At 61.8% G+C, this 55,977-nt stretch carries 52 protein-coding genes; 23 read left to right on the forward strand and 29 right to left on the reverse strand.

Annotated features, from left to right (window positions below):
• Positions 1–458 (forward strand): hypothetical protein (locus tag RLEG4DRAFT_RS41145; protein WP_210161336.1); only part of this gene is annotated, 458 nt, incomplete at its 5' end.
• A gap of 43 nt (positions 459–501) precedes the next feature.
• Here the strand turns inward: RLEG4DRAFT_RS41145 and RLEG4DRAFT_RS26080 are convergent.
• The 3 genes from RLEG4DRAFT_RS26080 to RLEG4DRAFT_RS26090 all read right to left on the reverse strand — a co-directional run bounded on the left by RLEG4DRAFT_RS26080 (position 502) and on the right by RLEG4DRAFT_RS26090 (position 2,686).
• Positions 502–969: an SRPBCC family protein gene (locus tag RLEG4DRAFT_RS26080; RefSeq protein WP_003581277.1), complete on the reverse strand. Its 468-nt coding sequence runs from the start codon at positions 967–969 to the stop codon at positions 502–504.
• A 92-nt stretch (positions 970–1,061) separates the two neighbouring features.
• Positions 1,062–2,315 carry an RNA polymerase sigma factor gene (locus RLEG4DRAFT_RS26085; protein ID WP_003581278.1) on the reverse strand — a complete coding sequence of 418 codons (1,254 nt, stop codon included), beginning with the start codon at positions 2,313–2,315 and terminating at the stop codon, positions 1,062–1,064.
• Positions 2,312–2,686, reverse strand: a complete 375-nt coding sequence (locus tag RLEG4DRAFT_RS26090) for a YciI family protein (protein WP_003581279.1) — start codon at positions 2,684–2,686, stop codon at positions 2,312–2,314. Before RLEG4DRAFT_RS26090 ends, RLEG4DRAFT_RS26085 begins: the two co-directional genes overlap by 4 nt.
• Positions 2,687–2,899: 213 nt before the next feature.
• On the opposite strand from RLEG4DRAFT_RS26090, the gene RLEG4DRAFT_RS26095 reads away from it, so the two are divergent.
• Both RLEG4DRAFT_RS26095 and RLEG4DRAFT_RS26100 read left to right on the forward strand, forming a co-directional pair.
• A complete protein-coding gene (locus RLEG4DRAFT_RS26095) occupies positions 2,900–3,160 on the forward strand; it encodes a type II toxin-antitoxin system ParD family antitoxin (protein ID WP_003581280.1) in 261 nt (86 codons plus the stop codon).
• Positions 3,153–3,443, forward strand: coding sequence for a type II toxin-antitoxin system RelE/ParE family toxin (locus tag RLEG4DRAFT_RS26100; RefSeq protein ID WP_003581281.1), 291 nt, complete (start codon positions 3,153–3,155; stop codon positions 3,441–3,443). Before RLEG4DRAFT_RS26095 ends, RLEG4DRAFT_RS26100 begins: the two co-directional genes overlap by 8 nt.
• Positions 3,444–3,548: 105 nt before the next feature.
• On the opposite strand, the gene glpK is transcribed toward RLEG4DRAFT_RS26100, so the two are convergent.
• Complete coding sequence (gene glpK / locus RLEG4DRAFT_RS26105; protein ID WP_003581283.1) at positions 3,549–5,042, reverse strand: glycerol kinase GlpK; 1,494 nt, start codon at positions 5,040–5,042, stop codon at positions 3,549–3,551.
• A 158-nt stretch (positions 5,043–5,200) separates the two neighbouring features.
• On the opposite strand from glpK, the gene RLEG4DRAFT_RS26110 reads away from it, so the two are divergent.
• From RLEG4DRAFT_RS26110 to xdhC, 4 genes are all read left to right on the forward strand, one after another.
• On the forward strand, positions 5,201–5,977 hold the full coding sequence (locus RLEG4DRAFT_RS26110) for a 3-hydroxybutyrate dehydrogenase (RefSeq protein ID WP_003581285.1): 777 nt from the start codon (positions 5,201–5,203) through the stop codon (positions 5,975–5,977).
• Between the two features lie 28 nt (positions 5,978–6,005).
• Positions 6,006–7,472: a xanthine dehydrogenase small subunit gene (xdhA, locus tag RLEG4DRAFT_RS26115; protein WP_003581286.1), complete on the forward strand. Its 1,467-nt coding sequence runs from the start codon at positions 6,006–6,008 to the stop codon at positions 7,470–7,472.
• Positions 7,473–7,686: 214 nt separating this feature from the next.
• On the forward strand, positions 7,687–10,026 hold the full coding sequence (gene xdhB, locus RLEG4DRAFT_RS26120) for a xanthine dehydrogenase molybdopterin binding subunit (RefSeq protein WP_003581287.1): 2,340 nt from the start codon (positions 7,687–7,689) through the stop codon (positions 10,024–10,026).
• Positions 10,027–10,290: 264 nt separating this feature from the next.
• Entirely contained in the window at positions 10,291–11,106 is an 816-nt protein-coding gene (gene xdhC / locus RLEG4DRAFT_RS26125; protein WP_003581288.1) for a xanthine dehydrogenase accessory protein XdhC, read from the forward strand.
• On the opposite strand, the gene RLEG4DRAFT_RS26130 is transcribed toward xdhC, so the two are convergent.
• On the reverse strand, positions 11,082–11,285 hold the full coding sequence (locus RLEG4DRAFT_RS26130; protein ID WP_003581289.1) for a hypothetical protein: 204 nt from the start codon (positions 11,283–11,285) through the stop codon (positions 11,082–11,084). The two genes, xdhC and RLEG4DRAFT_RS26130, sit on opposite strands and share 25 nt — an antisense overlap.
• A gap of 101 nt (positions 11,286–11,386) precedes the next feature.
• Here RLEG4DRAFT_RS26130 and RLEG4DRAFT_RS26135 point away from each other — a divergent pair, with 101 nt between their 5' ends.
• Positions 11,387–12,283 carry a LysR substrate-binding domain-containing protein gene (locus RLEG4DRAFT_RS26135; RefSeq protein WP_003581290.1) on the forward strand — a complete coding sequence of 299 codons (897 nt, stop codon included), beginning with the start codon at positions 11,387–11,389 and terminating at the stop codon, positions 12,281–12,283.
• Between the two features lie 24 nt (positions 12,284–12,307).
• Here RLEG4DRAFT_RS26135 and RLEG4DRAFT_RS26140 read toward each other — a convergent pair whose 3' ends face one another.
• Together RLEG4DRAFT_RS26140 and RLEG4DRAFT_RS26145 are read right to left on the reverse strand one after the other, a co-directional pair.
• Positions 12,308–12,640, reverse strand: a complete 333-nt coding sequence (locus RLEG4DRAFT_RS26140; protein ID WP_003565666.1) for a hypothetical protein — start codon at positions 12,638–12,640, stop codon at positions 12,308–12,310.
• 163 nt (positions 12,641–12,803) lie between these two features.
• Complete coding sequence (locus RLEG4DRAFT_RS26145) at positions 12,804–13,490, reverse strand: Type 1 glutamine amidotransferase-like domain-containing protein (RefSeq protein WP_003581291.1); 687 nt, start codon at positions 13,488–13,490, stop codon at positions 12,804–12,806.
• A gap of 117 nt (positions 13,491–13,607) precedes the next feature.
• Between RLEG4DRAFT_RS26145 and RLEG4DRAFT_RS26150 the strand changes: the two genes are divergently transcribed.
• The 3 genes from RLEG4DRAFT_RS26150 to RLEG4DRAFT_RS26160 all read left to right on the forward strand — a co-directional run bounded on the left by RLEG4DRAFT_RS26150 (position 13,608) and on the right by RLEG4DRAFT_RS26160 (position 17,415).
• Positions 13,608–14,846, forward strand: coding sequence for a urate hydroxylase PuuD (locus RLEG4DRAFT_RS26150; protein WP_003581293.1), 1,239 nt, complete (start codon positions 13,608–13,610; stop codon positions 14,844–14,846).
• Complete coding sequence (gene guaD / locus RLEG4DRAFT_RS26155; RefSeq protein WP_003581295.1) at positions 14,843–16,150, forward strand: guanine deaminase; 1,308 nt, start codon at positions 14,843–14,845, stop codon at positions 16,148–16,150. Before RLEG4DRAFT_RS26150 ends, guaD begins: the two co-directional genes overlap by 4 nt.
• A 122-nt stretch (positions 16,151–16,272) precedes the next feature.
• On the forward strand, positions 16,273–17,415 hold the full coding sequence (locus RLEG4DRAFT_RS26160; protein WP_003581296.1) for an alpha-hydroxy acid oxidase: 1,143 nt from the start codon (positions 16,273–16,275) through the stop codon (positions 17,413–17,415).
• 68 nt (positions 17,416–17,483) lie between these two features.
• Here RLEG4DRAFT_RS26160 and RLEG4DRAFT_RS26165 read toward each other — a convergent pair whose 3' ends face one another.
• The 3 genes from RLEG4DRAFT_RS26165 to RLEG4DRAFT_RS26175 are packed head-to-tail and all read right to left on the reverse strand — an operon-like array spanning position 17,484 to position 21,044.
• A complete protein-coding gene (locus tag RLEG4DRAFT_RS26165) occupies positions 17,484–17,924 on the reverse strand; it encodes a hypothetical protein (protein ID WP_003581298.1) in 441 nt (146 codons plus the stop codon).
• A complete protein-coding gene (locus RLEG4DRAFT_RS26170) occupies positions 17,921–19,249 on the reverse strand; it encodes a phosphatase PAP2/dual specificity phosphatase family protein (protein ID WP_003581300.1) in 1,329 nt (442 codons plus the stop codon). The genes RLEG4DRAFT_RS26165 and RLEG4DRAFT_RS26170 overlap by 4 nt, the downstream gene beginning before the upstream one ends.
• A 10-nt stretch (positions 19,250–19,259) precedes the next feature.
• A complete protein-coding gene (locus RLEG4DRAFT_RS26175) occupies positions 19,260–21,044 on the reverse strand; it encodes a bifunctional alpha/beta hydrolase/class I SAM-dependent methyltransferase (protein ID WP_003581301.1) in 1,785 nt (594 codons plus the stop codon).
• A gap of 154 nt (positions 21,045–21,198) precedes the next feature.
• Here RLEG4DRAFT_RS26175 and RLEG4DRAFT_RS26180 point away from each other — a divergent pair, with 154 nt between their 5' ends.
• From RLEG4DRAFT_RS26180 to RLEG4DRAFT_RS26195, 4 genes are all read left to right on the forward strand, one after another.
• Entirely contained in the window at positions 21,199–21,810 is a 612-nt protein-coding gene (locus RLEG4DRAFT_RS26180) for a CDP-alcohol phosphatidyltransferase family protein (RefSeq protein WP_003581304.1), read from the forward strand.
• A 129-nt stretch (positions 21,811–21,939) separates the two neighbouring features.
• Positions 21,940–23,079, forward strand: a complete 1,140-nt coding sequence (locus tag RLEG4DRAFT_RS26185) for a PspA/IM30 family protein (RefSeq protein ID WP_088941461.1) — start codon at positions 21,940–21,942, stop codon at positions 23,077–23,079.
• Between the two features lie 5 nt (positions 23,080–23,084).
• On the forward strand, positions 23,085–23,732 hold the full coding sequence (locus RLEG4DRAFT_RS26190) for an OB-fold-containig protein (protein WP_003581308.1): 648 nt from the start codon (positions 23,085–23,087) through the stop codon (positions 23,730–23,732).
• The gene (locus tag RLEG4DRAFT_RS26195) at positions 23,729–25,486 is read left to right on the forward strand and encodes a flotillin family protein (RefSeq protein ID WP_003581309.1); all 1,758 of its coding nucleotides are present in this window, start codon (positions 23,729–23,731) and stop codon (positions 25,484–25,486) included. The genes RLEG4DRAFT_RS26190 and RLEG4DRAFT_RS26195 overlap by 4 nt, the downstream gene beginning before the upstream one ends.
• Before the next feature lie 22 nt (positions 25,487–25,508).
• Here RLEG4DRAFT_RS26195 and RLEG4DRAFT_RS26200 read toward each other — a convergent pair whose 3' ends face one another.
• The 8 genes from RLEG4DRAFT_RS26200 to RLEG4DRAFT_RS26235 all read right to left on the reverse strand — a co-directional run bounded on the left by RLEG4DRAFT_RS26200 (position 25,509) and on the right by RLEG4DRAFT_RS26235 (position 30,998).
• Positions 25,509–26,249, reverse strand: a complete 741-nt coding sequence (locus RLEG4DRAFT_RS26200) for a metallophosphoesterase family protein (protein WP_003581312.1) — start codon at positions 26,247–26,249, stop codon at positions 25,509–25,511.
• Complete coding sequence (uraH, locus tag RLEG4DRAFT_RS26205; RefSeq protein WP_003581313.1) at positions 26,250–26,606, reverse strand: hydroxyisourate hydrolase; 357 nt, start codon at positions 26,604–26,606, stop codon at positions 26,250–26,252.
• Entirely contained in the window at positions 26,603–27,103 is a 501-nt protein-coding gene (locus RLEG4DRAFT_RS26210) for an ureidoglycolate lyase (protein WP_003581315.1), read from the reverse strand. The genes uraH and RLEG4DRAFT_RS26210 overlap by 4 nt, the downstream gene beginning before the upstream one ends.
• A 4-nt stretch (positions 27,104–27,107) precedes the next feature.
• Complete coding sequence (locus RLEG4DRAFT_RS26215) at positions 27,108–27,470, reverse strand: HepT-like ribonuclease domain-containing protein (RefSeq protein ID WP_003581317.1); 363 nt, start codon at positions 27,468–27,470, stop codon at positions 27,108–27,110.
• Positions 27,467–27,967 carry a 2-oxo-4-hydroxy-4-carboxy-5-ureidoimidazoline decarboxylase gene (uraD, locus tag RLEG4DRAFT_RS26220; protein WP_003581319.1) on the reverse strand — a complete coding sequence of 167 codons (501 nt, stop codon included), beginning with the start codon at positions 27,965–27,967 and terminating at the stop codon, positions 27,467–27,469. The genes RLEG4DRAFT_RS26215 and uraD overlap by 4 nt, the downstream gene beginning before the upstream one ends.
• The gene (gene puuE, locus RLEG4DRAFT_RS26225) at positions 27,967–28,890 is read right to left on the reverse strand and encodes an allantoinase PuuE (protein WP_003581321.1); all 924 of its coding nucleotides are present in this window, start codon (positions 28,888–28,890) and stop codon (positions 27,967–27,969) included. The genes uraD and puuE overlap by 1 nt, the downstream gene beginning before the upstream one ends.
• A gap of 113 nt (positions 28,891–29,003) precedes the next feature.
• Positions 29,004–29,711 (reverse strand): DUF1045 domain-containing protein, encoded by a 708-nt coding sequence (locus tag RLEG4DRAFT_RS26230; protein ID WP_003581322.1) that lies wholly within the window; start codon positions 29,709–29,711, stop codon positions 29,004–29,006.
• A 108-nt stretch (positions 29,712–29,819) separates the two neighbouring features.
• The gene (locus tag RLEG4DRAFT_RS26235; protein ID WP_003581324.1) at positions 29,820–30,998 is read right to left on the reverse strand and encodes an NAD(P)/FAD-dependent oxidoreductase; all 1,179 of its coding nucleotides are present in this window, start codon (positions 30,996–30,998) and stop codon (positions 29,820–29,822) included.
• Here RLEG4DRAFT_RS26235 and mnmD point away from each other — a divergent pair.
• Positions 30,997–31,716 (forward strand): tRNA (5-methylaminomethyl-2-thiouridine)(34)-methyltransferase MnmD, encoded by a 720-nt coding sequence (gene mnmD / locus RLEG4DRAFT_RS26240; RefSeq protein ID WP_003581326.1) that lies wholly within the window; start codon positions 30,997–30,999, stop codon positions 31,714–31,716. The two genes, RLEG4DRAFT_RS26235 and mnmD, sit on opposite strands and share 2 nt — an antisense overlap.
• A gap of 39 nt (positions 31,717–31,755) precedes the next feature.
• Here mnmD and RLEG4DRAFT_RS26245 read toward each other — a convergent pair whose 3' ends face one another.
• On the reverse strand, positions 31,756–35,136 hold the full coding sequence (locus RLEG4DRAFT_RS26245; RefSeq protein WP_003581327.1) for a response regulator: 3,381 nt from the start codon (positions 35,134–35,136) through the stop codon (positions 31,756–31,758).
• 43 nt (positions 35,137–35,179) lie between these two features.
• Complete coding sequence (locus tag RLEG4DRAFT_RS40410) at positions 35,180–35,395, reverse strand: hypothetical protein (RefSeq protein WP_125869659.1); 216 nt, start codon at positions 35,393–35,395, stop codon at positions 35,180–35,182.
• Positions 35,396–35,466: 71 nt separating this feature from the next.
• Between RLEG4DRAFT_RS40410 and RLEG4DRAFT_RS26250 the strand changes: the two genes are divergently transcribed.
• Positions 35,467–35,775, forward strand: a complete 309-nt coding sequence (locus tag RLEG4DRAFT_RS26250) for a hypothetical protein (RefSeq protein ID WP_003581328.1) — start codon at positions 35,467–35,469, stop codon at positions 35,773–35,775.
• A 126-nt stretch (positions 35,776–35,901) separates the two neighbouring features.
• Here the strand turns inward: RLEG4DRAFT_RS26250 and RLEG4DRAFT_RS26255 are convergent, their stop codons facing one another.
• On the reverse strand, positions 35,902–37,287 hold the full coding sequence (locus tag RLEG4DRAFT_RS26255) for an MFS transporter (RefSeq protein WP_003581329.1): 1,386 nt from the start codon (positions 37,285–37,287) through the stop codon (positions 35,902–35,904).
• A 199-nt stretch (positions 37,288–37,486) separates the two neighbouring features.
• Positions 37,487–38,434, reverse strand: coding sequence for a dihydrodipicolinate synthase family protein (locus RLEG4DRAFT_RS26260; protein WP_003581330.1), 948 nt, complete (start codon positions 38,432–38,434; stop codon positions 37,487–37,489).
• Between the two features lie 162 nt (positions 38,435–38,596).
• Here RLEG4DRAFT_RS26260 and RLEG4DRAFT_RS26265 point away from each other — a divergent pair, with 162 nt between their 5' ends.
• The 3 genes from RLEG4DRAFT_RS26265 to RLEG4DRAFT_RS26275 all read left to right on the forward strand — a co-directional run bounded on the left by RLEG4DRAFT_RS26265 (position 38,597) and on the right by RLEG4DRAFT_RS26275 (position 42,696).
• Positions 38,597–39,622 carry a LacI family DNA-binding transcriptional regulator gene (locus RLEG4DRAFT_RS26265; protein ID WP_003581331.1) on the forward strand — a complete coding sequence of 342 codons (1,026 nt, stop codon included), beginning with the start codon at positions 38,597–38,599 and terminating at the stop codon, positions 39,620–39,622.
• A gap of 20 nt (positions 39,623–39,642) precedes the next feature.
• Positions 39,643–40,758, forward strand: coding sequence for a DNA alkylation repair protein (locus RLEG4DRAFT_RS26270; RefSeq protein ID WP_003581332.1), 1,116 nt, complete (start codon positions 39,643–39,645; stop codon positions 40,756–40,758).
• Positions 40,759–41,004: 246 nt separating this feature from the next.
• Positions 41,005–42,696: a DEAD/DEAH box helicase gene (locus tag RLEG4DRAFT_RS26275; RefSeq protein WP_037094179.1), complete on the forward strand. Its 1,692-nt coding sequence runs from the start codon at positions 41,005–41,007 to the stop codon at positions 42,694–42,696.
• A 53-nt stretch (positions 42,697–42,749) separates the two neighbouring features.
• Here the strand turns inward: RLEG4DRAFT_RS26275 and RLEG4DRAFT_RS26280 are convergent, their stop codons facing one another.
• Complete coding sequence (locus RLEG4DRAFT_RS26280; RefSeq protein WP_003581334.1) at positions 42,750–43,649, reverse strand: DMT family transporter; 900 nt, start codon at positions 43,647–43,649, stop codon at positions 42,750–42,752.
• 581 nt (positions 43,650–44,230) lie between these two features.
• Here RLEG4DRAFT_RS26280 and RLEG4DRAFT_RS26285 point away from each other — a divergent pair.
• Genes RLEG4DRAFT_RS26285 through RLEG4DRAFT_RS26295 form a run of 3 tightly spaced genes read left to right on the forward strand, consistent with a single transcriptional unit; the run spans position 44,231 to position 47,418 of the window.
• The gene (locus RLEG4DRAFT_RS26285) at positions 44,231–45,640 is read left to right on the forward strand and encodes a circularly permuted type 2 ATP-grasp protein (RefSeq protein WP_003581335.1); all 1,410 of its coding nucleotides are present in this window, start codon (positions 44,231–44,233) and stop codon (positions 45,638–45,640) included.
• Positions 45,640–46,581: an alpha-E domain-containing protein gene (locus RLEG4DRAFT_RS26290; protein ID WP_003581336.1), complete on the forward strand. Its 942-nt coding sequence runs from the start codon at positions 45,640–45,642 to the stop codon at positions 46,579–46,581. Before RLEG4DRAFT_RS26285 ends, RLEG4DRAFT_RS26290 begins: the two co-directional genes overlap by 1 nt.
• 12 nt (positions 46,582–46,593) lie before the next feature.
• The gene (locus RLEG4DRAFT_RS26295) at positions 46,594–47,418 is read left to right on the forward strand and encodes a transglutaminase family protein (protein ID WP_003581337.1); all 825 of its coding nucleotides are present in this window, start codon (positions 46,594–46,596) and stop codon (positions 47,416–47,418) included.
• Between the two features lie 157 nt (positions 47,419–47,575).
• Here RLEG4DRAFT_RS26295 and araD read toward each other — a convergent pair whose 3' ends face one another.
• From araD to chvE, 6 genes are all read right to left on the reverse strand, one after another.
• On the reverse strand, positions 47,576–49,315 hold the full coding sequence (gene araD, locus RLEG4DRAFT_RS26300; RefSeq protein ID WP_003581338.1) for an L-arabinonate dehydratase: 1,740 nt from the start codon (positions 49,313–49,315) through the stop codon (positions 47,576–47,578).
• Positions 49,316–49,377: 62 nt separating this feature from the next.
• The gene (locus tag RLEG4DRAFT_RS26305; RefSeq protein ID WP_003581339.1) at positions 49,378–50,811 is read right to left on the reverse strand and encodes an aldehyde dehydrogenase family protein; all 1,434 of its coding nucleotides are present in this window, start codon (positions 50,809–50,811) and stop codon (positions 49,378–49,380) included.
• 66 nt (positions 50,812–50,877) lie between these two features.
• Entirely contained in the window at positions 50,878–51,873 is a 996-nt protein-coding gene (gene araD1 / locus RLEG4DRAFT_RS26310; RefSeq protein ID WP_003581340.1) for an AraD1 family protein, read from the reverse strand.
• A gap of 115 nt (positions 51,874–51,988) precedes the next feature.
• Positions 51,989–53,200, reverse strand: a complete 1,212-nt coding sequence (mmsB, locus tag RLEG4DRAFT_RS26315) for a multiple monosaccharide ABC transporter permease (protein WP_003581341.1) — start codon at positions 53,198–53,200, stop codon at positions 51,989–51,991.
• Positions 53,197–54,735 carry a multiple monosaccharide ABC transporter ATP-binding protein gene (gene mmsA, locus RLEG4DRAFT_RS26320; protein WP_003581342.1) on the reverse strand — a complete coding sequence of 513 codons (1,539 nt, stop codon included), beginning with the start codon at positions 54,733–54,735 and terminating at the stop codon, positions 53,197–53,199. The genes mmsB and mmsA overlap by 4 nt, the downstream gene beginning before the upstream one ends.
• Before the next feature lie 99 nt (positions 54,736–54,834).
• Positions 54,835–55,899 carry a multiple monosaccharide ABC transporter substrate-binding protein gene (gene chvE, locus RLEG4DRAFT_RS26325; protein WP_003581343.1) on the reverse strand — a complete coding sequence of 355 codons (1,065 nt, stop codon included), beginning with the start codon at positions 55,897–55,899 and terminating at the stop codon, positions 54,835–54,837.
• Between the last annotated feature and the right edge of the window lie 78 nt (positions 55,900–55,977).

Genomic DNA, 55,977 nt, shown 5'->3' on the forward strand with positions numbered 1-55,977 from the left:
CACATTTTGCCGGTATCGATACCGGCGGCTTTCGTGATAATCTCAGCCATCCTTGTCGTCCCTGCCTTGCATACGAACCAGGTTGTTCCAGCAACCATTCGGGCCACGATGAGGAGCCGATCGCGATCCTGCTTCTCCCCAACCCAAAAGGTTCTGGTGGCTGCGATCCGACAATCGGCGCCTTTGGCCGGGCGGCCGCCCGGCCAAAGGCATCCCGCTTATACAACATCTCTTATGCAAGGTGGCCCGAAGGGTCGGATGAGGGGGCCGCACGGCATGCCCTATATGTTGCCCTTCGCTTGCGCTCAGCGCATTCGCAGCTTTGCCGCTCACCCCATCATCTGCCCTCGCCGGGCGATCCTAGCGCCGAACCGACCAGAACCACCAATTCGATTCCGAATCAACGACTTCGAAGCGCTGGCGGAATCATCTTCCAAGCCGCCTCACACTACACTTGAAGCCAGGGACGCCGCGCGGCCCTCGCCACGCCGCCCCCGCCGCTTACATCGTCGCCAGCAACTCCGCCAACTGATCGGCCGCCTTGCCCCAACCTTCGTGGAAGCCCATCTTCTCATGCGCTTCCTTATCCTCGGCGCGCCAGTGCAGCGCCTTGGCCGTATATTTCGTGCGACCATTGCCGAGGTCTTCGAGCAGGATCACGCCGGTGAAGAAAGGTTTTTCTGACGGCACCCAGGCGCTGGTATAGGCATCGGTGAAGACGATCTTCTCGTTCTCGATAATCTCAAGATAGACCCCTTGATTTGGGTACTGGTTGCCCTCGGGATCTTGCATGACGACGACGCTGGAGCCGCCAGGACGGACGTCGAGTTTGGCTTCGCTGACACCCCAGGGACGCGGCACGAACCACTGCTTCAGCAGATCAGGATCGGTCCATGCCTTGTAGATCTTCTCGCGCGGCGCATCGAATTCGCGAACGAGGACGAGTTCATGTTGCGTGCTGGCGGTCATTTCAACATCTCTCCATTTGGTGAAACCTGTTTTCGTGTCAGGTTGTTGCAAGGACGTGTCGAAGCTCGCCGTTCCGACAGCGCATCGATTTTTTATTTGGCGATCGCCGTCTCTTCCTGCAGCTTGTCGATCTGCCGGCGGATATGGGCTGCCTCAGCCGCCGAATGGGCGAGCGCGATGGCGCGGTCGAAGGCTTCACGCGCCTGGCGGGTCAAGCCGAGTTGCTTCAGCAGCCCGCCCCGCAGGCCATGATAGTAGAAATAGCCGCCGAGCTTTTCGCCGAGCGGGTCGATCAGATCGAGCGCGTCCTGGGGGCCGTGCAGCTTGGAAACCACGACGGCCCGATTAAGCGTTATCACTGGCGACGGCTGGAGGCGCTCCAGGGCGCGATAGAGCAGATCGATCTCGACCCAGTCGGTGTCTTCGGCGCGTTTTGCCCGAGAATGGATGGCGGCAATCGCCGCCTGAAGCTGATAGGGGCCGGGCCGGCGGTGTCGCAGCGCCTTGTCGAGCAGCGCCAAGGCCTCGTTGATAAAGGGCTGGTTCCATAGCGAGCGATCCTGATCTTCGAGCAGCACGATCTCGTCTTCGGCGCTGAAGCGCGCCGGCCGGCGCGAGATCTGCAAAAGCATCAGCGCAAGCAGCCCCATCAACTCCGGTTCCGACGGAAAGAGATGCAGCATCAGCCGCGCCAGCCGGATCGCCTCGTCGCTGAAGGCGGCCGCCTCATGCCTGGGATCGGCCTGGCTGTAGCCCTCGTTGAAGATCAGATAGATCATCGTGCTGACGATCGACAGACGTTCGGCCCGTTCCTCAGGGCTCGGCGTTTCGAAAGGCACGCCTGCCTTGGCAACGCGCGCCTTGGCCCGGGTGATACGCTGTTCCATGGCGCTTTCGGAGACCAGGAAGGCGCGGGCGATCTGCTGCACCGAAAGGCCTGAAACGATGCGCAGGGCCAGCGCAATCTGCTGGGTTGCCGGCAAATCCGGATGGCAGCAGATGAAGAGAAGCCGCAGGATATCGTCGCGATAGTGGGAATCGTCCAGCCGCTCGGCGATATCGCTTTCGGCATCCTCGGTATCGGAGATCGTATCCTCGTCCGGCAAGGCCTGGAGCTTTGCCCGCTTGCGCACCGCGTCGATGCCGCTGTTTCGTCCGACGAAAATGAGCCAGGCGGTGGGATCGCGCGGCGGCCCCTTCTCCGGCCATGTGCGGATCGCCCTTAGGCATGCCTCCTGAAACGCCTCTTCCGCGGTATCGAGATTGCGGAAATAGCGCAGCAGCGCACCAAGCGCCTTCGGGCGGGCCGAGGCCAGTGCAAGGTCGATCCAGGCAATGTCTGTCATGATGAAGCATCTCCCGGCCTGAAGACGTAGAACGGCCGAATTTCGTAAGAGGTGGAACCCGGATTGACGGATGAAAGCTGTTTCGAGAAGGCGACTGCCTCGTCGAGCGTTTCGAAGTCGACCACGTAGAAGCCGAGAAGCGCCTCTTTGGTTTCCGCAAAAGGCCCATCGATGACCAAAGGCTCGTCCTTGCCCTTGCGCACTGTGGTCGCAGCCGTCGTCGGCATTAGCCGGCCGACGGGGCCGAGTTTGCCGGATGCGGCAAGCGGCTCCTGCACGGCGTAGAGCTTCTCCATGACCGCAGCCTCCTCCTCCTTGCTCCAGGCGAAGACGGTTTCCTCATGGGCGTAACAAAGGATTGCATAAAGCATCGGGTCACTCCTCTTTCCGAATGACGAAGAAGTAACCGCTTAGCCGACAGGCCGCATCAAAAAATTATTGAAGGCAGGCGCCCTCACGCCCGAAGCAGAGTCGGATCGCGGGACACTATCTTTCCAATCTTCGCAGGTCGGGCAGGACCCATGGACGCACGCCCGAACTAAGAGAAATTGTTATTTCTTGTTAGCTGCGCTACAATTCAGGCCATGAGAACCCTGACCATATCGCTTTCCCCTCAACAGATCGCGCGTCTGCACGATGCGGTTGAGTCGGGGGCCTATGCCTCCAACAGTGAAGTCATTCGCGATGCGTTGCGCCTGTGGGAGCAGCGGGAGGAAGTCCGGCTGATAGAAATGGGCCGCCTCAAGAAGGCTTATGACGAGGGCATGGCGAGCGGCAAAGGCCGCGAGATCGACGCGGCAACGCTTTTGGCGGAGTTGAAGGCGGAAGCTCGTACGCGTGGCTAATCATATTCTTAGCCCCCGCGCCGAGGAAGATTTGCGCGATATCTGGCGCTCCATCGCGCCGGACAATGAGCAGGCCGCCGACGCCCTTCTCGTCCGGATTCTGGAAAAGGTGGAGCTTGCCGCCGAGCATCCTCACATCGGCTCTCCTCGCCCGGAACTCAGCCCGACGGCGCGGATTTTAATTGAAGGGCGCTATATCGCCATCTATGAACCTATGCCTTACGGCATCTTCGTCGTCGCCGTTATATACGGTGCCCGCGATGTTGAGAACTGGTTGAGCTGACCAGGGAAGCCCTGCCCCTTCGTGATCTTCCGGAGCTCGCCCACGCTCTGGCTGAAGAAATAGCCGAACACGACGCGGAAACGAGCAGGGGCCATATCGCGCTCCTCACCCCTCGCTCAGCGTCCGCCTGACCGCGTTCTTCCAGCCCTTGAGCTTTGCCGCCCGCAGCTTCTCCGCCATGTCGGGCTCGAACCGCCGATCCCGCTTCCAGGTTGCTGAAAAACCGTCCCGGTCCGGCCACACCCCTGCCCGGCTGCCGGCGAGCCAGGCAGCACCCAGCGCCGTTGTCTCCAGGATCACTGGACGGTCGACGGGGGCATCGAGCAGGTCGGCGAGGCGCTGCATCGTCCAGTCGGAGGCGACCATGCCGCCGTCGACGCGCAGCACCGTGTCCTCAGCGCCGTTCTTCCAGTCCTTCTGCATGGCGTCGAGCAGGTCGCGGGTCTGGTAGCAGACGGCTTCGAGTGCGGCGCGGGAGAATTCCGCCGGACCGCTGTTGCGCGTCAGCCCGAAGATCGCGCCGCGCGCCTTGGCATCCCAGTGCGGTGCACCGAGGCCGGTGAAGGCGGGCACGAGATAGATCTCCTGCGTCGGATCGGCCTTTTCGGCAAGTGCGTTGGTCTCGGCGGCGCTGCCGATAATACCGAGCCCGTCCCGCAGCCATTGTACCGCCGCGCCGGCGATGAAGATCGACCCCTCCAGTGCATAGGTCGTCTCGCCGTTCAGGCGATAGGCGATGGTGGTCAGCAGCCGGTTTTTGGAACGCACCATATCTGCGCCGGTGTTGAGCAGCGCGAAACAGCCGGTGCCGTAGGTCGATTTCAGCATGCCCGGTGCAAAACAGGCCTGGCCGATGGTCGCCGCCTGCTGATCGCCGGCAACGCCGAGGATCGGGATCGCAGCACCGAAAATCTCAGGATCGACGGTGCCGAAGTCGGCGGCGCAATCCTTGACCACCGGCAGCATGGCGGCGGGCACTCTGAGAATATCGAGCAGATCCTCGTCCCAGGCATTATAGGCGATATTGTACATCAGCGTGCGCGAGGCATTGGTTGCGTCGGTGACGAAGCTCTTGCCGCCTGTCAGCCGCCAGATCAGGAAAGTGTCAATCGTGCCGAAGCAGAGATCACCCCTGGCGGCGCGTGCCTTGGCACCCTTTACGTTGGCGAGCATCCAGGAAAGCTTCGTGCCGGAAAAATAGGGATCGAGGAGCAGGCCGGTCTTCTTGGTGAAAACCCGTTCGAGATCCTGCCGTTTCAGATTATCGCAATAACTTGCGGTGCGCCGGTCCTGCCAGACGATGGCATTCTGGATCGGCCGGCCGGTCTCCCGCTCCCAGACGACGACCGTCTCACGCTGGTTGGTGATGCCGAGCGCCGAAATATCCTTGGCCGTAACGCCAGCATCGCGCAGCGCCATCTGGACAGTAGAGACGACCGAATCCCAGATTTCCTCGGGATCGTGCTCGACCCAGCCGGAGCGCGGATAGATCTGGGTGAATTCCTTCTGGCCCTTACCGACGACATGCATATCGCCATCGAAGACGATCGCCCGTGTCGACGTCGTCCCCTGATCGATGGCCAGAACATATCCGCTCATGAAATCTCTCTCCCAAGCACGTTGATTATTGTGACAAATCAATAGGACACGGATGCGGGCGAGAAAAGCGAATAAAGCGGAATTGCCAGCCTGGCGGCTTTGGGCATAACCTCGCCACAACGTTGCAACGCAGCATCGCAATGTCAGGAGAAAACAGCATGAGCAGAACAGTCGTCGTTACCGGTTCCACCAGCGGCATCGGCCTTGCGATCGCCACGGCCTTTGCCGAAACCGGCGACAACGTCGTCATCAACGGCTTCGGAAATGCCGATGAAATCAAGGCGATCGTCGCGCACCTTGAATCAGTGTCGAAAGGCCGGGCGATCTATCATCCGGCCGACATGACGAAACCCGCCGAGATCGCCGACCTGATCGAGACAGCAGCAAAGACCTTCGGCACCGTCGATGTCCTGGTCAATAATGCCGGCATCCAGCATGTCGAAAAGATCGAGGATTTCCCGGTCGAGAAATGGGACCAGATCATCGCGATCAATCTGTCCAGTTCCTTTCACACCATGCGCGCTACAATCCCGCTGATGAAGGCGAGGAACCACGGCCGCATCATCAACATCGCCTCGGCCCACGGCCTCGTCGCCTCCCCGTTCAAATCCGCCTATGTCGCGGCAAAACATGGTATATTAGGCCTGACGAAGACGGCAGCGCTGGAGCTTGCCGAATTCGGTGTGACGGTGAACGCCATCTGCCCCGGCTATGTGCTGACGCCGCTCGTCGAGAAGCAGATACCGGACACGGCCAAGGCGCGCGGCATGACCGAGGAGCAGGTGAAGAGCGAGGTCATCCTCAAGGCGCAGCCGACTCGTGAATTTGTCAAGGCCGAGGAGATCGGCGCATTGTCGCTCTACCTCGCCAGCGACGCGGCCCGCCAGGTGACCGGAACGCACATCTCGATTGACGGTGGCTGGACGGCGGCTTAACCATTTGGAAAAAACAACCGGGAATATCATGAACGACAGCATCCGCTTCATCCTGAATGGCGAAGACATCACACTGACCGATGTCGGACCGACCGAGACGCTTCTCGATTTTCTGCGGTTGAATCGACGGCTGACGGGCACCAAGGAAGGATGCGCGGAAGGCGATTGCGGCGCCTGTACCGTGCTCGTCGGCCGGTTGGTGGACGGCAAGCTCGCTTATGAATCCGTCAATGCCTGCATTCGTTTCATCGGCTCGCTGCACGCCACCCATGTGGTGACGGTCGAGCATCTGGCCGGCCGCGACGGCGCGCTGCATACGGTACAGCAGGCGCTGGTCGATTGCCACGGCTCGCAATGCGGCTTCTGCACCCCAGGCTTCGTCATGTCGCTCTATGGCCTGTGGCTCACGAAAGAAAAGCCCGGCCGCCGCGAAATCGAAAAGGCGCTACAAGGCAATCTCTGTCGCTGCACCGGCTACGAGCCGATCGTCAAGGCCGCCGAGCAGGTGAGCTTGATGCGGCCAAGCGCGCTGTTCGACCCGCTGGAGCGGACGCGTTCGGAAATCGTCGCCCGACTCTGGGCAATGCAGGCAAGCGGCACTATCAGAATTGCCAATGGCGAGGACCGGCTGATCGTGCCGGCTTCGGTCCACGCGCTGGCAGAGGTCCTGTCGCAGGAGCCCGAGGCGATCGTCGTCGCCGGCGCGACGGATGTCGGCCTCTGGGTGACGAAACAGATGCGCCGGCTGAGCCCGGTGGTCTTCATCAATCATTTGAGCGAATTGCAGTCGATTGGGGAAAACGAGGACGGCATCACCATCGGCGCCGGCGTCAGCTACACCAGAGCCTTCGCAGCCATCGCCAGGAAAATCCCGGCGCTCGGACGGCTGATCGACCGCATCGGCGGCGAGCAGGTGCGCAACATGGGCACGATCGGCGGCAACATCGCCAACGGCTCGCCGATCGGCGACAGCCCGCCGCCGCTGATCGCCCTCGGCGCGACGCTGACGCTGCGCTCCCTGTCAGGCCAGCGCCGAATGCCGCTCGAGGATTTCTTCGTCGCCTACGGCAAACAGGATCGCCTGCCCGGCGAATTCGTCGAAAGCGTCTTCGTGCCTTATCCCAAGGAAACCAGCCGCTTTGCCGCCTACAAGATCACCAAGCGCCGCGACGAGGACATCACCGCCGTGCTCGGCGCCTTCCTGCTGACGCTCGACGAGGCCGAGATGATCAGCGACATCCGCATCGCTTTCGGCGGCATGGCGGCGACCCCGAAACGCGCCCGCGCGGTCGAGGCCGAACTGATCGGCAAACCATGGACGGAAGCGACGATCGAGGCCGCCCGTCCGGCCTTCGACACCGATTTTCAACCGCTCACCGATTGGCGCGCCACAGCCGAATACCGCCAGCTGACGGCAAAGAACCTGTTGACGCGATTCTATCTGGAAACGGTGGGTGCCCCGGCGGAACTGAAGCGGTTCGAGGAGGTGGCGTGATGGGGAAATCAGCCGTTGGAGCTAGCCGCCCCCCTCATCCGGCTGCCGCCACCTTCTCCCCGCTGGGGAGAAGAGACAAGGTGCAGCGTCTCGACTCCCTCTTCTCCCCAGCGGGGAGAAGGTGCCCGATAGGGCGGATGAGGGGGGCGAGCGGCACTGAGCCGCGAGCGCCCGGAGCGTCTGCGACGGGCAATCTTCCGGCAGGGAGACACTAATGGACAAGTCCACCTTCGAAGACCGCAAGGTCGTCATCTCAGGCCCGATACACGGCTCGCTGCGTCATGACTCAGCGCATAAACACGTCACCGGAAGTGCCGATTATATCGACGATATTCCAGAACCCGCCGGCCTGCTGCACGGCGCGCTCGGCCTCTCCGATCGGGCGCATGCCGAAATCACCGGCATCGATCTCTCCGCGGTCGCCGCCTATCCCGGCGTTGTCTGGGTTTTCACCGGCAAGGACGTGCCCGGCGTCAACGACACCAGTTCCAACGGCAGCCATGATGAGCCGCTGCTTGCCGAAACTTTAGTGCAGTTTCACGGCCAGCCGATCTTTGCCGTCATCGCCGAAACGCGCGATGCCGCCCGCCGCGCAGCCCGGCTGGCGAAGATCGATTATCGCGATCTGCCACATTGGAGCGATATCAACGGCGCGCTCGCCAACGGCAGCCCGCTAGTCATCACCCCGATGACGCTCCAGCGCGGCGAGCCGGAAGCGGAAATGCCGAATTCGGCCATGCGTCTGAAGGGGCAGATGCGCATCGGCGGACAAGAGCATTTCTACCTAGAAGGCCATATCGCCGTGGCCATCCCCGGCGAAGACGACGAGGTCACCGTCTGGTCCTCGACGCAGCATCCGAGCGAGATCCAGCACATCGTCGGCCATGTGCTCGATATCCCTTCGAACGCGGTCACCGTCAATGTACGCCGTATGGGCGGCGGCTTCGGCGGCAAGGAGACGCAGGGCAACCAGTTCGCAGCGCTGGCGGCGATCGCCGCCAAGAAGCTCGGCCGCGCCATCAAATTCCGTCCCGACCGCGACGAGGATATGAGCGCCACCGGCAAGCGCCACGATTTTCTCGTCGATTACGAGGTCGGTTTCGATGCCGAAGGCCGCATCCATGCGGTCGACGCAACTTACGCGGCGCGCTGCGGCTTCTCCTCGGACCTCTCGGGACCGGTGACCGACCGCGCCCTCTTCCATGCCGATTCCAGCTATTTCTACCCGCATGTGCATCTGCAGTCGAAACCGCTGAAGACGCACACCGTATCCAATACCGCCTTCCGCGGCTTCGGCGGGCCGCAGGGCATGCTCGGCGCCGAGCGCGTGATCGAGGAGATCGCCTATGCCCTTGGCAAGGATCCGCTCGATATCCGCAAGCTGAATTTCTACGGCCAGCCGGGCTCCGGGCGCACGCTCACGCCCTATCACCAGGAGGTCGAGGACAATATCATTGCCCGCGTGGTCGAGGAGCTCGAAGAAACGGCCGAATACCGGGCGCGGCGCAATGCCATCATCGCCTTTAACCGCGACAGCCGCTATATCAGAAAGGGCATTGCGCTGACGCCGGTCAAATTCGGCATCTCCTTCACCATGACCGCCTTCAACCAGGCCGGCGCCCTCGTCCATATCTACCAGGACGGTTCGATCCACCTGAATCATGGCGGCACCGAAATGGGCCAGGGCCTCTATACCAAGGTGGCGCAGGTGCTGGCCGACAGCTTCCAGGTCGATATCGACAGGGTGAAGATCACCGCAACGACGACGGCCAAAGTGCCGAACACCTCGGCCACCGCCGCATCCTCCGGCTCCGACCTCAACGGCATGGCCGCCTACGACGCCGCCCGGCAAATCAAGGAACGGCTCACGGCCTTTGCCGCCGAGAAATGGGAGGTTGCTCCGTCCGACGTCGTCTTTCTGCCGAACCGCGTGCGCGTCGGCGAGATCGAGATCCCCTTCGCCGATTTCATCAAGCAGGCCTATTTCGCCCGCGTCCAGCTATCCGCCGCCGGCTTCTACAAGACGCCGAAGATCCACTGGGACCGCAAGGCCGGCCGCGGCACGCCCTTCTATTATTTCGCCTATGGCGCCGCCTGCACCGAGGTCTCGATCGATACGCTGACCGGCGAATATCTGATCGACCGCACCGACATCCTCCACGATGTCGGCCGCTCGCTGAACCCGGCCATCGACCTCGGCCAGGTCGAGGGCGCCTTCGTCCAAGGCATGGGCTGGCTGACGACCGAAGAACTCTGGTGGGACGACAAAGGCCGGCTGCGCACCCACGCGCCGTCGACCTACAAGATCCCGCTCGCTTCCGACCGCCCGAAGATCTTCAACGTGCGCCTCGCCGAATGGTCGGAAAACACGGAGGCCACCATCGGCCGCTCGAAGGCCGTCGGCGAACCCCCCTTCATGCTGGCGATCTCGGTGCTCGAAGCCCTCTCGATGGCGGTGGCAAGCGTCGCCGACTACAAGGTCTGCCCAAGGCTCGACGCCCCGGCGACGCCGGAGCGGGTGCTGATGGCGGTGGAGCGGATGAAGCGGGTGTAGGATGAGAGGGCGTCCGGCGGGTTTGTTGCTTGAGCGGGACCGGCAGAGTGGACAGCACCCCCCTCTGTCCTGCCGGACATCTCCCCCGCAAGGGGGGAGATCCGATGGAATTGACGGCTTCCCCAAACAACGCAGGCGCTGCTCCTCCAACAGGGCGGAGAGGAAGCTCTGGTCCAACCTCTTGTCGATCTCCCCCCTTGTGGGGGAGATGTCCGGCAGGACAGAGGGGGGTGCCACAACCGCCTACCCATCGGTCGATCTGTAATGACCAACCTCCCCACATTCCTCGCCGCCCACCCCGATAGCATCCTCGTCGACATCACCGGCACCCACGGCTCCACCCCGCGCGAGGCCGGCGCCTTCATGCTCGTCTCCCCGACCGCGCTGTGGGGCACGATCGGCGGCGGGCAGTTCGAATTCATGGCCATCCACAATGCCCGGGAGATGCTTGGAGGCGCCGGCGGCGCGACCACCATGGATATCCCGCTCGGCCCCGAGATCGGCCAATGCTGCGGCGGGCGCACGCAATTGCGGTTTCGCCAACTGACGCAGGCATTGAAAGACGAGCTCGAGGCAAAGCTTGCCGGCGAGATCGAGCATCTGCCCGAAGTGCTACTCTTCGGCGCCGGCCATGTCGGCCGAGCGCTGGCGACGGCCCTTGCGCCGCTGCCGCTGTCTGTGACGGTCGTCGAAACCCGGCAGGAGGAACTCGCCAATCTTCCGGCGCAAACGAAGACCCGGCTTGTGCCGATGCCGGAAGCCCTGGTCAAGGATATTCCGGCCGGCGGCGCCGTCGTCATCCTCACCCATGACCATGCGCTGGATTTCCTCATCGCCCGCGAGGCGCTTCAGAGAACCGATCTCGCCTACACCGGCATGATCGGCTCGGCGACCAAGCGTGCCACACTGGCAAGCTGGCTTTCGCGCGAAGGCGGCGGCGAGCGCAGTTGGATGGAACGACTGACGCTGCCGATCGGCGGCTCGGCGGTCAGGGACAAGCGCCCTGAGGTGATCGCCGCCATGACCGCCGCCGAGATCCTGACGGCGCTTGGCGCCTACCGCATGCGGTCGTCCTCATAATACGGATCGCGCCCGTCGAGGAAACCGAGATCGCGCTTGATGCGATCGGGTGCTGCGTCGAGATCGAGCCGGGGCAGACGGCAGAAACGATCAAAGCGGCCGACCAGCCAGCCGGCAGCCCGACGGAAAATCCCGATATTCGACTGCGAACGGCGCTCTTCGATAGCATAGCAATCCATGACATCACCTCGATAGATTGATGGTATGAGTTGCAGTGTGCCGTCAAAAATGCTGCAATTCCAATCGAACGACCGTCTGCCTGCATCAAGAGAACTTATCCATGAAACTCTCGAAACAGTTTCCACTGAATGCGTTGCGCGTCTTCGAGGCGGCCGCCCGGCTCGGCAGTTTCACCAAGGCGGGCGACGAACTCGGCATGACGCAGACCGCCGTCAGCTACCAGATCAAGCTGCTGGAGGAGAATGTCGGCGAGCCGCTCTTCCTGCGTCGGCCCCGCCAGATCGCACTGACCGACACCGGCGAGCGGCTGGCGCCGAAGGTGACCGAGGCCTTCGCCATGCTGCATGACGCGATGGCGACGGCGCGCGACAGCGTCGAAGGCACGCTCGCCATCAGCTCGACCCATACCTTTGCCTCGAAGTGGCTGGCGCCGCGCCTCGGCTCCTTCCATTTGAAGCATCCGGCGATCGCAGTGCGCTTTCAGGCGACCTCCGACATCATCGACTTCTCCCGCGAGCAGATCGATGTCGGCATCCGCTGGGGTGACGGCAACTGGCCGGGGCTGACGCTGCACCGGCTGATGGGGCTGGAGTTCACCCCGATGTTGAGCCCGAAACTGGCGGAATCGGCCGGCGGCATCAAGGAGCCGCGCGACCTCTTGAAGTTCGACCTCTTCGACGCCGGCGACATCTGGTGGAAACAATGGTTCGAGGCAGCCGGCGTCACCGAGACGGATCTCGATCGCCGCCCGCGCAACCAGCTCGGCTCGCAGGCGGTGGAAGCCGATGCGGCGATGTCAGGACATGGCGTCGCCATCCTCAACCCGGCCTTCTATGCAGCCGAGATCGCGCTCGGCCGGCTCTACCAGCCCTTCGAGCTGACCCGCAGCGACGGCAAGGCCTACTGGCTTGCCTATCCCGAAAATCGCCGCAACGTGCCCAAGATCAAGGCCTTCCGCAACTGGATCCTCGAAGAGATGAAGGCGGCCGAAAACTGAAGCACCTGATGCATGTGCATGGCCTCAATACCCCATCTCCGGTGCATAGAAACAGCGCGGCGTATCCTCGTTCGGGAACAGGCAGAGATGATAGTCATTGTCGCCGGATTGCATCGCCTTCGTCATCGGCAGCAGGAAGACATGAGCATGCGTGACCAGCCGGTGATCGCCCGGCAGCAGGGTTACGCGATATCCACCCGGCGTCACCGCCACGCTTTTCGAAGGGATCATCTGGCAGTCGCCGTTATGACTGTCGCCGTTGCAACAATAGGGGTCATAACTCCATCCCGAGGGTGCGTCGTGGGCCGTCGCCAGCGACGCATACGCAATCATCACACACGTCAGAATGCTGCGCATGGGCATCTTCTCCGTCGATGAATGCGCCGCCGATGATCTAACGGTTCTTATTTATTCCGGCGGCCTTAAACATAACTGTAATCGAGTCATCATCGTTTCAAGATCCGCTACATTAGCAGATCAAGTACAAGAGAGGGATAATGCACAGCCTTCTCGGCAGCTTTTAGGCACGGGACAGTAGATCGGCAATCCGGACGCGATCGGCAGCTTCGGCAAAACCGGCGGAAATCATCAGCGGAGTGCCGAAGATTTCGACGAGCCCGTTGCCGAGGATGAGACCCTCGCCGTCCCGGCAGGCGAGAATGGGAATTACCGTCGTCTCGCTGTAGCGCAACAGCGCCGGGAGATAGCCCGGATCGTCGTTCAGATGCGGAAAGAACTCGAAGGGCACCAGATCAAGCGCCGCGCCATCCATCATCGCATCGGGCGAACTGCCGCAAAACAGAGCATCGACCGCGATCGTCGGCGTCATCAAAATCGCCCCGGCGCTAGTTCCGACGAGAATGCCGTCATCCAATGCCCATGCGCGCAATTTGTCCAGCATGCCGCTTTGGCGCAGCCGCCGCAGAAAATCGGCGGTGTGGCCGCCGGTCAGATGAATGGCACTGAAGGAAAACAGCCGGCTGATCTCCTCGTCGCCGCAAAGCGCGTCGAGATCGACGAAGAGATCAAGGGAAAGCCCGTATCGGGCGTAATACTGCTGTTTCTCGTTGAAAAACTCCCGCTGCGGCTCCGGGCCGGAGGCGATGTAGCCGATGCGGCTGCCGCGCGCGAGGATGAGTGCCGCAAGCCGCCGGTCCATCGGCGCATTTTCGGCGATTAGCTGATCGCTGTAGAGCGCGGTGATCATTCCATTGCTCCTTTGATCGCACTAAACGTCGCCCTGTGGGCGCAGTCCTCAATCTCCTCTTCCCTCCCCGCCAAAATTTTCGCAATGTCACGAGTCGGAGGAAGATAGGGGAACTCGATGTATGAATATGCCATAGCATGGGAATGGCTCGCCTTCGCGGCGCGCTGGTTCCATGTCGTCACCGCGATCGCCTGGATCGGATCGTCCTTCTATTTCATCGCGCTCGATCTCGGCCTGGTGAAACGCCCGCATCTCCCGCCCGGCGCCTATGGCGAGGAATGGCAGGTCCATGGCGGCGGTTTCTATCATATCCAGAAATACCTGGTGGCGCCCGCACAGATGCCGGAGCACCTGACCTGGTTCAAATATGAGAGCTATTTCACCTGGATATCAGGCTTCCTGATGCTCTGCATCGTCTATTACGGCGGCGCCGACCTCTTCCTTATCGACCGGCACGTGCTCGATATCAGCCCGCCGGTGGCGATCCTGATCTCACTGACCTCACTTGTCTTCGGCTGGATCGTCTACGACCTGCTCTGCAAATCGCCGCTCGGCAAGAACACCTGGGGCCTGATGGCGGTGCTCTATGTTGTGCTCGTCGTCATGGCCTGGGGTTATACGCAGCTTTTTACCGGCCGCGCCGCCTTCCTGCATCTCGGCGCCTTCACCGCAACGATCATGTCGGCCAACGTCTACATGATCATCATACCCAACCAGAAGATCGTCGTCGCCGATCTCATCGCCGGCCGCACGCCTGATCCGAAATACGGACAGGTCGCCAAGCAGCGTTCGCTGCACAACAACTACCTGACGCTGCCCGTCATCTTCTTCATGCTGTCGAACCACTATCCGCTGGCATTCGGAACGGCGTTCAACTGGGTGATCGCGGCCCTGGTCTTCCTGATGGGCGTGACCATCCGCCACTGGTTCAACACCACCCATGCCAGGAAAGGCCGGCCGACCTGGACCTGGATCGTCACCATCATCCTCTTCATCCTGATCATGTGGCTTTCGACCGTGCCGAAGCTGCTGACCGGCGATAAGGACACGGCGGCAGTGGCCCCCGCCTTCCAGCAATTTGCCGGCGATCCGCATTTCCCTGCCGTCAAACAGCTGGTCTCGACACGTTGCACCATGTGCCACGCGGCCGAGCCCGCCTATGAAGGCATCGTGCGGCCGCCCAAAGGCGTGATACTCGAAAACGACGCGGAAATTGCCGCCCATGCCCGGGAAATCTATATACAGGCGGGCCGAAGCCATGCCATGCCGCCCGGCAACGTGACCGATATAACGCCGGACGAGCGCAAGCTGCTCGTCGCCTGGTTCGAAAGTGCAGTCGAAGGTAGGAAACAATGACGACGACACTCCTGCGCGGCCGCCTGCTGTCTTTTCATCGCGCGCCGCTAAGCCTCGCCGATAGCCAAAGCTATCTCTATGAGGAAGATGGCGGCCTGCTGATCGAAGATGGGCTGATCGCGGCGGCCGGCGCCTATGCCGACGTGAAGGCAAAGGCAGCCGCTGATGTAGCCGAGATCGACCATCGCCCGCATCTGATCATGCCCGGCTTCATTGACATGCATCTGCATTTTCCCCAGATGCAGGTGATCGCCTCCTATGCCGCCAATCTGCTCGAATGGCTGAACACCTACACCTTTCCCGAGGAATGCCGTTTCGTGGAAAGCGCGCATGCGCAAAGGATCGCCACGCATTTCTACGACGAGCTGATCCGCCACGGCACGACGACGGCAGTCGCCTATTGTTCCGTGCACAAGACCTCGGCCGACGCCTTCTTCGCCGAGGCGATGAAGCGCAACATGCGCATGGTCGGCGGCAAGGTGATGATGGACCGCAATGCCCCGCAGGGCCTGCTCGACACGCCGGAGATGGGCTATGACGAGACCCGCCAGGTAATAGCGGACTGGCACGGCAAGGGCCGCAACCATGTCGCCATCACCCCGCGCTTCGCCATCACATCGACGCCGGCGCAGATGGAGGCGACGGCGGCGCTCGCCCGCGAATTTCCCGACCTGCACATCCAGACGCATCTTTCGGAAAACCACGACGAGATCAAATTCACCTGCGAACTCTATCCCGACGCGATCGACTATACCGACATCTACGCCCGCTACGGCCTGCTCCGACCGAAAAGCCTGTTCGGCCATGCCATCCACCTCTCCGAGCGCGAAGCCGATGCCATGAGCGAGACCGGCGCCGTCGCCGTCCATTGCCCGACCTCGAACCTCTTCCTCGGCTCCGGCCTGTTTCCGTTGAAAGCGCTGGCGCGGCGCGAAAAGCCGGTCCGCATCGGCGTCGCCACGGATATCGGCGGCGGTTCCAGCTATTCGATGCTCAGGACGATGGACGAGGCCTACAAGATCCAGCAGCTGCTCGGCGAGCGGCTGAACCCGCTGGAAAGCTATTATCTGATGACCCGCGGCAATGCCGAAGCCCTGTCGCTGGTCGACCGCATCGGCACATTGGAACCCGGTACCGAGGCCGATCTCGTCGTCCTCGATGCTGCGGCCACCCCGGCCATGGCGCTGAAGATGGAAGTGGTGAAGACACTGCCGGAGGAACTCTTCCTGCTGCAGACGATGGGCGACGACCGGGCGATCGCCGAGACCTATGTGGCCGGTATTGCTTTGAAAGCAACGCTTTGACGATCTCGGCCGCCGTCAGACCGGGAACGTGAAAGCCGTCCGAGGCGGCTAGTTTCCCATAACGCTCCTTTTGCAATTCATGTTATGGCCGGTAGCCGCATTCAGATGTGAAGGTTCGATTCATGGCCGCTCCACTCACCATCGCCGATCTGAAGAAGCTCGCGCAGCGCCGTGTGCCGAGGATGTTTTTCGACTATGCGGATTCGGGCGCCTGGACGGAATCCACATATCAGGCGAATGAGAGCGATTTCAGTCGGCTCAAGCTGCGCCAGCGGGTGTTGGTCGACATGACCGAGCGCACGCTGGAAACGACGATGATCGGCCAGAAGGTGTCGATGCCGGTGGCCTTGGCGCCGACCGGCCTCACCGGCATGCAGCATGCCGATGGCGAGATGCTGGCGGCGCGCGCGGCGGAGGAATTCGGCGTTCCCTTCACGCTTTCGACGATGAGCATCTGCTCGATCGAGGATGTCGCTTCGGTGACGACGCGCCCCTTCTGGTTCCAGCTCTACGTGATGCGGGACAAGGATTTTGTCCTCGGGCTGATCAACCGCGCCAAGGCCGCCAAATGCTCGGCGCTGGTGCTGACGGCCGATCTGCAGATTCTCGGCCAGCGCCACAAGGACCTGCGCAACGGGCTTTCGGCGCCGCCGAGATTCACCCCGAAGCACATCTGGCAGATAGCGACCCGGCCCTTCTGGTGCCTGGACATGCTACAGACGAAGCGACGCACCTTCGGAAATATCATCGGCCACGCCAAAAATGTCTCCAACATCACCTCGCTCGCCGCATGGACGCACGAGCAGTTCGATCCGCGGCTCTCCTGGGCCGATGTCGCCTGGATCAAGGAACAATGGGGCGGACCGCTGATCATCAAGGGCATCCTCGACCCGGAAGACGCCCGGGCCGCCGCCGACACCGGCGCCGATGCGATCGTCGTCTCCAATCATGGTGGCCGCCAGCTTGACGGCGCCCCCTCCTCTATCAGCATGCTCCCTGCGATCGTCGACGCCGTCGGCGACCGCATCGAAGTCCATCTCGACGGCGGCATCCGTTCCGGCCAGGACGTCCTGAAAGCCGTGGCACTCGGCGCCAAGGGCACCTATATCGGCCGCCCCTTCCTCTACGGGCTCGGTGCCATGGGCAAGGAAGGCGTCACGCTGGCGCTCAGCATCATCCGCAAGGAGATGGACATCACCATGGCGCTGTGCGGTAAGCGCGACATCAACGACGTGAACTCGTCGATCATATCAGGGCAAGGCTGAGAGAAATCGGCACCGGCTGCCCGCTATGGGCCGGGCAGGAACCGCGATATACGCAACGGGCACGCAATTCAGCAAAGCGGCTGGCCGTCGCTCGCAGTGAACAGAAGGATCGCGAAAATTCCGAGATAGATGGCGAGCGCAAAACGCTGCCGCCAGACGATGCGGCGCGATGCGGCAATCCGCCTCTCGAGGTCAGCCGGCGTCCCGTCCGGTTTGCGAAGCTGCATGCGGGACAGCAGGTCGTCGACGGCGGCAAGACCGTCGGCCTCTGTCTCGTGGCTCGACGCAAGGCGAAACAACAGCGCGTCGAAGAGAAGATGGATCGCCAGCCCAAGAACGATCCCACAGAATACCAGCATCAAGAGCCAGCCGAGAGACGGAGCGAAGCTTCGATATCCCGCGAGGATCGGGCCGACAATCAGTGGCAACAGCGCTGTCAGCCCGCAGAAGATGGAATTGCGGCCGAGATTTCGCGCGGCCGCCGAGGCCATGGCATTCCACTGCGTCATTGAAGGCCCTCCGCCACCGCATGGATAGTTTCAGCGGGCAGATGAACACGCCGTCCCGCGCGTTCGATCAGCCGCAGTGCTTCGGCTGGATCTTCGCAGCGTTGGCTGATCAGCAGCCAACGCACGATGACGCAGGCGCTCCGCTGGAAACCGAGCGCACAGCAGACGAGGACCGGCCCCTCCCGGCGCGCAGCCTCGATGAGGTTCGCCGCCGCTCCCGTCTGGATCTTGTCGAGGCCTGTAAGATCAAGGGTGGGAAAGCTGCACCAGCCCGTTGATATCCCGCTCGGGCGCTGAAGTTCACCGGTGATGTCGATCACCGTCGCAAAACGGTTGGCCTCATGGCGACGCGGAAAGCGACCGAGATGGACGCCGTCGGCGATCACCACGGATGCCGGCATTCTGCGGGTCCAGAGCCAGATGTTGATTTGAGCGCCGAGCCGGTAGGGCGCCAGTAGCCAGCGGCTGGTAAACGCGGCCCGGCCATCGGCGCGTTTCAGGAATATCTGCGGGCCAGCCCCGAAATATCCGACCGCGACAATCGCCAGCGCAATCGCCGGCCAGAGCAACAGAAGTGCTGCGGCCGATAGTGGAGTGCAGAGCGCTGCAAGGCCGAGAAATGCGACGGCACCGCACAGATAATAGATGCCGAGACGGCGCGACTTCGGATCGCCGCTCACCGCAAAATTCGCAAGCGGCGAACCGGCATCGCGGGGGAAAAGCCAGGCGGCAAACAGACCGAGCAATATGCCGGTTGGTATGTCCATGAGATGATGCTGCCAGGTCGTCAGCACCGAGGCACCGATCACAAAGCACCAGAAGTGCCAGACAAGCCTGGCCCGCAGCGGCAGCCGGCCGCGCAGATGGTCCCAGATCACGACGAGAAGTGCGATATGCAGCGACGGTGCCTGGTTGAACGGCTTATCGAAGCCGCCGAGGACGGCGAACATGAAGCCGGGCAGGCCGCTTGTTTCCGGCCGCACGAAGATCGCTTCGAGCGGAAACGCGATAAAGCAGGCGACGGCGACCAGCTGGATCGTCAGATAACGCCTCGCCAGCATATCGACATCGCGCGGCGTGGTGTTGATGAACAGGCAGAGCGCATAAAACAGATTGATCGACCAGTACGGAATGATCGTCCATCCGAGGAACGGAATGGCGCTTTCCCATGCGAAGGCAATGTTCGGCACATGAGCGCGTTGCGATGCCAGCCAATTGGCGCCGCCATAGGTCAGGTAGAAGAACGGCGCCAGGAAGGCGAGCCAAAGCGCCGCCCGCTTCAGGACCGGCGCTGCCTCTGAAAAAGTAGAACGTGCCTGGCCCAAAGCTTTGCCCTCAGACCCTTTCCGCCAACGAGACGGTGAAAATGCCCCACTGGTCGATGCGCTGTTCGATCTTGCGGAAACCGGCTGCGGCGACCAGCTGGTCCATTTCTTCTTGCGTTCGCCGCCGCATCACCCACGCCTCGCCGCCGCGATGGGAGGTCAGGGCGCGGGCAATCATCTCCAGTTGCGGATGCCATGGCTGGTTGGTGTAGACCAGCAGACCACCGGGCTGCATCGCGCGGGCAATCCCGTTGAGCGACGCGGCGATCATCGCATTGTCGGAAAACAGCTCGTAAAGGCCGGAGACGATCGCCAGGTCCGGAGCCGGCGTGATTGCCGCTAGCCCCTCGCCGTCAAAGGCATCCTGCTGGCGGAAGCTGACGAAATCGCCCAGTCCACGCGCGGCAATGCTGTTGCGGCCGGCGTCGACGTTGATCGGGGAATAATCCTGCAGCCGCACACTATCGGGACGCACGGCGGCCGTTTCGATCGCATCAAGGACATAACGGCCGTGCCCGGCCGCTATGTCGAGCATGTGGGTACTGCGGCCGTCTGCTTTCAGGCGCTGCAGCGCCCGGTCGATCAGCTCCTGCAAGTGCAGCTTGCGCTGCCTGATGCCGCGCCAGCCGATCGCCTCGAGGAATACCCTGTCGATCAACCGCCCGCCGGGACCGAGCCCGCGCGGCCTGTTCTCGTAGACGTAATCGAGCGTCGAGCCGGAATCGAAACCGGTCCTGACCCCGGTCCTTATGCCTTCGGAGACCAGGGCGCCGAGCCTGATATTCAGACGGCTGAGCGCCCAGTAGATGCCGCGTGGGGATGTGGCCTCAAGCGGGCTCGCCAGCCGGTCGGCCTCGTCCTTGGTATAACCCTGGATATGGGCGGTGCGAAGATCGGCAGGCGCACGGGGCTCGGCGAAACGCGCATCGATAAAACGGCGGATCTCGGCCAGCGCAATGGCGCGGTCCTTTTCGCCAAGCGTGTCATGGTAGAAGCCGGCAAACACATGACGCTCCTTGATGCGGCTGCCGAGGTTTTCGAAAAACCGGTGCTGCGGCGCGTGTCGCGCCACCCAATCGCTGCCGGAGATCAGCAGCTGGGTCGGAACGGTGATGGCGCGGGCGTCGCCAACGACGCGGGCGGCGGCCTCATAGAGCTGCACGAGAATGTTGGAGGCAATCGGCCGGGTGATCAATGGGTCGGATTCGTACGAGGCGATGCGCTCGGGATCATGTGTCAGGAACTTGGCCTTGACATAGGAATTGACGAAGAATGTCCCCTTGAGCTTTTCCCAGAGCGCTATGCCTTCCCTCGCAAAAGGCACGTAGAGCTTGACGCTGAAGGCCGGTGAGGCCAATACGAGCGCACGGATCGGCGGCGCATAGTCGTGCACCCAGGTGGTGGCCAGGACCGCGCCGACGCTCTGCGCAATGACGGCGATATTTTCGACTGATGTACCGCTTGTCTCGCTGACATGACGGACGAAGCAATCGAGATCACGCGCCGAGGCAGCAAAGGATGGCGAATAACCGCGCTCTCCCGGTGAACGGCCGTGGCCGCGTGCGTCCCAAGCGTAGAAGGCAAAATCATCGAGGCCGAGCTCGGTGGCGAGATGGGCGACGCGGCCGCCATGTTCGTGCCCGCGATGGAGCAGAATGATTGCGCCCTTCGATGCGGCGCCCGTCGCAGGCCACATCCGATAAAACAGCCGAGTGCCGTCAAACGACGCGAATTCGGATTCACCCATGGGTCTGGCCGTCGAGGACGGTTGCGCATTGTCGGCGGTTTGCAGCACGGTCTTCTCCGATTCAGATTGGTGGATGGGTTGCAACCATTGGCGGCAACAATGATTTGCCTTCATTGCAAAAGTCCAGTCGCAAATGTAAGTCCCTTGCGTGAACCGATATGAAGTGCGGTCTTTCGATGCCGCGAAACTCCACCGAGGTAGCATGTCTGTTTATCAATTGAAGTCGCGATTTCAGAATATTCTTCGCCCTCTGGTCCGCTCTCTTGCGGCACGAGGCGTCACCGCCAATCAGGTGACATCAGTTGCTGCCGCCGTCTCGGTTGCACTGGGCCTTTTTCTGAGCGTCGCCCCGCTTCCGCATTGGTTCCTGCTGGTGCCTATCTGGTTTCTCCTGCGTATGGCACTCAATGCCATCGACGGCATGCTCGCCCGCGAACATGGGCAGAAGAGCGTTCTAGGCGCGTATCTGAACGAGATCGGTGATGTCGTGTCGGATGTCGCCCTGTATTTGCCATTTGCGTTCATCGATCCCAACGGCCTGATGCCGGCGATATCAGTCATATTCCTGTCGGCGCTGACGGAATTTGCCGGCGTTTTGGGTCAAACGGTCGGCGCAAGCCGGCGTTATGACGGCCCGCTCGGCAAGAGCGACCGTGCGGTTCTTTTCGGCGCGCTCGGCGTCTTTGTCGCGGCTGGTGGTCAGTTCGCAGCATGGACGTCGTGGCTTTGGGCGGTAGTGGCTCTGCTTCTCGTATGGACCATCATCAACCGTATCACCGCCGGCATTCGCGAGGCGCACGCTGCCGCCCGATAGCGAGTCGAGCCGACCGCCGCCGGTGCCATCGCTAAACTTGCGTTCTCCTTTTAACTGCATGTTAAACCTAGGTTGTATTTTTAGCGCGGCATCTTGAAAGCACTAAAGCGGTGCTTTATGTTTTATCGTATGGCGAACACAGGCAAAACACCACATCCATCGCTGCTACGCTACACGCTGGCGCCTGATGAGCATGCCCGGCAGGCGCTGGACGATACTGTCGCCGCCTATCGCAGTATGATCGATATCCTGACTGAACTGATCGACGACAAGGCCGGCGCCAATCTGGTTGTGCTGCATGATATTGCCTATGAAACCGTCCGCGAGCAGACGAGCCTGCCGGCACGGCTGGTAACACTCGGCCTTCGCGATTTCGCCGCCAATCGCGGCGCCACCGCCGATCCGCCGCTTCTGCCGCTCGACGACAAGCTGTTTGCCATCAAGGGGCCTTCGGACCTGACGATCGCCACGGTGCATGGACGCGTTGCCGTACCCTTCGATGTCGCGGGTTATAGCAAGGGGTGGGAGAGTATTTTTCCCGCCTACCTTGTGGCCGGCCAGGATCATTACGAGATTCACATCGGCGTCACGCCGAATTCCGCTCGGATGGAGGAAAACATGACGAATGAAGGCATTCTTTCCCGCATGGGCCGTCTGATTGCAGGCATCGCCAATGCGGCAATCGACAAGGCGGAAGGCGTCAACAAGATCGCCGTCATCGAACAGGCGATCCGCGAGATCGATGCAGCAGCCGACGAAGCCCGCACCGATCTCGGCAAGGCACGCGCCGAGGAATACCGCATCCAGAGCCGCAAGGACGAAATCGTCGAGGACATGAACGCGCTCGACGCCAAGATCCGCCTCGCGGTCTCCTCTGAGCGCGATGATTTGGCAAAGGCCGGTGTCGCTCGCCAGATCGATCTCGAATCCCAGATCGCAGCACTCGACAAGGCGCTCGCCGATGCCAGGCAACAGGTGGACGAAGGCCAGAAAGCCCTGCAGGCCGTGCTCGCCACGCGCCGCGAGGCGGATGCCCGCCTTGCCGATTTCAAGCGCAGCATTGCCCTGCATCCCGAACCTGCTGCAACCGGTCATAGCCAGCCCACGCCGGGCGCAGGTGCGGCCCGTGCCGCCGCGGCGGTGTCGCGGCTGACCGGCGTCCCCTCAGCCGAGCATATCAACAGTTCCGAGTTGGACGAACTCGACCGGTTGCACCGCGAACAGGCGATCGAGGCACGCCTCGCGCGCTTCAAGACGGATAACCGGTAACGCCGATGGCACTTTTCTTCGCACCTGAATGCGCTCCCTTTGCCATCGCAGCCGCGGTGCTCGCAGGGCTGACCGCGATCGAGATGCTCGCGACCGTCATGGGTTTTTCGATCACGGAACTTCTCGGGAAACCGGATTTTCATGGCCATGACGGCATTGCGGGCTACCTGTCCTGGCTCAATCTCGGCGGCGTTCCCCTGCTCATTCTCATGATGCTGGCGCTCGGCTTCTTCGCTATTGCCGGCTTTGCCATCCAGGCCATCGCCAACGCCTTCTGGGCGCCGCTGCCGGCCATGATCGCCGTCATACCCGCCCTCTTGATCACCTTCCCCATGGTCAGGGCATCGAGCAGGACCGTGGCGCGGATCGTGCCGCATGACGAAACCTATGCCGTCGATCTCGACACGCTCATCGGCAGAACCGCCGAAGTGTCGCTCGGCCCGCTGGACCAGGGATTGCCGGGACGCGTCCGCGTCAAGGACCAGCATGGCAACTGGCATGTGCTGAGAGCCCGGGCCGCGAAAGATCAGGAGCCTCTGAAAATCGGCACGCAGGTCCTCCTCGTCGACCGCAAGGCAGATGTATTTATCGCCATTCCCGCACTGGTCGACCCGGCCGCGGCGGACAATCAATCTTTCAGGGAGCAGCCATGATGTATGACATTATTCTACCGGCCGGCATTGCCGTCGTTTTGATCTTCGGCATCGGCTTCGTCCTTGCCTCTCTCTACACACGTTCCAGCCGCGACGAGGCCTATGTGCGCACCGGCCTCGGCGGCCAGAAAGTCGTGCTCGACGGCGGCTCGGTCGTCCTGCCGATCTTCCACTCGACCGCGAGGGTGAACCTGAAGACGCTGCGGCTCGAGGTTCGCCGCGGCGAAGGCGATGCGCTGATCACCAAGGACCGCATGCGCGTCGATATCGGCGCCGAATTCTATGTGCGCGTCAAACCCGATGCCTCCTCGATTGCCCTTGCCGCCCAGACGCTCGGCAACCGCACCAACGACGCCGAGGCGCTGCGTATCCTGATCGAGGCAAAATTCGTCGACGGCCTTCGCTCGGTGGCCGCGACCATGAACCTCGACGCTCTGCAGGAACAACGCATGGACTTCGTCAAGGCCGTGCAGGAAGCGGTCGGTGCTGATCTCCAGTCGAACGGCCTCGAGCTCGAATCCGTATCCCTGACGCGGCTCGACCAGACCGACATCAAGCATTTCAACGCCAACAACTTCTTCGATGCGCAAGGCCTCGCGGCACTGACGCGCATTACCGAGGGGCGCAAGAAGGAGCGCAACGAGATCGTTCGCGATACCGAAGTCGCCATCGCCCAGAAGGATCTGGAGGCTCGTCAACAATCGCTGACCATCGAGCGGACCAAACGGGAAGCCGAACTCAGCCAGGAACGCGACATCGCCAACAAATCCGCGGCGACACGCGCCGAAACCGCTCAGCAGGAGCAGGCGGCAAAACGCGCCGAGGAAGAAGCCCGCATTGCCTCCGAACAGGCGATCGCTGAACGCGAGGCATCTGCCAAGCAGGCCCGCGAAAGCGCCAACATCGACGCGGCCCGCGCCGTCCAGCAACGCGAAACCGAAGCTAAGCGCGATCTTCAGATTGTCGCGCAGGAAAGCGCGATTGCCGTTGCCAATAAAAGCCGCGAGGAATCCGAGGCGAAAGCCACCGCCGAAACCGCCCGCGCGCTAGCGATCGCGGCAGAGGAAAAGGTCGGCACGGCCAAGGCGATCGAGATTGCCGAGCGCGAAAAACAGATTGCCGTGATCGACGCGCGCAAGAAGGCCGAAACCGAAGCGACCGCCGTGACCGTCGGCGCCGAGGCCGAGAAACAGGCGGCCACCGACCAGGCTGAAGCGATCAAGACCTTGGCGAACGCCGAAGCGGATGCGGCGATCATCAAGGCCAAGGGCATTCTCGAAACTGGCCGGGCTCAGGCTGAAAGCGAGGCTTTGCTCAACGAGGCCCGCAACAAGCTGAGCCAGACCATCATCGAGTTCGAGATCACCCGCGAGCGTATCCGCATCATCCCCGAGGCGCTTGCCGAGGCGGTCAAGCCGATTGAGAAGATCTCCGATATCAGAATTTTCGATACCGGCGGCATGCTCGGCCGCGGAAACGGTGCGAACGGCGACAGCGGCATCGGTCTCGGCGAAGGCTTGGCCGGCCAGCTCCTCTCCTATCAGGCAAACAAGCCGATCCTCGACAAATTGCTGAAGGAGGCCGGCTTCGAAGGCGACAACGCCATCTCATCCCTCCTTGGAAATCTCGATGGCGCAAAACCGGCAAAGCCGGTTGCGGCTCCGGTAAAGCCGGCAATACACACCGCGCCTCCGGTAACGCCGGCCGCAGCCCCTGCAAAAACCATCGCCCCTTCGGCGCCCGAGAAGGATTGATCGCAGCGCAGGCGGGTCTGGGCTATCTCACCCAACCCGCCGCCAGCGCACTCGCCCAGTCGGCACGGCCCCTTTCGGCGGCCAGTGCCGACATCGCCATATGATCGTAGGCGACGGTTCGGAACTGCCATATCCATCCGGCCGCCGTCTTTTCCAGAATAGCATAGCTCGCCAGCGGGTGGCCTGCTTCGACCTTGTGGTAATAAGGCAGATCGTCGTCATAGGCTGGGCAGCCGACACTGCCGGGATTGACGATCAGCCGGCCGTCGGAGAGGCGGACGGCGCGCGGGAGATGGCTGTGACCGCAAAGGATCAGCGGCAGGTCGATGCCTTCAGCCAGCGCCTCGATCGCTTCGATCGGCTTTAGGAAAACAAGACCCTCCGGCGAGACCGATTCCAGCCAGTAGAGATTGTCGTCCTTCGGCGTCGCGTGGCAGAGATAGGCTTCCCCACGATAGACGACATCGAATGGCAGACTGCGCAGCCAGTCGAGGTGGGATCCCGTCAGTTGCCGATAGGCCGCAGCATCCGAGGCATGCATGGCGGCCGGATCCTGCTCGATCAGATAGCGGTCGTGATTGCCGAGAACAGAGATGAGGCCAAGCGGCATCAGCAGGTCTGCGGTCCGGCCGGCCTCCAGCGGCCCGCTGAAGAAATCGCCGAGATTGACGATCTCCTCGATGCCTTCAGCGCGAATAGCCGAAAGCACCGCTTCGAGCGCCAGATGGTTGCCGTGAATGTCGGCGATCGCTGCAAACCTCATTTAGCTGCCTCGATAAGTGGAATAACCGTAGGGCGAAATCAGCAGCGGCACGTGATAATGCGCCGTGACATCGGCGATGCCGAAGCGGATCGGCACGAGATCGAGGAAGGCCGGATGCGGCAGCGGCGTGCCGTTGCGGCGCAGATAATCGCCGGCGTGGAAGACGAGTTCGTAGGTTCCGACGTGGAAATTTTCACCGACGAGAATAGGGCCGCCGTCGACCCGGCCGTCGGCATTGGTCTCGACCGTCTTCAGATGTCTGCGGATCTCGCCGTCGAGCTGAAAAAGATCGATCCTGAGCCGCTCGGCCGGCTTGCCAAGGGCGGTATCGAGAACATGCGTGGTCAGTCCGGTCATGGGGCTGGCTCTTTGATGAGGTAAGGGGTTTCGAAGAAGAATTCCTCTAGATTGTTGCCCGGCCCGTCGCGGTCGACGACCAGGAAATCCGAGACCTGACCAAGCGCCATCAGCGGATGATGCCAGACGTTGCGGCGGTAGTTCACGCCCTGGTCCCCGCGCGCCAGAAACACCTGCGGCCTGCCCGGGCGTCCGTTCTCGTCGTCGGAGACGACGACGAGAAAAGGACGGCCGGAAACCGGCGAGAAACTCTGGCTGCCGAAAGGATGGCGCTCCATCATATCGATATCATAGGGGAAACTGCGCGGCTGGCCGCGAAAGAGATTGATGATGACGCGGGCGCCCTCCCCCGCCGCCTCCGCTGCGGCCAGCGCGTGAAACCGTTCGGTGGTGCCGCCATTGATGAGCCGCATCGAGGCCGGATCGGCTTCGATTACCTCGCCGAAGGGAGCGAAGGCGGAACTGGTGAGCCGGCGAATGTCGAGAAATTCGGGCATCGCCTCACTCACCTTGGGCATGCCAGTTACGGACGGCATCGATCTCGCGAAGAAGCTCCGGCAGCGTCCGATAGGTCGCCTCCCAGATGTCCGAGGGATCGAGATCGAAGACATCGTCGAGGATGCGATTGCCTGTACCGCAGATCTTCGTCCACGGCAGGCCGGGATGCTCGGTGGCAAATTCCGGATGCGTCACCAGCAGACGGGATGCAGCAGCACCGATGGTGAAGTGGCAGAAGGCAACGGCCTTGAAAGTGAGCTGGTCCTCGGCGAAAGCCGCCTCATCCAATCCGCCGATGAAGGACAGCGCTTCGGATGCCGCCTTTTGCATGTCATTGAGATAGTCGATGGCACGCCTCTCCTTCATTCCGCCTCCGGCAGCATCGCGGTCAGACGCAGCAGCGCGATCTTTTCGACCTGCGCAGTCGCGGTAGAAAATTCTTGGTCCCGGCCGTTGCCGATCCGTGTTTCGAAAGCTTCCAGAATATCCTCCTTGCCGAGTCCTTTGACGGCGATGATGAAGGGAAAGCCATATTTTTCGACATAGGCCGAATTGAGTTCGGTGAAGCGGGCGTGCTCGGCAGGGCTCAAGCGGTCGAGACCGGCGCCGGACTGCTCCCGGCGGCTGTCCTCGGTAAGTTCGCCGGATATGGCAAGACGCCCGGCAAGGTCGGGGTGGGCTCGGAGCACGCCGAGACGTTCCTCCCGGCTTGCCGCGCGGAAGACCTCCGCAAGCGCCGCATGCACGCCTGATGCCGTCAGCGGCTCGCTCACGCTGCCGATGTCATAGGCACGCTCTGCGATGAAAGGCGAATGTTCGAAGACGCCGCCGAAGCGGGAAACGAAATCCTCGCGCGATAGCATCAGATCGCGTCCGGCTGATGGTGCTTGTGCCAATGCTCGGCAATCTCGATGCGGCGCGGAATCCAGACCTGGTCGTGCTTCAGCACATATTCGATGAAGCGTTTCAGCGCCGCTGCACGGCCGGGACGCCCAACGAGACGGCAATGCAGGCCGACCGACATCATCTTCGGGCTGCCCGCCTTGCCTTCTTCATAGAGCGTATCGAAGGCATCCTTGAGATAGGTGAAGAACTGATCGCCGGTGTTGAAACCCTGCGGCGTTGCAAAACGCATGTCGTTGGTTTCCAGCGTATAGGGAATGATCAGGAAGGGTTTCCCATCGACGCCCTTGACCCAGAAAGGCAGGTCGTCGGCGTAGGAATCGGAGGAGTAGAGAAAGCCGCCCTCCTCCTGCACAAGCCGTAGCGTATTGTCGGAAGGCTTGCCCTGATACATGCCGTAGGGGCGCTCGCCGGTGAGTTCGGTGTGCAGGCGCACAGCTTCGAGAATATGCTTGCGCTCCAGATCTTCCTGAAAATCCTTGTATTCCAGCCAGCGGTAACCATGGCTGGCGATCTCCCAGCCGGCTTCCTTCATCGCCGCGACGGCTTCCGGATTGCGGGCCATCGCCAACGTCACACCGTAGACGGTGGCCTGCACCTTGAGATCGGTGAACATCCGCCAGAGCCGCCAGAAACCGGCGCGCGAACCATATTCATAGATCGATTCCATGTTGAGATTGCGCTGTCCCGGCCAGGCGGCCGCGCCGACGATCTCCGACAGCAGATTTTCGGACGCCGGGTCGCCGTCGAGGATCGAGCTTTCGCCGCCCTCCTCGTAATTGATGACGAACTGCACGGCGACGCGTGCCTCTTCAGGCCATTTCGGATCGGGCGTCTGGCGCCCATAGCCGACGAGATTACGCGGATAAGTCTCGGATACCATCAAATCACCTTCTGAAAAGACGGAGAACGGTAGCATCCGCAGCCGGAATGTCGAGACGGAAACTGCGCAGCGGAATTTTATCCTTGCTGCGCAATACGTTAGCTTATCTCATGTCAGGCGATCTTGCGAGCGCTGACCTTGCCCATCGGATGCAGCGAATGAACCCGGAAAGGTCCGCCGGTGCCTTCCTCGATCATCAGCGCCACATTCGAAACGATGACCGGTTCCATGAGCACGGGCTCGAAAATCGTTCGCAGCGCCGGCTCGATGCGCGGCATGTCGATCGCGTTGACCGGGCCCGTCACCGGCATATGGAAGCGGAACTCTTCCATCACGTAAGGATTGCCCCAGCGATGCAGGTTTGAGAACTGCGCCGCCGACAGACCGTCCGGATCGCTGCGTTCGATGTCGGCCTCGCTCAGCGGCGCGCGGAAACGGTCGAATTCCTGCACGATCACTGAGGCAAGATATTGGATCTGCTCGCAGGGAACGTTCGGCAGCAGGCTGTAAAAATTCCCGAGCCGGGCGACTTCGAGACGCGGAATCTGAAAGGGAAGGACAGTCCCGGAAAAACGCATGAGATCGCGCAAGAGTTGCGATTCGGACAGATCGGACGAAAGATGGAACGGCGCCTTCAAAACGCCGTGAAAACCATAGCGCCGCGGCACGGCCGTATGGAAGGCGATCTCATGAATGCCCAGACCACGAACTGCCGGAGGCTCCAGCATATCGCCTGAAAACACGTTTCGGCCAAGCCAATGGGCGGCCATGAGCGATAGCGGGTCGCTCGCCGGAGGCGTGAAGCAAATGGCATAGCGCATGCGATTTCCTCCATCAGGAAAAGGAGCGCCGGTGGGCGCTGTCGATGCGCAAGCAAATAGGTGATTTGCATGACAGAATAACGAAACGCAGCTGCAGCTAATTCACGTTTAACGAGAAGCCGCTGCGATGTGGCTTGAAATCGCGAAGCTCTCCGGCAGCAAAAATCCGCAGTCTTTATCGCCTGCAATACAGATCACCGCCTCCGCCAGCCGGTGGGCCAGGCCGAAGCTGACCTTGAAGCCGCCGGTCAGCGCAATCAGGCGCGGGTGATCGGGATGGCGGCCGATCATCGGATCGCGGTCGACGGCCTTCGGGCGAAGTCCCGCCCAGCGCTCGACAACAGGCGCGTCGCGAAGGATTGGCACGATGCCGCGCGCCATCTCGATCAGCGCCTCGAGCTGGACATCGGTCGAAGTGGGATCCTCGAAGCGGTTCTCGCTGGTGCTGCCGATCGCCGCATGCCCGCCCTCATGCGCGATGACATAAAGCCCGTCGAGAAAGATCGTCGGCAGCGCCGGGTCGAGATCGGCCTTTAACAGCGCCGCCTGTCCCTTGACCGGCTGGCCGAGCGGCTGTTTCAGCCCCGGCGTCAGGCCCTGCAGCAACGGAAAGGACTGATGGCCGGCCGCCAGGATACAGTGATTGAAAGCGACCGTCTCGCCGCCCACCTCGGCCGTGCCGCGATCGGGATCGAGACCGGCAACCGCTGCATGCTCCAGGATGCGCACATGTTTTGCCCTCCGGAGAAAGGCGACGAGCGCCGCAATCAACGAGCGGGGCGCAACGCGGGCGGCGAGCGTGTCGTGCACGTAACCGCTCTCGCCGGCAGATGCTTCTATCCAGCCCTCCACCGGCGGCCTGCCGACCACATGCCAGTGGAAGCGGCGCTCGCCGGCCCGCCAATGGCGTTCGGCGTCCTCGGAATGGCCGCGTGCGATTTTGTTGAGATGCGGCTTCGGCAGCGGAATCAGCCGCCCGGACCGGCGATAACCGGCGGAAAGTCCACTCGCCGCTTCGAGCATGGCGATCTCGGCTTCGAGCGAAACCAGCGCATCGAACTGGAACTGCTTCTTAGCAGACCACCGGTCCGGCATATGCGGCATCAGCGCGCCGAGCAGGCCGCCGCTCGCGCCACCGCCCAATCTGCCGGTATCGGCGATCAGCGTAGCAATGCCGCGGCGCTCGGCATGGACGGCCGCCCAGAGCCCCATGATGCCGCCGCCGACGATCAGCAGTTCTGAGGATGATTGACCTGAGACCGGCCGAGGATTATCGGCTTTTTCCATGACAGACGTGAACCCCGATCAGATTGGCGCAGGCGCGCCGCAGCCGCTCGAATGGCGCGAGGGCGATATGCCCTATTCCCCAGCCTTTGGCGATCATTTTTATTGCCAGACCGATGGGCGGCTGGAATGCGGCCACGTTTTTCTGGCCGGCAACGGCTTACCGGAACGATGGAACGCGTGCCAGGCATTCGTGATCGGCGAACTCGGCTTCGGCACCGGCCTGAACTTCGCCGAGACCTGGCGGCAATGGAAACTGCACCGCGCGGCCGGCCAGCATCTGCATTTCATCTCCTTCGAACTCCACCCGATGCGCGGCGAGGAGATCGGCCGAGCCCTATCCCACTGGCCGGAGATCGACGCCGAAAGCGAGGCGCTGACGGCAGCCTGGCCGCAAACGCCTGCTGATACCGTCTCGCTCGACCTCGATGCCCAGACCAGGCTCAGCGTCGTCTGCGGCCGAGCGCTCGATGGCGTTGCAGCCGCAAAGCCCGGCTTCGACGCCTGGTATCTGGACGGCTTCGCGCCGTCGCGTAACGGCGACATGTGGTCGGAGGAACTGATGCGGCGCGTACACGAAAAAACGACGGCCGCTGGCACCTTCGCCACCTATGCGGCGGCAGGCTTCGTGCGCCGCAATCTCATCGCCGCAGGTTTTGCCGTCGAACGTCGCCAGGGCTTCGCCGGCAAGCGCGAAATGCTGTGCGGCATAAAGCACTGACGCTCGACACCACCATCGCTGCCGATGAATTATCCTGAATCAGTAGCTGGTTCGTCCCGGCTGCTGTTCGTCCTTGCCGAGCCATTGCCGGATCTTCTCTTCCAGCAATTCCGGGCTGATCGGCTTCGACATGTAGTCGTCCATGCCGGCGTCGAGGCAGAGTTCGCGGTCGCTTTCGAGGGCATGGGCGGTGACGCCGATGATCGGCACCCGGTGGCCCTGCCCCTTTTCCCGTTCGCGGATCGTCTGGGTCGCCTGATGGCCGTTCATAACAGGCATCGACACGTCCATCATGATGATGCGCGGCGTATGCCGTTCCCAGGCGGCGACCGCCTCCTCGCCATTGTTGACGACGAGGAAGGAAAGGCCCGTTCCCTGCAGGATCTGCGTGAAGACGATCTGGTTGACCTCGTTGTCCTCGGCGACGAGCACATCGACGAATTCGGCCGCCCGCGGCTGCGGCACCGGTGCAGGCGGCGGCACAGGCACCGCCGCTTCCGCCTGCAGCCGGGCAATCTCGGCTTCCGAAGCCTGCTTGACGCGGCTGGCGCGCACGACTTCGACGACGGTATTTCTAAGCACGTTGGCGCGCGCCGGCTTCATCAGATGCGCCTGGCCGTTCAGCGCCGCGAATTCCTTTTCCGTGCCCGAAATATCCATCGATGTGAGGAAAATGATCGGCAGCTCGACGAAACGACGATCGGCGCGCAGCCGGCGCGCGACATCAGCGCCGTTCATATCGGGCATATGATAGTCGAGCACCACGGCATCGACGGTGACGCCGAGATCGGCTGCCGCCTCCAGGATAGCAAGACCGGTACCGCCGCCCTCGGCGGCCACGCCGTCGAAGCCCCAGAGCGACAGCTGCTCGGTAAGGATACGCCGGTTCACTTCATTGTCGTCGACGACGAGGATGCGCGCGCCTTGCACGTTGATCGGCAGCGGTTTCGGCTCGAGCCGGGCTGCCGCCACCGCAAACGGCAGCGTGACGGTGAAGACCGAGCCCTTACCCCATTCGCTCTCGACGTTGAGATAGCCGCCGAAAAGGTCGACGAGCCCGGCAGTGATCGCCAGCCCGAGGCCTGTTCCCTCATGCCGCCGGGTCGAGGAGGCATCGACCTGCGAGAACTTGTCGAAGACCGTTTCGAGCTTCTCCGTCGGGATGCCGATACCGGTATCCTCGATGCGGATGCTCGCCATGATCTCGCCGCCGGCGGCAGGCTCGAAGCCGACATCGACGAAGACATGGCCGCGCTCGGTGAATTTGACGGCATTGCCGACGAGATTGGTGACGATCTGGCGGAAACGCCCGGCATCGCCGATCACGGCAGCGGGCAGATCCGGTGCTGCCCGCACCAAGAGTTCGATGTTTTTCTCGGCGGCGTGCGAGGATAGAAGTGTAGCCACGTCCTCCACCGCTTCGGTGATATCGAAGGCGGCTTTGCGCAGTTTCATCTGCCCGGCATCGATCTTCGAAAAGTCGAGGATGTCGTTGATGATCGTCAGCAGCGCATTGCCCGATTTGACGATGATGTCGACGAAGGTCTTCTGCCGCGTATCGAGATTGGTCTTGGCAAGCAGCTCCGCCATCCCGAGCACGCCGTTCATCGGCGTGCGGATCTCGTGGCTCATATTGGCGAGGAATTCGGATTTGGCGCGGTCGGCGGCTTCGGCACGCGACAAGAGATGGCGCAACTCCTCCTCGCGGCTCTTGAGTTCGGTGACGTCGGTGAAGAGCGCCACCCAATGCTGTCCCGCGCTGATCGTCGCATCCATGTTCACCCAGCGCTCGCCGCCGACATGGAAGACGGTGGAAATCGGCAGCCTGGCGGCGATATTGTCGCGCCAGCCCTGCAGGATCTCGGCTGCGGCATCATGGAAATCGCCGCGCGCCGCGCAATATTCGAACATGCCGAGCCAACCCTGCCCGGCTTCGATATAGGCGGGCGGAATCTGCAGGATATCGGCCATCGCCGCATTGGACATCTTGATGATGCCATCCTGGACGATGGCAAGACCCTGCGACATCGCATGCGTCGCATCGCGCATCATCTCGCCGACCCGCTCGAGTGCTGCGCGGGTCTCGTGAATTTCCTTTTCCCGCTCGCGCACTGCCGAAATGTCGGCATAGGTGAGCAGGATGCGGTCGTTGGAGATGCGGCGGCTGTCGAAGATGACGGATTTGCCGCCCGCCCAGCCGAGCTCGATCGGCTCGGGAACCTCGGCCTCGAACAGATGCTTGCGGAAGGCGTAGATCTCCTCCGGCGTCTGCCTGCCGTCATAGCGTCCAAGCTCTAAATTGCGGCGGATGACGTCGATAAAGGGGCGGCCGTCGAAGGGATCGTCGAGTGGCAGCTCCCAGATGCTGTAGAACTCGTCGTTGACGTACAGAATACGGTGGTCGTTATCGAGGATCAGCACGCCGATCGGCAGTGAGCGCAGGATGCTCTCGATATCCCGATGCAGAACCTCTTCCTGCTTCTTCGCCTCGATTAGCGCCGTCTCCCGCTCCTTGAGCGGCGCGATATCGGAAAAAGAGCCGACGACATAGGTGCGCCCATCCGCCGTCACGACGCGGTTGACCCGCGAGATGAGCGGATGAACGCGGCCATCCTTGCCCGGCATCTGGCTTTCGATCTCCTTCGACAGGCCATCTTCCAGCGCCAGGCGGTTTTCCTGGTAGATCGCCTCTCCGTCCTCCGGCCCGAACATTTCGTGCTCGGTCATCCCCAGCACCTCAGAGCGTTCATAGCCGCTGAAGCTCTCGTAATACTGATTGGCATAGACGAGGCGGTGTTTGTCGTCGCGTACGAAAACCGCGACCGGCAGGTCCTCCATGATGGTGCGCAACAGATCGCGTTCGTTGACGCTCTCGTGCCAGCCCGTATCGTTGGGAGCAGCCGGCTTTGCGCCGTTGCGATAGGCGGCGTTGACGACCAGCGGGCGGCCATCTGCGGCAAAGATGCCGATCGGATGGTCGAGCTTCTCAAGCGCCTCGCGCACCTCAGCAAAATCGGCCGCAGTCTCGGGGCTGCCGGCAATCCCGCTGCCGCCGATGGCGCGGCGCCGTTCGCGCACTTCGAAAATGCCGAGCACATAGGCCCGATCCGGCGACGGCGAGAAGCTTTCGATCTGGATGCGCTCGTGGCCGAGGCCCGCGGCGTCGAAACAGATGGCGTTTTCCTCGGTGCCGAACACCAGCGCGCGGCGTTCTCTATCCTCGCGCTCCTCTTCCTCGGGACGGTCGAAGAGCTCGCGGCTGCGTCTGCCGATGAAATCGGAAATCTCACGGCCCAGGAAGTCGGCATAGGCCTCGTTGACGGCGACATAGCGCAGTTCGCTGTTCTTGACATAGGCCGGGGTGTCCAGATCGGCGATCCGGCGGCAAGCCAATTCCAGTATGTCCCCGGCTGATTTCAAGAAATTGTCGCTCCCGCAATGAATGAAATATCAACTACAAAGACTATAACGCCAAGGCTTTTAACAAGGTTTTAACCATAATTTTCAGCGGGGAAATTTCACGAGCCGGCTCATCGAACAAAAGATACGCCACATTGGAAGCCGGGCTTGCGCGAGACTGAAAGAACGCCGCCATCGGCGGCAATCCCACAAGCTTGATACACCGGCATCCGTTGAAATCATGACGAAAATTTAATGCGGCAGGCGCTTGCATGGCCATCGCGCCGCCGCGATCCGGGCGGAACCTGGACACGGCTTTATGAAAGCCAGTCTAGATAAGGAAATAGCAATATGTCCGTTCTTCATAAGACCATGGCGACGGGCCTGATCGCGCTGACCCTTGCCGGCGCCTCGCTCGCCACCGCCACCACCGCCGATGCCCGTCCACGCGATGCCTTCTGGGGCGGCCTTGCCGCCGGCGTCGTCGGCGGCGCCCTGATATCCGAGGCAGCCCGCCCCGCCTACCCTGTCTATCCCGCCTACCCTGCACATCGCCCGTACCCGGTCTACCGGACCTATTACCGGCCAGCCTATTGCCATATCGAATGGCGACGCGATCGTTGGGGCGAGCCCTATCGCGTCCAGGTCTGCCCGGAATAGAAAAACCGCATCCGGCGCCGCTTGACCTCCCCGGCGGCGCCGGTCCAATCGCCATCAACGACGATCAAATGAAACTGGCGGATTTTCATCCGCCAGGTCAAAGCCGATCAACCGGATTTCCATCCCCTACGGAGAAAGCTCCTCGAGCACGCGCCCCTTTGTTTCCACGGCAAACAGCATGGTGACAATCGCGCCGACCATCAGAATGACTGCGAAGCTCGCGAAGACATACTGAATGCCCATGGAAGACATCAGCGTACCGACGATGATCGGGCCGGTCGACGATCCCAGGCGAAGCCAAGCGCTGCCGGTTCCCGTTCCCAGCGCCCTGAGGCGCGTCGGATAGATTTCCGCCGAGTAAAGGTAAAGGGAGAAGGTAACAGTCTGGACGATTGCATAAGCGAGACCGCCAAGAACCAAAACCTGCATGGCCGAGGTCGCCCCTAGCCAGGCGAGAGCCAGAAGCGGCAGGGGAGCGAGAAGCAGCGCACCCGTATACCAACGCTTTCGCCCCACCTTGTCGATGAGCAGCGCGCAGATGACGGCGGCGATCACGCCTCCGACCGACGTCAGGAAACCATAGAAGATGCTGGTTTGAAGCGGCAGGTTGAAGACTTGCCGATAGAGTGTCGGCAGCCAGGTGATCGTACCGTTGGCCACCGTATAAGCAGTGAACCACATGGCCCAGATGGAGAGCGTTCGCTTCAGGTAAATCCCCTGGAATAGCTCGCGCCAATCGGAGGTGCGACGAACCGGCGCTTGGACGAGCTTCGGTTCGGGCAGTTCCCTGCCGTCAGCACGAGCACTTTCTTCCATCCGGCTAACGATGGCGTTTGCTTCCTCATAGCGGCCGTTGGCAACGAGCCAGCGCGGCGATTCCTTCAGGAACCAGCGCAAGGGGATCATGAGAATTGCCGGTTCGAGGCCGACGACGAACATCGCCTTCCAGCCATAGATCGGCACCATGAAGTAGCCGATCAGCCCGGCGCCGACCAAACCGAGCAGGAACATGACCTCATAGAGGAGGAAGAACTTGCCGCGCCCCCTCGACCCGATCAACTCGTTGATATAGGCGCTGGCGACCGGCACTTCGCCGCCCGTGCCGATCCCCTGGGCGAAACGGAAAGCCATCATCGTGCCGGCACCGGCGGCAAACAGGCAAGCGACATCCATGCTGACGAAGAGCAGGATCGTGAACAGAAGAACTTTCAGCCGGCCGACCTTTTCGGCGAGCCAGCCGAACAGGATGGCGCCGATCAACTGTCCGAGATAACCCATCGACAGGATCATGCCGGTTTGTGCGGGGTTCAGGCCCCACTCACGCACGAGGACAGGCATGGCATAGGCGATGGCGATGACCGTGTAGCCGTCGAAGAACGTCGCGGCGCCGACGATATTGCGCGCCCAGAATACCTCACGGGTGATGGGAAGACGCTCCAGACGAGCGCTGATTTCGGCCTGAGGATCGACGATATTCGCCGTCTCAGCCGGGATAGGCTGCATGACATTCATTGGTTCCTCCTTCTCGCCCTCTGGCTTTCCACTCTCCCGGCCAGGGGCGCTGCTGCTTGATGGTTGCTGCTGCGTATCAAGTCGTCCTGTCGGTGCATTGGGCTTCAAAAAGGCGGACTTGCCTTCACGACCTCGCCATTTCCAGAGATGCGATGAGAGGTTCGACGCCGCTGCGACATGCACAGGGGCGTCGAATGGGTCACTCGGCAGCCAGGAGCTGGTCGACCCGGCCGATACCGGCCGCGTCGAAGGCAGCGAAGATATCCGCTTCGGCCTTTTCGCCAAGGTTCTTCAGCGGCTCACGGATCGTTGCATGGTCAAGGATACCGCGATGCACGAGGCCGAGTTTGAGGGCCACCGTGCCTTCCATGTGCGACCCGCGGTGATAAACAGCACGCGTCACCGGAAGAAGGCGTTCGAAAATCTCACGGGCTGCCGGGTAGTTCTGCGCCTTGCCGGCCTTGATCAGGTCGATCAGCAGTTCCGGCGCGATATTGCCGTAACCGACAAGCAGACCGTCGACGTCGAACATGGTCGGCAGCAGCCACTCATCGTGGCAGCTCAGAACCTGCAGATCAGAATTGGCCCTCTTCAGTTCCGGAATTTCGACATACCAGCGCTTCATATTGCGCACGCCATTCTTGGTGGCGACGACGCCTTCCTGGGTGGCGATGGCCAGTTGTGTGTCGAGATCGTAAGATGCCTTAGTGGCATCTGGATACTGGAACAGGATGCACTGCAGGCCCGATTCTTGCCAGATCGCCTTGTAGCGATCCTGGGGCGCCCCCTTCTGAAAACCGAAGCGCAGCCAGCCGTGGTTCGGATAGACGAGCGCGCCGGTGGCACCCGCCGCCTTGCACTTCCTGGCTTCCTCCGCGGCGACCTTCGTGCCTTCACCGGTAATCCCGGCGATGATCGGCACGGCGCCGTCGACTGCTTCAACATAGGTGCGGATGAGAGCGAGCCGCTCCTCTTCTGTGAGGAAGGTGCCCTCGCCAGCATGGCCGAGGATGACGAGGCTTTTGACGCCCTCCATCGACACCAGCCATTTTGCGATTTTGGCATTGGCTTTGTGATCAACTTCGCCATCGCGGGTGAAAGCGGTAACGGGGGCCGGGCTCAGCCCGCGCATATCCATCGGTTGCATCTAGGTCTCCTCCTTAGGCAATCGCCGTTCACTTGCGACCAGCGATGGGATCGTTAATGGGAACGTTCCCAATATCGTTCTCGAATTCCCTGGAGTCAACATCTTTTTTGGTGCATGGTTGAAATGGCAGTCCCGCTGGCCGACTCGAATGGAAAAGGCTCAATGAATTCAAAGACGGACGAATTTCCTGGTCAGTCCCGCATCACTATTCACAGCGTTGCTGCCGTAGCCGGCGTCTCCAAGTCCACCGTGTCCCGCATTCTGGACGAGAGGCTTCCACGCTCCGAAAGCGAGACCGCACGGCGCGTGCGCAAGGTGGCTGAAGAACTTGGATATGTCAGGGACGTTTCTGCCGCGAGCCTCAGGCGCGGCAACACGATGACGGTCGGGGTGATCGTGCCCAGATTGACGGATACGGTTATGGCCATGCTTTACGAAACACTCGCCAAGGCCTGCAGCCGCAGTGGCCGCTTCGCGATTGTCGCCACCACCGACGACAAACCGAAGGCGGACCGGCTGGCGGCTGAATCTCTGCTAAAGCGCGGCGTCGACGGACTGATTCTTTCAACTGCGCGGGATGACGATGACTTTCCGGACGAGCTGGCAAAGCGCGGCGTCCCGTATGTCCTCGCTCTTCGGACAGATGGCCACAGCCTGTCGTCGGTCGGCGACGACAGGCTCGGTGGTTACTTGGCGGCCCGCCATCTTCTCGATCTCGGCCATCGCAGAATTGGCGTCATCGCCGGACCATCCTACGCCTCCAGCTCGCGGGGGCGTGTCGAGGGGTTCAAGCAGGCCCTGGAAGAAGCGGGATTGAATGCAGATCCCTCCTACATCATTCCCTCGACATTCGGCATCGAATCCGGCGCAGTCGCCATCGAGACACTGATGCGTCTCAGTTCGCGCCCAACCGCTGTTTTCGCCGTCAACGACAACACGGCCATCGGCGCATTGTCGGCACTGACGAAACTCGGCCTTTCCGTGCCGCAGGACATCTCGATCATCGGTTATAACGACATTCCGATCGTCAGCCACCTCCCCACGCCACTCACAACGTTGCGGGTACCGTTCGAACAAATTGCATCGAACGCCCTTGATCTTCTTGCAGGTGACAGCTCTGTCGACGACCGTATCCGGATCTCGGCTCCGACACTCATTCCCAGGAAATCGACGGCGCCGATACGTTGAAAGCTTGAGAAAGGACCAGCATGCCGGAACCGCTCAAGAACCTGCTGCACGAGACGCTGGTCGGCGACATGGCGGATCGCATCGCCGCCAATGCCCCTTCCTTCGACCGAGACCGGTTCGTCACGCTGGCGACCGATGGTCTTGGCTCGCTGGAACTGATGAAGCGCTCGGCGCTGATCCGCGATGCGCTGTTTGCCACGCTTCCCGATAATTTTACGAAGGCCGCCGCCATCCTGAAGGCAAGTTTGCCAACCGCGGGCAGGCCCGGCCTGTCCGGCTGGATGCTGTTGCCGGTCAACCAGTTCATCGCCGCACGCGGTCCCGATCACTTCGATCTCGGCCTCGATCTGCTGAAGGCATTGACGCCGCATTTCACCGCCGAATTCGGCATCCGCTCCTTCATCCACCGCGATCAGGAACGTGCTCTCGCCATCATTTCCGGCTGGACCGGCGATCCCGATCAGCATGTACGCCGGCTGGCGAGTGAGGGATCGCGGCCGCGCTTGCCCTGGGCGATGCGCCTGCCGCAACTCGTCAAGGACCCGGCGCCCATCCTGCCGATCCTGACCGCCCTGATCGATGATCCGGAAGATTATGTGCGCCGCTCCGTCGCCAACAGCCTGAACGATATCGCCAAGGATCACCCGGATCTGGTCGCCGCCTTCATCGCCGACCATATCGAAGACGCCTCCGCCGAGCGCCGCCGGCTGCTGAAACATGCCTCGCGCACGCTTCTGAAAAACGGCCACGCTCGGGCGCTCGCCAATTTCGGCTTCGGGGCAGCGGCTTCCCTCGAATGCGAACTGCGGCTGCAGAATGCGGAAGTGGTGTTCGGCGAAGGGCTGGATTTCGAAATCCGGGTGAGGAATGCCGGCGAGGCCCCGCAATCGCTGATGATCGACTACGCCATCCATCACGTGAAGGGCGACGGTTCGCTTTCGCCCAAGGTCTTCAAGTGCAAGACGATCATGCTCGCCCCCGGCCAAAGTCACGCGATCGAGCGCCGCCACGCCATACGGCCGATCACCACGCGACGCTATTATCCCGGCCAACACCGCATCGCCATCCTCGTCAACGGCGCGGAAAGCGCCTCGGAAAGCTTTATACTGAGAATGCCGTCGCCCGATCCACGCTGAGGCTTTCTTGTGCACCGCACTTGACTTTATCGGCGAACTAGCCCAAATGCGGGTCAGCTTTCACCCTTCCGGCCGCCGCGTGAGCGTGCCCCTGCTAGAAAATACAAACGCAGGAAGAAGGGACAAAAGCGCATTTCGATAGAGCGCCGCACTCCCATGAGCGGCCAGAAGCGCTGGAAAGCATTTTCCAACTCACAAGTTCCCACTTCACGCGGGGTTCTTGACGCCAGAATGAAACCGGATCGCATGGTGCGTTCCGGCGCTAGTCGTTTTGGCGCCCCGAAAGGTTATGCCTTGACTAATTTTGAATCGCTTGGTGTCTCCAAGCCGATCGTCGCCACCTTGTTCCAGCTCGGCATCGAAACGCCGACGCCGATCCAGGAACAGGCCATCCCTCTCCTCCTCGAAGGCCGCGACCTGATCGGCCTTGCTCAGACCGGCACCGGCAAGACTGCCGCCTTCGGCCTGCCGCTGATCGAAAAGCTGCTTGCCGACGAGCGCCGTCCCGACAACCGTACGACGCGGACGCTGATCCTGGCGCCGACCCGCGAACTGGTGAACCAGATCGCCGACAACCTGAAGAAGTTCATCCGCAAATCGCATCTGCGCGTCAACGTCGTCGTCGGCGGCGTCTCGATCAACAAGCAGCAGCTGCAGCTCGAAAAGGGCACCGATGTCCTGGTCGCGACCCCCGGCCGCCTGCTCGACCTCGTCAACCGTCGCGCCATCACGCTGACCACAGTGCGCTATCTCGTGCTCGACGAAGCCGACCAGATGCTCGACCTTGGCTTCGTCCACGATCTGCGCAAGATCGCCAAGCTGGTGCCGAAGAAGCGCCAGACCATGCTGTTTTCGGCCACCATGCCGAAGTCGATCGCCGATCTCGCCGGCGAATATCTGGTCGATCCGGTCACGGTCGAAGTCACGCCGCCCGGCAAGGCTGCCGACAAGGTCGAGCAGTATGTGCATTTCGTCGGCGGCAAGAACGACAAGACGGAACTGCTCCGCAAGTCGCTGACCGAAAACCCGGATGGCCGCGCCATCGTCTTCCTGCGCACCAAGCATGGTGCGGAGAAGCTGATGAAGCATCTCGAAAACATCGGGTATTCCGTCGCCTCGATCCACGGCAACAAGAGCCAGGGCCAGCGCGAGCGGGCGTTGAAGGCTTTCCGCGACGGCAGCATCAAGACGCTGATCGCCACCGACGTTGCCGCCCGCGGCATCGACATCCCGGCCGTCAGCCACGTCTACAACTACGACCTGCCCGAAGTGCCGGACGCCTATGTTCATCGCATCGGCCGCACGGCGCGCGCCGGCCGCGACGGCATCGCGATTGCCTTCTGCGCGCCCGACGAAGCCAGACTGCTGCGTGATATCGAGCGCCTGATGGGCATCGACATCACGGTTGCCAGCGGCGAAGCGCCGGCAAACATGAACAGCGCCGGCCCGCGCCGCGCCAACGGCAATGGCAACAACCGCAATCGCGGCAACGGCCAGGGTCGTGGTGGTGAGGGTCGTGGTGGCGAGGGTCGTGGCGGCGAAGGTCGCTCCGAGCATCGCGGCAACCGCCAGGAGCGCCGGCCGCGTCCCGAACGCACGGCTCGCAACGAGGATTTCCGCGGCCAGCGCCGCGGCGAGGCCACGCCAAATCTCGGCCCCGACAACGATCTGGTCTCGACCTCCGACTTCCGCCCCTCGGCAAAGCCGCAGCGTCCTGCCCATAACGGCCCCAATGGCGCCCATGCCAATGGTGAGCCGAGCGGCCATCACCGCGGCAACGGCCGCCATGCCCACGGCCGCCCGGCCCGCAAGCACGGCGAAGATCGCGGCCCGCAACAGGCCCAGGGCAGCGAACCGCGCCGCGACGGCAACGGCGGCAATCGCCGCGGTGGCTCCGGCTCCCGCAACGGCGGTGGCCAGCGTCGCGAACGCGCTTGAGTCTCAGTTGACTGAAAATCGGAAAGGCCGGGCATGTCCCGGCCTTTTTTTATCTACGCCTCGGCAGGCCTAGGCTCGACTGTCCTGCGGTTCGTCAGATAGACACCCGTCACCACCACCACCGTACCCAGGATCAAAGGCAGGGTCAGCGGTTCCCCGAAAGCGACGAAAGCCTCGAGCGCGACGGCCGGCGGCATCAGGTAGATGAGCGACGCGGCGCGGGACACCTGCCCCCGGCGGATCAGATAAAGCAGCAGCCCGACACCCCCCATCGACAGGCCGAAGACCGACCAGACAAGCGCCGCATAGGCCCGCGCCGTACCGTCGAAATGCTGGTGTTCGAAGATCAACGACAGCGGCAGAGTGAGGATCAGCGCGCCGATATATTGCAGCGTCGCGATAGTCCTGAGGTCGCCGGATTGCAGGTGTTTCTTCTGATAGAGCGTGCCGTAGGTGACGGATCCCATGGCAATCAGGTTGATCGCCAGCGGCAGGGCGGCATGGGTGAGATCGGCGGTCGCCGGATCGAACAGCTTCGGCGAAATGGCGATGGCAATGCCGACGAAGCCGAGAGCGAGGCCGAATTTCTGTGCCTGCTGCAATCGCTCGCCGACGAGAAAGGGAGCCGCCATCGCCGTCATCAACGGCTGCAGCGCCGCGATGATGCCCGATATGCCGGCCGGCACACCATTGGCGATCGCCCACCAGAGGCCGGCGAGATAGAAACCATGCAGGAAGAAACCGGAATAGACGGCACGCAGCCACGTCGCCCGGCTCTTCGGCCATTGCGCCCGCGCCACCAGGCAAAGCGCCAGGAAGGCGAGCGCCGAGAGGCCATAGCGTATCGACAGAAAGGTGAAGGGCTCGGAATGCAGCGCCGCATATTTCGCCACCACCCAGCCCGTGGACCAGAGCAGGACGAAGAGAGCGGGGGCAAGGCGATCGAGGGACATGAGACTGCTCGGGAAGAGGAGGTTTCATCGTGCTGATAGCGGGAAGCGGCAGTCGCAGTCAAAGGCGAAGCGTTGATGCTTATTTGAAATTTGCCTGATGGTGGGGATAGGGATGACCCGCGCGGTTCCTATGACGAGTGCAGAACGGGCATGCCGTGTGGCACCCCCCTCTGCCCTGCCGGGCATCTCCCCCACAAGGAAGGAGATCGGCTGGGCGCGATGGCTTCCCCAAACAACGACCGCGCAGTTATTTCGATACAGCAGAGAGGGAGCGATGGTCCAACCTCGTGCCGATCTCCCCACCTGTGGGGGAGATGCCCGGCAGGGCAGAGGGGGGTGCCACACAGCACACCCTCTCCTCACCACCGGATGCTCTATCGCGACCGACCGAAAAACCATCACCTGCCCACATTTTACGCAATCGCTGCGGGTCAACCGTCCACCACCCCGACGCCACCTCGCCCCAGACGCCCCATTTCCCCCTGTTTCCCGCAACGCAAAATCTTTTCCTCGAACTGCGCATGGTTCTTGCATTGCAATTTGCGTTGTATTCAAATGAACAAAAAAGGGGAGCAGCACCTTTGGCATTTGATGAAATGATTACCGGGGACGAAAGTCCTCGTCCGCCTTATGAAAAATATTTTGAGTGGTACAACAGCCAAGACCGGTCGCATCTGATTGCCAAGTCCCGCGATGCGGAAAACATCTTCCGCAAGACCGGCATCACCTTCGCGGTCTACGGCCATGCCGACAGCTCCGAAAAGCTCATTCCCTTCGACATCATTCCGCGCATCATCTCCGCCCGCGAATGGCGCAAGCTCGCGCAGGGTATCGAGCAGCGGGTCATCGCGCTCAACGCCTTTCTGGATGATATCTACCACAAGCAGGAGATCATCCGCGCCGGCCGCGTTCCGCGCGAACTGATCGAAAACAACGTTACCTTCATCCCCGAGATGATCGGCTTCCGCCCGCCCGGCGGCGTCTACACCCATATCGTCGGCACCGACATCGTGCGCACCGGCGAGGACCAGTTCTACGTGCTGGAGGATAATGCCCGCACGCCCTCCGGTGTCAGCTACATGCTGGAAAACCGGGAAACCATGATGCAGATGTTCCCGGAGCTCTTTCATGAGAACAAGGTGCAGCGCGTCGAGGACTATCCCTACCTCTTGCGCCAGAGCCTCGCCTCGCTCGCGCCTCCCGGCTGCACCGGCAAGCCGCGCGTCGCAGTGCTGACGCCCGGCATCTACAATTCAGCCTATTACGAACATTCCTTCCTCGCCGACATGATGGGCGTCGAACTGGTCGAGGGCTCGGATCTGCGCGTCATCGACGGCAAGGTGAAGATGCGGACCACCCGCGGTTACGAGGCGATCGACGTGCTCTACCGCCGCGTCGACGACGACTTCCTCGATCCCCTGACCTTCCGGGCCGATTCGGCGCTCGGCATTCCCGGCATCATGGATGTCTATCGCTCCGGCAATATCACCATTGCCAACGCGCCGGGCACCGGCATTTGCGACGACAAGGCGATCTACTCCTATATGCCCGAGATCGTCGAATTCTACACCGGCAGCAAGGCGCTGCTCGAAAACGTGCCGACCTGGCGGTGTTCTGAAGCATCAAGCCTGAAATACGTGCTGGAACACCTGGAAGAGCTGGTCGTCAAGGAAGTGCACGGCTCCGGCGGTTACGGCATGCTGGTGGGACCGACGGCATCGAAGAAGGAGCGCGCCGATTTCGCCGAGAAGCTGAAGGCCAAGCCGAATAATTATATCGCCCAGCCGACGCTGTCGCTCTCCACCGTGCCGATCCTCGTCAACAAGGGCATTGCGCCGCGCCATGTCGACCTTCGCCCCTATGTGCTCGTCTCCGACAAGGTTCAGATCATTCCGGGTGGCCTCACCCGCGTGGCCCTGAAACAGGGTTCGCTGGTGGTCAATTCCAGCCAGGGCGGCGGCACCAAAGACACCTGGGTATTGGAGGACTGATGCTCGGAAGAACTGCAAACGGCCTCTACTGGATGTTCCGCTACATCGAGCGCGCCGAAAATATCGCCCGCCTGGTCGATGCCGGACTGCGCATGTCGCTCACCCGCAGCAGCGCCGGCGACGACAACTGGGATGGTGTGCTGCAAAGTGCGGGCGTGCGCGAAGCCTATGACGAGGGCCACACCAAGCTGACGAATGCCGATGCGATCGACTATCTGCTGCGCGATCGGGCCAACCCGTCGAGCGTCATGTCCTGCATCGATTCCGGCCGCAACAATGCCCGCATGGTGCGTACGGCGCTGACGCGGGAGACTTGGGAAGCGACCAACGAATGCTGGATCGATTTGAAGTCGCTGCTCGAAAAGCGCGTCAAGCCGGCCGAAATGCCGGAGGTAATCGACGCCATCAAGCGCCGAGCCGGGCTGATCCGCGGCGCCTTCCATGGCTCGACGCTGCGCAATGAGCTTTATAATTTTGCCCGCATCGGCACCTTCATCGAGCGGGCGGACAATACCAGCCGCATCCTCGACGTGAAATATTACGTGCTGCTGCCCTCGGTCTCGGCCGTCGGCTCCTCACTCGACAACGTGCAGTGGGAATCGATCCTGCGCTCGGTCTCTGCCCACCGCGCCTATAGCTGGGCCTATGACGGCGAATACCGGGCGATGAACATCGCCGACTTCCTGACGCTGAACGTCCAGATGCCGCGCTCGCTTGCCTATTGTTACGAGAAGATCGTCAGCAATCTCGGCTATCTCTCCCAGGATTATGGCGAGCGGCTGCCTGCCCACGATACCGCCGATGCAATCCGCACGACGCTGCAGACCAGAGCGATCCGCGACATCATGGATCAGGGCCTGCATGAATTCCTGGAGGATTTCGTCTCGCGCAACAACCAGCTCGGCGCGGAAATTTCCGACGGCTACCGGTTCTACGTTTAAGCGGATCAAAACATGAGACTGAAGATCAGCCACCTCACCGAATACCGCTACGACGAACCGGCGCAATTCTCGCTGCAACGGCTGCGGCTGACGCCGCCGACATCAGCCGCTCAGAAGGTGCTCGGCTGGTCGCTGAACGTCGAGGGCGCCACGCCCGAGGTGGAATATGACGACCAGTATGGCAACCACGTCAACCTGGTCTCGCTGGAAGGCGCGCAGCATGTGACGCGGATTGTCGCCGAGGGCGAGGTCGAGACGGCGGACAATAACGGCGTCACCGGCCCGCATACCGGCTTCTGCCCGCTCTGGCTCTTCCTGCGCGAGACGCCGCTGACCAAGGGCGGCAGGCTGGTCAGGGACCTGATCAAGGGCATCGGCGGCGACAATGAACTCGCCCGCATGCACGCGCTGATGGCGGCAATCCATCAGACGGTCGCCTACAAGCCGGGCACCAGCAACACCGAGACGACGGCCGAACAGGCGTTGGAGAAGAAGAGCGGCGTCTGCCAGGACCATGCCCACATCTTCATTGCCGCAGCCCGCGCCCTGCAGGTGCCGGCCCGTTATGTCTCGGGCTATCTGATGATGGCGGAAAAGGTCGAACAGGCGGCGACCCATGCCTGGGCCGAGGCCCATATTCCCGGCCTCGGCTGGGTCGGCTTCGATCCGGCCAACGAGATCTGCCCGGATGCGCGTTATGTCCGTGTTGCCTCCGGCCTCTGCTACCGCGACGCCGCGCCGATTTCGGGCATGCGCATCGGCACGCCGGGCGAAACGCTGTCGGTCACCGTGAAGGTCGAGGACGGCGGGCAGATGCAAAGCCAGAGCCAGAGCTGAGCGGCCCGATCGAGACAACGCTGGCTTTGGCCCGCGCGTGGTGCCGAAAGCGTTATGCCCAGATTCAAAATGATAGAGCCCCGCGCGTCCTATCGGATGGGCGGGGCTCCAGAAGAGCATACAGATTGCAGGCCGATCCGTCCTGAAATCTTCCAGTTTAGTGGCTGTCTTTGCCGACAGCGTTTCCGCGACATCCCTTGAGGAAGTCGAGGTCGGCGCCGGTGTCGGCTCCTTCGACATGCTGCTGATGCAGGAAAGCATAGCCCGATGTCGGCAGATCATGGTTCGGCTGCCATTCGGCGAGGCGGCGCGCCAGTTCCTCGTCGGAAATGTCGAGATGCAGGCGACGGTTCGGCACATCGAGCTCGATCATATCGCCATTCTTCACCACTGCCAGCGGGCCGCCGACCGCCGCTTCCGGCGAGGTGTGCAGCACGACAGTGCCGTAGGCCGTTCCGGACATGCGGGCGTCTGATATACGCACCATATCCAGGATGCCCTTCTTCAGCACCTTGGGCGGCAGACCCATGTTGCCGACTTCGGCCATGCCTGGATAGCCCTTCGGCCCGCAGTTCTTCATGACCATGATGCAGGTCTCGTCGATGTCGAGATTGTCGTCGTTGATCTTCGCCTTGTAGTCGTCGATGTCCTCGAACACGACTGCCCTGCCCTTGTGTACCAACAGATGCGGCGAGGCAGCCGACGGCTTCAGCACCGCGCCCTTCGGCGCCAGATTGCCGCGCAGCACGACGATGCCGCCCGAAGAGGTCAGCGCCTTTTCAGCCGGCAGGATGACGTCCTCGTTCCAGTTGACGACGTCCTTGACCTCGTTCCAGACGGTTTCGCCGGAGACCGTCAGCGCATCCTTATGCAGCAGGCCCGCTTCGCCGAGGCGCTTCAGCACCACCGGCAGGCCGCCGGCATAGAAGAACTCTTCCATCAGGTACTTGCCCGACGGCATCAGGTTGACGATCGTCGGAACATCGCGGCCGCAGCGGTCCCAGTCGTCGAGCGACAGGTCGATGCCGACGCGGCCGGCAATGGCAAGCAGATGGATGACGGCGTTGGTCGATCCGCCGATCGCCGCATTGGTGCGAATGGCGTTCTCGAAAGCCTCTTTCGTCATGATCTCGGAGGGCTTCAGGTCGTCCTTGACCATCTGCACGATGCGGCGGCCGGTCAACTGCGCCATGACCTTGCGGCGGGAATCGACGCCCGGGATCGCGGCATTGCCTGACAGTGCCATGCCGAGCGCCTCGGCCATGGAAGCCATGGTGGAGGCGGTGCCCATGGTGTTGCAGGTGCCCGACGAACGGCTCATCGAGGCTTCCGCCTCGAGGAACTCGGCCTGCGTCATCTCGCCGGCCTTCACCATTTCGGAAAACTTCCACAGATGCGTGCCGGAGCCGACGCGTTCACCGCGGAAATAGCCGTTCAGCATCGGCCCGCCGGTGACGACGATCGACGGCAGGTCGCAAGAGGCAGCCCCCATGAGCAGCGACGGCGTGGTCTTGTCGCAGCCGACCAGCAATACGCAGCCATCCATCGGCTGGCCCCGGATCGCCTCCTCCACCGCGAGCGCGGCGAGGTTGCGGTACATCATCGCAGTCGGGCGGAAGGTGTTTTCCGATGCCGAGAATACCGGCACCTCGAGCGGGAAGCCGCCGGCCTCCCAGACACCCGCCTTCACCTTTTCGGCGAGCTCTCTCAGGTGACCGTTGCACGGGGTCATATCCGACCAGGTATTGAGAATGCCGATCACCGGCCGGCCGTCGAACAGGTCGTGCGGATAGCCCTGGTTCTTAAGCCAGCCGCGGTGATAAATCACGTCACGGCTCGTGCCCCCGTACCATTCCTGCGACCTCAGCCTGCGCGGCCATTCGGCTTTCTTTTTCATCGTCTCTGTCCTTCAGGATATTCCCGGACCGCTTCGTACGATCCGGGTCATCACACTTTGTTTTAAGCCAGCGTGTAGGCGGTCTTGACGGTTGTGTAGAATTCGGCGGCGTACTTGCCCTGCTCGCGCGGGCCGTAGGACGACCCCTTGCGGCCGCCGAACGGCACGTGGAAGTCGACGCCTGCCGTCGGCAGGTTGACCATGACCATGCCGGCTTCTGAATTGCGCTTGAAGTGCGTGGCATGTTTCAGGCTGGTCGTGGCGATACCGGCCGAAAGGCCGAACGGCGTGTCGTTGGCGATGGCCAGAGCCTCGTCGTAATCCTTGGCGCGGATCACCGAGACCACCGGTCCGAAGATTTCCTCGCGCGAAATGCGCATCTGGTTGGTCGCTTCGGTAAACAGCGTCGGCTGCAGGTAGAAGCCGGGCGTCTCGCGGGAGATCACTTCGCCGCCGAAGGCCAGTTTGGCGCCTTCCTTTTTGCCGATCTCGATATAGTCGGTGTCGGTCTTCAGCTGACGCTCGTCGACCACAGGACCGATATGAGTGCCGGCCTTCAGCGCATTGTCGACGACCAAGGTCTTCAGCTTGTCGGTGAGTGCTGCGACGAACTTGTCGTGGATGCCTTCGGTGACGATCAGCCGCGACGACGCCGTGCAGCGCTGGCCGGTGGAGAAGAAGCCGGAATTGGCGGCGGCTTCGACGGCGACGGAAAGATCGGCATCGTCGAGCACGACCATCGGGTTCTTGCCGCCCATCTCAAGCTGGAACTTGCGGTTATGCTCGATGGAAGCGGCCGCGACCCGCCGGCCGGTGCCGGTCGAACCGGTAAAGGTGATGCCGTGCACATCGGGGCTTTCGAGCATCGCCTGGCCGACGACCGAGCCCTTGCCCATGACGAGGTTCAACACGCCCTTCGGCAGGCCGGCGCGATTGAGGATATCGACGATCGCCCAGGAGCAGGCCGGCACCAGTTCGGCCGGCTTAAAGACGACGGTGTTGCCGTAGCAGAGCGCCGGCGCGATCTTCCAGGCCGGGATGGCGATCGGGAAATTCCAGGGCGTGATGATGCCGATGACGCCGAGGCCCTCGCGGGTGATTTCGACGCCGATGTTCGGGCGAACCGACGGAATAACCTCGCCGGCCAGCCGCAGGGCTTCGCCTGCGAAGAATTCGAAGATCTGCGAGGCGCGGATGACTTCGCCCGTGGCCTCAGGCAGCGTCTTGCCTTCCTCGCGGGCAAGCAGCGCGCCGAGCTCGTCCTTGCGCGCCATGATCTCGTCGCCGGCCTTTTTCAGGATGACGTGGCGTTCCCAGATGCCCGAACGCGACCAGGCCGGGAAAGCCGCCTTGGCGGCAGCGATGGCGTTCTTGGTGTCTTCGGCGCTGCCGTCGGCATACAGGCCGACGACCTCGTTCGTGTCCGACGGGTTGATGTTCTTCGTCGCGTTCGAGCCGACCCATTCGCCGGCGATCAGGTTTTGATAAATGGTCATGGGCTGAATGAGCCTCCTTTACCGTTTACATCACGATCCGGCCACCAGACGGCCGGATCTCAAAAATCAGAGCTGCCTGACGGCGATCTCTTCTTCGGCGGCGACCTTCAGCGGATTGCGCAGCGCCAGGCCGAATTCGGCGACTTCGATTTCGAAGACATCGCCTTCTTCCGCCTTGATGCCGTCGGCGAAGGAAAGCGTCGCCGTGCCGAACATATGGACATGCACATCGCCCGGAACACGGAAGATGCCGTATTTGAAATGGTGATATTCGAGATTGGCGAAGGTGTGCGACATGTTCGCTTCACCCGACAGGAAGGGCTTTTCGAAGATCACCTGGTCGCCGCGCTTGATGCGCGACGTGCCGCGGATATCATCGGGGGCGGCGCCGATGCGGATTTCCGGACCATAGGCGGCCGGGCGCAGTTTGGAGTGGGCCAGATACAGATAGTTGATCCGTTCGGTGACGTGGTCCGAAAACTCGTTCGACAGGGCAAAGCCGATACGGAACGGCGAGCCGTCCTTGGCGATCACGTAAATGCCAGCCATTTCAGGCTCTTCGCCGCCATCGAGCGCGAAGGAAGGCGAGACGAGCGGCGCGCCCGGGGCAGCCGTGCCGTAGCCGTTGCCCTTGTAGAACCATTCGGGCTGCACGCCTTTTTCGCCGGATTTCGGCTTGCCGTTCTCAAGGCCCATCTTGAACATCTTCATCGAGTCGGTCAGCGTTTCCTCGGCCGCCTCGGAGGTCTTCTTGTGCATGGAATCGCGGGTGGCGGCCGAGCCGAGATGGGTCAGGCCGGTACCGGTCAGATGCAGGTGGGCGGCGTCCGGATGGGTGATCGGCGGCAGGAAGCGGCCTTCGGCATAGGCCTTTTCAAGATCGACGGCGTCGCCGTAACCATGGGCCTCGATAACAGCAGCAAGCGGCTTGCCGCCGTCGGCGGCCTCCATCGCCAGCGCATAGACGCTGCCGGCATTCTTCACCGACCTGGCCGCCCCGCCCTGCTCGCGCACGGCGACGACGATCTCTCCGTTGGCACCTTTGATCTGGGAAATAAGCACGACTTTGATCCTTTTCGTTCCGGCGAAGCTTAAGAAAAAGCTCCGCCTGTCCGGCTCCATCAGGAGCCGGAGTTGATCATTCATATGACTGCGAATGCGGGGCTGCGCTAAGCGCTCAGCCCTTGTTCTTGTTGTAGACGTCGAAGAACACGGCGGCGAGAAGCACCGCGCCCTTGACCATCTGCTGCGAGTCGGTGCCGAGGCCGTGGATCGACATGCCGTTGTTCATGATGCCCATGATCAAGGCGCCGATGACAGCACCCGTCACTTTGCCGACGCCGCCCTGGGCCGATGCGCCGCCAATGAAGCAGGCGGCGATGACGTCCAGTTCGAGGCCGAAGCCGCCCTTGGCCGTCGCCGAGTTGAGGCGCAGCGCAACGATCAGGCCGGCGAGACCGGCCAGCAGACCCATATTGGCGAAGGTCAGGAAGGTCAGCCGCTCGGTGTTGATACCGGAAAGCTTCGTCGCCTTCTCGTTGCCGCCCATGGCGTAGATGCGGCGGCCAATCGTCGTGCGACGCGTGATGAAGGCATAAGCCGCAACCAGGGCAAGCATGATGACCAGCACGTTGGGGAAGCCGCGATAGATCGACAGCTGGTAGCCGAGCCCCAGAATGGCGAGCGAGACAATAATGTTCTGCGCGAGGAAGAAGCCCATCGGCTCGACGTCATTGCCATGCTTCTCGTTCGACAGGCGCTTGCGCCAGGCCAGATAGAACAGGGTTACGGCGCCGACGACCGTCAGGATGATCGAGGTCGAGTTGATGCCGCCCATATCGAAAAGGTTCGGCAGGAAGCCGATGCTGATCAGCTGGAACTCCGGCGGGAAAGGACCGATGCTGGTGCCGGTCCCCGATGCCGTCATCACGAACAGCGTCAGGCCACGGAAGACCAGCATGCCGGCGAGCGTCACGATGAAGGCCGGGATCTTGTGATAGGCGACGAAATAGCCCTGGATGCCGCCGACAAGCGCGCCCATGGCGAGGCAGACGATAGCCGCCACGACATAGTTGGTATGCCATTGCACCGTCATCACCCCGGCAATAGCGCCGATGAAACCGACGACGGAACCGACCGAAAGATCGATATGGCCGGCGACGATGATGAGCAGCATGCCCAGCGCCATGATGACGATGAACGAGTTCTGCAGAATGATGTTGGTCAGGTTGAGCGGCCTGAAGAGAACGCCGCCGGTCGAAATCTGGAAAAACACCATGATCGCGATCAGCGCGATGAACATGCCGTATTCCCGGATGTTGCCGCGAACGTAGTCTCCGATCGAGACGACACGTCCTTGCTCAGCGATAGGTTGGTTGATCGGCGTCATTGTTTCTTCTCTCCTGAGCGCATGATGGCGCGCATGATGGTTTCCTGGCTCGCTTCTCCCTTCGGCAGTTCCGCAACGATACGCCCTTCATTCATGACGTAGATGCGGTCGCAGGTGCCAAGAAGTTCCGGCATTTCCGACGAGATCATCAGAACGGCTTTGCCGTCAGCCGCGAGCTGGTTGATGATAGTATAGATTTCGTATTTTGCACCCACATCGATGCCGCGCGTCGGCTCGTCGAGGATCAAAACATCAGGATTGGAGAACAGCCACTTCGACAGCACCACCTTCTGCTGGTTGCCGCCGGAAAGATTGACCGTTTCCTGGAAGATGCTGGAAGACCGGATGCGCAACTTCGAGCGATAGTCGGTCGCGACCCTGGATTCCTTGACGCTGTCGATGACGGAGGCATTCGACACCGCCTTCAGATTGACGAGCGTCGTATTGTGCAGGATCGTGTCGTTGAGCACGAGGCCGAGCTGCTTGCGGTCTTCGGTGACGTAGGCGAGACCGGCGTCGATCGCCTTGCGCACGGTGCTGACGTCGACCGGCTTGCCATGCATCAGCACGTCGCCCGAAATCTTGTGGCCATAGGCCTTGCCGAACAGGCTCATGGCGAATTCGGTGCGCCCTGCCCCCATCAGCCCGGCGATACCGACGACTTCGCCCTTGCGGACGGTGACGTTGATATTGTGCAGGACCTGGCGGTCGCGGTGCTGCTGGTGAAAGGCGTTCCAGTTCTTCACTTCGAGAATGGTTTCGCCGATCGGGACCGAACGCGGGGGATAGCGGTCCTCGAGATCGCGGCCGACCATGTTGCGGATGATAATGTCTTCGCTGATCTCATCGGCATGACAGTCGAGCGTCTTGACCGTCATGCCGTCGCGCAGGACGGTGATCTGGTCGGCGACCTTGCGGATCTCGTTCAGCTTGTGGGAAATAATGATCGAGGTGATGCCCTGCTTGCGGAACTCCATCAGCAGGGTGAGCAGCGCGTCGGAATCGCTTTCGTTGAGCGAGGCGGTGGGCTCGTCGAGGATGAGCAGCTTGACGCTCTTCGACAGCGCCTTGGCGATCTCGACCAGCTGCTGCTTGCCGACGCCGATGTCGGTCACCAGCGTGTTCGGAGATTCCGACAGGCCGACCTTCCTGAGCAGCTGCTTGGTGCGGTTGAACGTCTCGTCCCAGCTGATGACGCCGCTCTTGGCATTCTCGTTGCCGAGGAAGATGTTTTCGCCGATCGACAGCAACGGCACGAGCGCCAGTTCCTGGTGAATGATGACGATGCCGATTTCTTCGGAGTCCTTCAGAACCTTGAAGTTGCGCGTCTCGCCTTCATAGACGATGTCGCCGTCATAACTTCCGGTGGGATAGACGCCCGATAGGACTTTCATCAGGGTCGATTTGCCGGCCCCGTTTTCGCCGACCAATGCGTGAATTTCACCCTTGCGAACCTTGAGGTTCACGTTCTCCAGCGCCTTGACGCCCGGGAACGTCTTGGTGATGCTCCGCATTTCGAGGATGGTATTGTCCATAGTCAAAGTTCCAGCGCCTTGCGCCGCCAAGCGGCTTGGCGATCATAAAATCGAAGACCGGAACCCGCAAGCGCGGGTTCCGGCCTCCTGCTTAACTTCTTACTTCAGCTTGTCTTCAGAGTAGTAACCGCTGTCGACGAGGATCTGCTTGTAGTTGGTCTTGTCGACGGCAACCGGCTTCAGCAGATAGGACGGAACGACCTTGACGCCGTTGTCGTAGGTCTTGGTGTCGTTGACCTCAGGCTCCTTGCCGGACATGACGGCATCGACCATGGCAACAGTGACCTTGGCAAGTTCGCGGGTGTCCTTGAAGATCGTCGAGTGCTGTTCGCCAGCGATGATCGACTTGACCGACGGGATTTCAGCGTCCTGGCCGGTGACGATCGGCAGCGGCTGAGCAGCCGTACCGTAACCAACGCCCTTCAGCGAGGAGATGATACCGATCGACAGACCGTCGTAAGGCGACAGAACGGCGTCAACCTTGGCGTCGGTGTAGTTAGCCGAGAGCAGGTTGTCCATGCGTGCCTGGGCTGTTGCCGGATCCCAACGCAGGGTGCCGACCTTGTCCATGCCGGTCTGGCCGGACTTCACGACGAGCTTGCCCGAGTCGATGTAGGGCTGCAGGACCGACATCGCGCCATCGTAGAAGAAGAAGGCGTTGTTGTCGTCCGGCGAACCGCCGAACAGTTCGATGTTGAACGGGCCCTTGCCATCCTTGAGGCCGAGGCCGTCAACGATGGAGCCAGCCTGCAGAACGCCGACCTGGAAGTTGTCGAAGGTTGCGTAGTAATCGACATTGCCCGAATCGCGGATCAGGCGGTCATAAGCGATGACCTTGATGCCGGCGTCGTGAGCCTTCTGCAGAACGTCGGAAAGCGTGGTGCCGTCGATCGAAGCGATGACGAGAACCTTGGCACCCTTGGTGACCATGTTTTCGATCTGCGAAAGCTGGTTCGGAATGTCGTCGTCGCCATACTGCAGGTCAGTGCTGTAACCGGCAGCCTGAAGCTGCTTGACGATGTTATTGCCGTCGTCGATCCAGCGGGCCGAAGCCTTGGTCGGCATTGCAATGCCGACGGTGCCCTTGTCGGCAGCCATTGCCGGCGCAACGAACGAAGCGACGCCGAAGGCAGCCGCAGCCATCAATGAGATAATGGACTTCATTTCTCTCTCCCTTGTTAATAGAGCAGCGGACGAAAAATCGCCCGCCCCGAAACTGTGGCAGGTTCCGTATTGGATAGT

It is taken from the genome of Rhizobium leguminosarum bv. trifolii WSM2297 (genome assembly GCF_000271845.1).

Bases quoted from the DNA above. Each gene is read 5' to 3' on its own strand.
- RLEG4DRAFT_RS26080 (WP_003581277.1), bottom strand. From the start codon at position 969: ATGACCGCCAGCACGCAACATGAACTCGTCCTCGTTCGCGAATTCGAT.
- RLEG4DRAFT_RS26085 (WP_003581278.1), bottom strand. From the start codon at position 2,315: ATGACAGACATTGCCTGGATCGACCTTGCACTGGCCTCGGCCCGCCCG.
- RLEG4DRAFT_RS26090 (WP_003581279.1), bottom strand. From the start codon at position 2,686: ATGCTTTATGCAATCCTTTGTTACGCCCATGAGGAAACCGTCTTCGCC.
- RLEG4DRAFT_RS26095 (WP_003581280.1), top strand. From the start codon at position 2,900: ATGAGAACCCTGACCATATCGCTTTCCCCTCAACAGATCGCGCGTCTG.
- glpK (WP_003581283.1), bottom strand. From the start codon at position 5,042: ATGAGCGGATATGTTCTGGCCATCGATCAGGGGACGACGTCGACACGG.
- RLEG4DRAFT_RS26110 (WP_003581285.1), top strand. From the start codon at position 5,201: ATGAGCAGAACAGTCGTCGTTACCGGTTCCACCAGCGGCATCGGCCTT.
- xdhA (WP_003581286.1), top strand. From the start codon at position 6,006: ATGAACGACAGCATCCGCTTCATCCTGAATGGCGAAGACATCACACTG.
- xdhB (WP_003581287.1), top strand. From the start codon at position 7,687: ATGGACAAGTCCACCTTCGAAGACCGCAAGGTCGTCATCTCAGGCCCG.
- xdhC (WP_003581288.1), top strand. From the start codon at position 10,291: ATGACCAACCTCCCCACATTCCTCGCCGCCCACCCCGATAGCATCCTC.
- RLEG4DRAFT_RS26130 (WP_003581289.1), bottom strand. From the start codon at position 11,285: ATGGATTGCTATGCTATCGAAGAGCGCCGTTCGCAGTCGAATATCGGG.
- RLEG4DRAFT_RS26135 (WP_003581290.1), top strand. From the start codon at position 11,387: ATGAAACTCTCGAAACAGTTTCCACTGAATGCGTTGCGCGTCTTCGAG.
- RLEG4DRAFT_RS26140 (WP_003565666.1), bottom strand. From the start codon at position 12,640: ATGCGCAGCATTCTGACGTGTGTGATGATTGCGTATGCGTCGCTGGCG.
- RLEG4DRAFT_RS26145 (WP_003581291.1), bottom strand. From the start codon at position 13,490: ATGATCACCGCGCTCTACAGCGATCAGCTAATCGCCGAAAATGCGCCG.
- RLEG4DRAFT_RS26150 (WP_003581293.1), top strand. From the start codon at position 13,608: ATGTATGAATATGCCATAGCATGGGAATGGCTCGCCTTCGCGGCGCGC.
- guaD (WP_003581295.1), top strand. From the start codon at position 14,843: ATGACGACGACACTCCTGCGCGGCCGCCTGCTGTCTTTTCATCGCGCG.
- RLEG4DRAFT_RS26160 (WP_003581296.1), top strand. From the start codon at position 16,273: ATGGCCGCTCCACTCACCATCGCCGATCTGAAGAAGCTCGCGCAGCGC.
- RLEG4DRAFT_RS26165 (WP_003581298.1), bottom strand. From the start codon at position 17,924: ATGACGCAGTGGAATGCCATGGCCTCGGCGGCCGCGCGAAATCTCGGC.
- RLEG4DRAFT_RS26180 (WP_003581304.1), top strand. From the start codon at position 21,199: ATGTCTGTTTATCAATTGAAGTCGCGATTTCAGAATATTCTTCGCCCT.
- RLEG4DRAFT_RS26185 (WP_088941461.1), top strand. From the start codon at position 21,940: ATGGCGAACACAGGCAAAACACCACATCCATCGCTGCTACGCTACACG.
- RLEG4DRAFT_RS26190 (WP_003581308.1), top strand. From the start codon at position 23,085: ATGGCACTTTTCTTCGCACCTGAATGCGCTCCCTTTGCCATCGCAGCC.
- RLEG4DRAFT_RS26195 (WP_003581309.1), top strand. From the start codon at position 23,729: ATGATGTATGACATTATTCTACCGGCCGGCATTGCCGTCGTTTTGATC.
- RLEG4DRAFT_RS26200 (WP_003581312.1), bottom strand. From the start codon at position 26,249: ATGAGGTTTGCAGCGATCGCCGACATTCACGGCAACCATCTGGCGCTC.
- uraH (WP_003581313.1), bottom strand. From the start codon at position 26,606: ATGACCGGACTGACCACGCATGTTCTCGATACCGCCCTTGGCAAGCCG.
- RLEG4DRAFT_RS26210 (WP_003581315.1), bottom strand. From the start codon at position 27,103: ATGCCCGAATTTCTCGACATTCGCCGGCTCACCAGTTCCGCCTTCGCT.
- RLEG4DRAFT_RS26215 (WP_003581317.1), bottom strand. From the start codon at position 27,470: ATGAAGGAGAGGCGTGCCATCGACTATCTCAATGACATGCAAAAGGCG.
- uraD (WP_003581319.1), bottom strand. From the start codon at position 27,967: ATGCTATCGCGCGAGGATTTCGTTTCCCGCTTCGGCGGCGTCTTCGAA.
- puuE (WP_003581321.1), bottom strand. From the start codon at position 28,890: ATGGTATCCGAGACTTATCCGCGTAATCTCGTCGGCTATGGGCGCCAG.
- RLEG4DRAFT_RS26230 (WP_003581322.1), bottom strand. From the start codon at position 29,711: ATGCGCTATGCCATTTGCTTCACGCCTCCGGCGAGCGACCCGCTATCG.
- mnmD (WP_003581326.1), top strand. From the start codon at position 30,997: ATGACAGACGTGAACCCCGATCAGATTGGCGCAGGCGCGCCGCAGCCG.
- RLEG4DRAFT_RS26235 (WP_003581324.1), bottom strand. From the start codon at position 30,998: ATGGAAAAAGCCGATAATCCTCGGCCGGTCTCAGGTCAATCATCCTCA.
- RLEG4DRAFT_RS40410 (WP_125869659.1), bottom strand. From the start codon at position 35,395: ATGGCCATGCAAGCGCCTGCCGCATTAAATTTTCGTCATGATTTCAAC.
- RLEG4DRAFT_RS26250 (WP_003581328.1), top strand. From the start codon at position 35,467: ATGTCCGTTCTTCATAAGACCATGGCGACGGGCCTGATCGCGCTGACC.
- RLEG4DRAFT_RS26255 (WP_003581329.1), bottom strand. From the start codon at position 37,287: ATGAATGTCATGCAGCCTATCCCGGCTGAGACGGCGAATATCGTCGAT.
- RLEG4DRAFT_RS26260 (WP_003581330.1), bottom strand. From the start codon at position 38,434: ATGCAACCGATGGATATGCGCGGGCTGAGCCCGGCCCCCGTTACCGCT.
- RLEG4DRAFT_RS26265 (WP_003581331.1), top strand. From the start codon at position 38,597: ATGAATTCAAAGACGGACGAATTTCCTGGTCAGTCCCGCATCACTATT.
- RLEG4DRAFT_RS26270 (WP_003581332.1), top strand. From the start codon at position 39,643: ATGCCGGAACCGCTCAAGAACCTGCTGCACGAGACGCTGGTCGGCGAC.
- RLEG4DRAFT_RS26275 (WP_037094179.1), top strand. From the start codon at position 41,005: ATGGTGCGTTCCGGCGCTAGTCGTTTTGGCGCCCCGAAAGGTTATGCC.
- RLEG4DRAFT_RS26280 (WP_003581334.1), bottom strand. From the start codon at position 43,649: ATGTCCCTCGATCGCCTTGCCCCCGCTCTCTTCGTCCTGCTCTGGTCC.
- RLEG4DRAFT_RS26290 (WP_003581336.1), top strand. From the start codon at position 45,640: ATGCTCGGAAGAACTGCAAACGGCCTCTACTGGATGTTCCGCTACATC.
- RLEG4DRAFT_RS26295 (WP_003581337.1), top strand. From the start codon at position 46,594: ATGAGACTGAAGATCAGCCACCTCACCGAATACCGCTACGACGAACCG.
- araD (WP_003581338.1), bottom strand. From the start codon at position 49,315: ATGAAAAAGAAAGCCGAATGGCCGCGCAGGCTGAGGTCGCAGGAATGG.
- RLEG4DRAFT_RS26305 (WP_003581339.1), bottom strand. From the start codon at position 50,811: ATGACCATTTATCAAAACCTGATCGCCGGCGAATGGGTCGGCTCGAAC.
- mmsB (WP_003581341.1), bottom strand. From the start codon at position 53,200: ATGACGCCGATCAACCAACCTATCGCTGAGCAAGGACGTGTCGTCTCG.
- mmsA (WP_003581342.1), bottom strand. From the start codon at position 54,735: ATGGACAATACCATCCTCGAAATGCGGAGCATCACCAAGACGTTCCCG.
- chvE (WP_003581343.1), bottom strand. From the start codon at position 55,899: ATGAAGTCCATTATCTCATTGATGGCTGCGGCTGCCTTCGGCGTCGCT.